The organism is Gottfriedia acidiceleris, from assembly GCF_002128425.1.
Classification (GTDB): Bacteria; Bacillota; Bacilli; order Bacillales; family Bacillaceae_G; genus Gottfriedia; species Gottfriedia acidiceleris.
This window is the reverse complement of the sequence record NZ_NESS01000001.1, coordinates 346030-402977: the sequence shown is the minus strand read 5'-3', so window position 1 is coordinate 402977 and position 56948 is coordinate 346030. Positions and strand designations below refer to the sequence as shown.

Genomic DNA, 56948 nt, shown 5'->3' with positions numbered 1-56948 from the left:
TTAAGAATTACAGTTGATTAATAATTATTTATAAGATTAATACAAGTCTTGTCCTATTTTAGCATATGTATTTAAGAAAAGCATTGATTTGAAGGAGAGGTCAAAAAATGTTCACAAATATAGATCATATGGCAATCTGTGTAAAAAATTTAAACGAGAGTATTAAAAAGTATGAGAGTGATTTAGGTTTATCATACTCATATCGTGAAATAGTAGATGATCATGGTGTAGAAGTAGCGTTTTTTAAAACAAATAAAATTAATATCGAATTAATCCAACCACTTACAATAACGAATCCTGTACATAAATATATTGAAAAAAAAGGAGAAGGATTACATCATATTGCTTTTCAAGTAGATGACATCGAAAAATCACTATTTGAACTAAAAAAACGCCAATTCAATTTAATCCATCACTCACCACGTAATGGAAATGATGGTTCAAAAGTTGCCTTTATTCACCCCAAACAATTCGGAGTATTAATCGAAATTGTTCAAAAAAAGGGGGGGATATGAATGAGCAAGTATGATGATCTTTATAAACTATATGAAAAGAAATCTGAAATAGAGCAAGGTGGAGGCTTTGAGCGGATTCAGAAGCAACATGAACGTGGAAAGTTTACTGCACGAGAAAGAATAGACATGCTATTAGATGAAGGAAGCTTTGTTGAGTTATTTAGTTTTGTTCAGCATCGTTGTTCAGATTTTGGTATGGATGAACAAAATGGTGCATGCGATGGAGTTGTGACAGGGTATGGAAAAATTAACGATCGAACGGTCTTTGTATTTTCGCAAGATTTTACTGTATTCGGTGGAGCATTAGGTGAAATGCATGCGAAAAAAATAAGTCAATTAATGGACATGGCAGTACAGTGCAAGGCTCCGATTATTGGTTTAAATGATTCAGGTGGTGCGAGAATTCAAGAAGGTGTCCTTTCTTTAGATGGTTATGGGCATGTTTTTTATCGAAATACAATTTATTCTGGGGTAGTACCACAAATTTCAGTCATAATGGGGCCTTGTGCAGGTGGTGCTGTCTATTCTCCTGCAATTACTGATTTCGTCATAATGGTTAATGGAACTAGTCAAATGTTCATAACTGGACCTAAGGTAATCGAAAGTGTAACAGGTGAAAAAATTTCTTCAGAGGATTTAGGTGGAGCTAAAGTCCATAATGAGATAAGTGGAAATGCTCATTTTCAAGCTGAGACAGAAGATGAAGCCCTTAAGATTGTTAGAAATTTAGTGGAGTATTTACCGGCTCATTGGGAAGAAAAAGCACCTACTAAAATGAAAACTGAAAAAGATATTGATGATTTAATGGAGCTAATACCTGATGAAAGTAGTCGACCTTATGATGTAAAAAAAATAGTAGAAATGATTGTAGATGATGATTCCTTTTTTGAGGTTCAAAAAGACTTCGCTAAAAATTTAGTTGTAGGATTTGCTAGATTAAATGGTGAAGTAGTAGGACTTGTTTGTAATCAACCTAAATTTATGGCTGGAGGACTAGATTTACATTCAGCCGATAAAGGAGCAAGATTTATTCGTTTTTGTGATAGTTTTAATATACCAATCATTACTTTTGTTGATGTGACTGGGTTTTTCCCTGGTGTAAAACAGGAACATGGAGGTATAATAAGGCATGGCGCTAAGCTTTTATATGCGTACTCTGAAGCAACGGTTCCAAAAGTTACTGTTATTACGAGGAAAGCATTTGGTGGAGCATATGTTGCATTAAATAGTAAATCGATTGGTGCGGATTTAGTATTTGCATGGCCAAACGCTGAAATCGCTGTAATGGGTGCTGCAGGTGCTGTAAATATATTATACGGAAAAGAAATCTCTCAAAGTAATCGACCAGATGAGATAAGATCAGAATGGATGGATCAATATAAAGAGAAATTTTCAAATCCTTATGTTGCTGCAAAATACGGTTTAGTCGACGATGTAATTGATCCAAGGACAACTAGAAAAAAGCTTATTCAATCATTAGAAGTACTAAAAAACAAAAATGAAAAGCGCCCAGCTAAAAAACATGGTAATATACCTTTGTAGACATTTTTTTACATATACTATTTGGAGGCATGACACAAATGATTAATGAACAACGTATAGTCGATGAATTTTTAGAATTAGTACAAGTAGACTCTGAAACTAAATTTGAAGCTGAAATTGCAAAGGTTTTAAAACAAAAATTAGAAGCCCTTGGAATGAATGTTTTTGAAGATGACACAATGGGTGTTACAGGTCACGGTGCTGGAAACATTGTTGCTACAATTCCTGCTACTAAAGAAGGCGTTGACGGTATTTTCTTCTCTTGTCATATGGATACAGTAACTCCAGGTAAAGGAATCAAACCATCAATTAAAGATGGATACATCGTTACTGACGGAACTACAATTCTAGGTGCAGACGATAAAGCTGGTATCGCAGCATTTTTAGAAGCTGTAAAAATCATTAAAGAACAAAATATTGAGCATGGTGAAATCCAATTCATTATCTCAGTAGGTGAAGAATCTGGATTACATGGTGCTAAAGCAATGGATCCAAAATTAATCACAACTAAATTCGGATATGCATTAGATAGCGATGAAGAAGTAGGTAACATTATCGTAGCAGCTCCAACTCAAGCTAAAGTAATTGCTACTATTTATGGTAAAACTGCACATGCTGGTGTTGCACCTGAAAAAGGCGTTTCGGCAATTACGATTGCTTCTAAAGCAATTGCAAGAATGCCACTTGGTCGAATTGACGAAGAAACAACTGCTAATATCGGACGTTTCGAAGGTGGTAGTGCAACAAATATCGTATGCGATCAAGTGAATATATTAGCTGAAGCTCGTTCATTAATCGGTGAAAAAATGGAAGCTCAAGTAGCTAAAATGAAAACTGCTTTTGAAGAAGCAGCTACTGAAATGGGTGGACGTGCTGAAGTAGAAGTTCAAATTATGTACCCAGGATTTAAATTTGGTGAAGGAGACCACGTTGTTGAAGTTGCAAAACGTGCAGCAGAAAAAATTGGACGTACTCCTGCATTAAAACAAAGTGGTGGAGGATCTGATGCGAACGTATTTGCAGGTCACGGTTTCCCAATTGTAAACTTAGCAATCGGTTATGAAGAAATCCACACGACAAATGAAAGAATGCCAATTAAAGAGTTAGTAAAAACTGCTGAAATGGTTGTCGCAATTGTAGAAGAAGTTGCAAAATAATTAAGTAAAAAAGAGGCTGTCTCATCTGTCAGAATAACTGACAAATAGGCATCCTCTTTTTAATTTTAAAAATAACTGATTTATTTTAGCTGTACTAGTGTGTAATGAGTGGGGTATTTCGATTCATATTAATATGATATATTCGTTTTTTTCAAAATGTTGAAATAAATTATAGTCAATATTGAAAAAATACAGCATTTTTCACATAATTAATGTCATTTTTATTAAAATAGATGTGTAAGTCGTTATCATATATTTCTTACAATTTTAATTATTTAAGGGAAATCGTTCAATTGAATATTCTATTGTTTTTAAGATTATTATTTTTTTATAAAGAACTTGATTGAAACGAAAGGGTGCCAGGCCCCTATGGGATTAGCGGGAAGGCTAAAGACCCCACAGGCGAATGCCGAGGAGGCTAAAGAATCTCGCCTCATGGAAAGCGAGCACCTTGTAGTGGAAATCATATCACACAACTTACTTATCAATGATAAATCCAACAATTAATTGACAAATTATTTTTTCAACAGCTTGAAAAGACGAGACACTTATTTGTCTCGTCTTTTTAATAGTTAAGAAGTTTAAAAAGCCAACTCTAATTTGTAGTTAATCGCTTTCTCCATAGGAAAAAGAATACAATCGCAATCAATAAGGCAGTTGGAAAAATGACTAAACTATACTTTGCAAAAATAGACGCTACTTTATCCCATTCTACACCAAATATTTTTCCTATTGTTATAAAAGTAAAACCCCAAAGGATTGCTCCAACAAATCCAAACGTTGCAAACTTTCTAAAAGAATATTTATTAATGGCTGCAAAATAAGCAGTTAAATGCCTGACTCCAGGTATGAAAAATCCTATAATAAGAATATATGGTCCAAATTTTGAAAATAAACTTTTAGTAATTTCAATTTTTTTCTCAGTAATATATACTTTTGGTCCATATTTATTTAGTAAAGGCAAACCAAATATGTATCCAAGTAAATAACTCAAAGAAATTCCACAAATAATTCCGATTATCGCACAAGCAATTGAAGGTAAATATGACAATCTACCTTGAAATACATTATAACCTATATAAATTAACAGAATTTCATCTGGTAACGGTAATCCAATAATTCCTCCTGTTAATGCTAAAATGATGCCTACATAACCATAGTGATTAATTATTAAGTTTAAATGTTGAACCATTGATCATACACATCCTCGATTTTTTCCGCGTAAAGTAGATAGGCAAAAATTTATTTTAAAGATAATATCATTGTATACAAACAAAAGTATTTTATAGTATTTTCTTTAATATGGCAATTCAAAATTCAAATAATTTTGTTATTATTAGAATGATTTAATATTACTTAGAAAATATAAAAATTTAGGTGGGGAAATGATTAATTATTATGTAATAAACCCAAATATATTTAGTCGAAAAGAAACAATCATTATGTTTCATGGTTGGGGCTCAACAATTGAATCACAAATACAACTTGGTAAAGAACTATCTGAATTAGGATTTAAGATTGTTATGCCCGAAATTAAATACCATGATTCGAGACAAGCACTGAATAACCATTTCGATCAAAAGGTTTTACAAACATATTTTTGGAAAACGATTTTTGAAACAATTGATGAAGAAGATGAAATAATACATCAGCTTAATTTACAAAAAGAAAACACAATTCTGTTCGGAAGCTCGATGGGGGGCTTTATTGCAAGTGGGATGTTTTTTTTAAATACGAGTTATGCTGGATTAATCAATATTAATGGATCAAGTTCTTTTATTTATTCTGAGAAGGATTTTCGTATAAAAGATGGAAGAGTACCATTGGATGATAAAGAATTGGAAACGTTTGTAAAATATGATCCGAAATTTAAAAATAATAATATGAAAAAGCCTATTTTATTCTTACATGGGGAACAGGATGTAGTCATTCCAATTGCTGGGCAACTTGATTTTTTATCATCAACAAATAATCATGATATAAAATTACTTAAATATGAGGATGTAAATCATATGATCACGAAATGTATGAAAAACGACATAATTAATTGGCTTGACATAAGATTTTAATTAGAAGGAGTTTATATATGAGTGAGAATCCACTTCCAAATGGATTAGCAAAACCTGCTATTAGAGCATTAACCGCAGCAGGTTACTTACACTTGGAGCAATTCACACAATTAAGTGAAGCTGAAGTATTAAAATTACATGGGATGGGACCGAAGACGATTAAGACAATTAAAAATGCATTGGAAGAAAAGGGTTTATCTTTTAAAAATTAATACTTGTATGATAAAGAACTGATATAATTTCAGTTCTTTTTTATTTGGTCATCTTTAAGTATTTAAGTGTTATATATGATTTTCTAGATTATTCATTTTTACCAGAAGTTGCTTGCATATTAAAATAAATTATAGTGATATAATTTATTTACTAATTTAATTTCATAAAAAGGGGGAAGGCTATTGAAACCAAACTTGTCTCCTATACAAAAAAAAAGCACCCGTTACTACCTTACAGTAAATAGGAAATTTTGGTTTAGCCATTTTATTTCATTTTCTTGGTTACTTTTTTCGATTTATTTATCAATTCCTTGGGTGAACGATTTATCTGAAGTTGTTACTATGCCAGGAGCAATCATCATAATTGCTGGTATTGCCTATATTCCGGGTTATATGAGTACTTTCTTAGTAATAAGTTTACTACTCGATAAACAACCGAATTTTAAAAATGAATTTCCAAGTGATTCAGTTACAGTATTAGTAGCTGCTTATAATGAAGAAGGCGCTATTTTTAATACTTTAAAATATATTTCAATCCAAGACTATACTGGTAAAATAAACGTTATCGTTATTAATAATAATTCAACCGATGGTACAGATTGTGAAGTAATGAGAGCGAAAAAAGAGTTAAATTCAAATATTACGTTACTACATGAGCCAAAGCCAGGTAAGTTTCATGCACTTAACTTGGGATTAGAGCATGTAAAAACACCTTATGTTATTACGCTAGATGCAGATACATTAATTCATCCTTCTGCTGTAAGATATTTAGTTTCACGAATGATAAGTAGTCCTTCAGATGTTTGTGCTGTTGCTGGGTCAATGTTAGTTCGTAATAGTCGCGAAACATTTTGGACGAAGATTCAAGAGTGGGACTATTTCTTAGGAATTGCTTCCATAAAAAGACTTCAGGGATTATATCAAGGAACTCTTGTTGCTCAAGGGGCGTTTAGTTTATATAAAACTGATTGTGTAAAAGAAGTAAAAGGTTGGCCAGATGCAATTGGAGAAGATATCGTTTTAACATGGAGACTGTTACAGAAGCAATGGAAGGTGTACTTTGAACCATTAGCAGTAGCATTTACTGATGCACCTACAACATTTGGTCATTTTGCTAAACAAAGATCTAGATGGGCAAGAGGTATGGTTGAAGGACTAATTGAAATAAAACCATGGCAACAACCACAAGTTTATACTAAGTATTTAACTGGCATTAATCTCATGATGGTTTATTTAGATTTTATCTACACAGTATGTTGGATTCCAGGATTAATATTAGCGTTTTTTGGAATTAACATTATTGTTGGCCCAATGACTTTATTAGTTCTCCCTTTAACATTTATTAGCTATTCAATTCTATATTTTTACCAGAAAAACTATGTTTTCCGTAATTTAAATTTAAGAATAAGAAATAATCGTATAGGATTTCTGTTCTTCCTATTATGCTATCAAATGATTATGTCGCCTGTTTCACTTTATGGCTATATTCAAGAATTCTTTAAATTTAAACGAGTATGGGAATAAAAACTTTATTATCATAAGGAAGGGGATCACAAAAGTCAAAGTACTTTTTGTGATCCCCTTTTTGTTTTACACTTTATTGTATAAGTTCAACTACGCCTTAAGCCTCCACCTAAAATGCTCGTCAGTCGACGAGTTTTCTTTATAAATTATTTGTTTCTTTCTTTGTTGAACTGTCTAACTTCATCTTTAATTGAACTTCTTGCTCCGCGATAATATCATCATCTTCTGCATTATCACGAACAACCTTTTGGGTTAAAATTGAGCCTACTGCTACTAACAACATAACTGCAATATAATAACCTTTTTCGTTTAATTCCATATCTGCATTGTAAAGTCCGATACAAAATAAAAATACTCCTGCAGCTAAAGTAAAGTAAGCTAAAACAGTAAATGCTGGTGTGTTTCTGCGTCTGTGCTTCTGCAAATTTAATCACTCTCCGGGTAAGATTCAACAAATTTGTTGGACGTTAAAAATTGCGATTTAGAAGCTATAAATCATTTCAAAAAAAATCTTAACGTCTGATTTTATTATATAAAATTTGTCATTAAATAGTAATAAAATTCTAATAAATTAGAAAATATAACTGGAATTTTTTAGGAAAAAGCTAAATAAAAAATAGAGAAATACAAAAAAGTAACTAATCAGAAATATAGAAGAAACATTTATTTGGAGAGGATGGTCATAATTTGAGTAGCAGAGGTGCTGGTATTGGAGGTATCGTTTTTGTAGGCTGTATGTTTCTTGGGGGAGGAATAGGAAGTTTGTTACATGAACAACATTCAGGTTGGTTAATCGGGATGGGAGTTGGATTTATAGGGCTCGCTTTAACAAGAGTTCTAATAAAAAAGTAACTTTAGAATCTCGAAGGTAATTCTTCAAATTAAAATATGAAACTAAAATAGAACCACAGGGGGAAATGATTATCCTCTATGGTTCTTTCAATTGAAGAAGACTGTTAGGTAATTATAAGTAAAATCGATCCTTAATTTCTTTTGATGGGATCATACAAGATTCATTTTTTCCAAAGAATTTGTAACGATTTCTTGCGATTAGGCTATAAAAATAGTCACGTATTGTTGTAGGGATAATCATAAAGGCATAGCATAATTTTGGCCAACCTTCTAAATTTTTTGCAATAGAAAGTGCAGCTGAAGACTCAATTTTTATTTTTCCATTTTGTACAAGCATTATTGAATCAATTGAACTAAGTTCAGGGTGATCCCTCTTAAGCTTTTCGCCAAATGTGGATTGTAGTGCCGCAAAATGAAAATAACCTTTCTGGTCATGTTTAATAATAAATTGAACAGCTCCATTACAAAAAATACATTCACCATCAAATAAAATAATTGGCCTCTCGCTCATAATATATCCCCTAATGATTATTTATTCTTGGTTCACCATATGGTAAGCAACATTTCTTAAATGTTGTAATAATGGCTCTTTAATTTCTTCATCTAAATCGACATCATCCATAGCTTTTCCCATGCAATCCAACCAGTCATGAGCTAATTCAATTGTAATTGGAAAAGGCAAATGACGAGCGCGCATCCTCGGATGACCACGTTCCATACTATAATATTGTGGTCCACCTAAAAACTGTGTTAAAAATAGCTTTTGTTTTCGTGCTGTTTCTTCCCAGTCACCAGGAAAAATTGGTGAAAGTCTTTCATGCTTTGAAACATAAGAATAAAAAGTATCCACTAGCTCTTCTAATTTTTCTTTCCCTATATAATCATACATTGTTTGATTTTCGTTACTCAAAAGAAAATACCTCCATTAATTTCAAAAAATACAAATAGATAGGTTTATTTTATCTCTTTTTAGACTTTATGAGAAGTAAATAGGAATCTTGAGAGTAATCAAAACACATTTATGTAATTTACGCTATTCTTAGTTTGGAGAATTGCTTTCATTACTCGTTCGGACTTTTCTGGATTGGAGTCATTTAATAGTTCAGGTAAGATGGTCGGAACAATTTGCCACGAGACTCCAATTTGATCCTTTAACCAACCACATGCTTGTGCATTTTTATCTCCGTCTTTTGATAACTTTTCCCAATAATAATCCAATTCTTCTTGTGAGTCACAATGAATGATGAATGAAATTGCTTCTGTAAATTTAAAATGAGGTCCACCATTTAACGCAACAAAATCTAATCCTTCTAAACTAAATTGGATGGTCCATAACAGAGCCTTCTTCCATACTGTTTGGGTCATTTCTTTCTTTTCCATAGCGCGTCTTTCTATTTTTGAATTCTTAAATATAGAAGTGTAATAATTTACTGCTTCCTTGGCTTGTGTATAAAACCATAAATTCGTAGATATTTTTTGAATTTTATTTTGCATAGCTTTTCTCTTTTATTACAAAAAACGTTTATAATAATTAGAAATTAGTTTTTTAAGTTTTACCTTTATTCAACACTAATACACGTAAATAGGAAATATAAAAAAATGATATTATACTTGCATAGGAGGTTAGCAACAGTTAATTTAAATTTATAAAAATTTATATAAATATCACAATTTGTTCTAAATGCAAATCACTCATTGTGTTTATATAGAATACATGAGGTGAGTAATTTGAAAGTTGATTCGATAGGTGGAACTGAACAAACTTTTAATAATGTGAATAAAACATTGATACTTGCGAAAAGAGTAAGATTAAGACCAACTATAGAACAAGAAATACAATTATGGAAATCAGTGGGAACTGCCAGATGGGCTTATAACTGGACATTGTCCAAGCAAGAAGAAAGTTATAAAAACAGTGGGAAGTTTATTTCTGATGGCCTGTTAAGAAAAGAATTGACTGGTTTAAAACAAACTGAAGAATTTTCTTGGATATATGAAGTATCGAATAATATTACAAAACAAGCGATAAAAGATCTTTGTAATGCGTGTGAAAAGTTCTTAAAAGGGTTAGCAGATAAACCACGATTCAAAAGTAAAAGAAAATCAAAACCATCTTTTTATAACGATAATGTGAAGTTGAAAGTAAAAGGAAAGAAAGTTTTGATTGAAAAAGTTGGTTGGGTTGTAGTTTCTGAACGTATATCAGATAAAAAATACTATAATCTAAGAATTAGTAATGATGGAAAATACTGGTATCTATCTGTTGGAGTTAAAAAATCAAAACCAATAGTAAAACTGACAAATGTCTCACCTGGTATTGATGTGGGGATAAAAGATTTAGCCGTATGTTCAGATGGAACCAAGAAGAAAAATATCAACAAAACGATTACTGTTAAAAAGGCAGAGAAAAGCCTACGTAGGTTACAAAGTCAAATTTCTCGTAAATATGAAATGAATAAGGAGGGAAACCGTTTCGTCAAAACAGGCAACATTATAAAAATCGAAAAGAAAATACAACACCTCTATAGAAGGTTGACGAATATCAGACTAAACCATCTTCATCAATCCAAGAGCGAAATCGTGAAAACCAAACCTTATCGCGTCGTAATGGAGGCTATAAATATCAAAGGAATGATGAAGAATAAGCACCTTTCAAAAGCAGTCGCGAAGCAACGTTTATAAATTCAAACGCCAAATTCAATATAAATGTGAAAAATATGGCATCGAATTTGTTGAAGCTGATAAATGGTACCCATCTTCTAAAACTTGTTCAAGTTGTGGAAATAAGAAAAATGATTTAAAACTATCAGACCGACTATACAAATGTGAATGCGGTCATGAAATCGATCGAGATTTAAACGCAGCAATCAACTTGTCACGATATAAATTAGTAACTGATACCTAGACGTCATTATTGTATGTAGGATTCGTTGTATCCGAATTTACGCCCTTGGAGTGTTAGACCAAACGAAAGTAGCCTAATTACGCAAAATCGGACACGTAAAAAAGGGAAATAAACGAAATCTATAAAAATAATTGTTATTTATTGATTTTTATAAGTTTTTGGCAACGGTGTAGCAATGAATCAATGGGCACCAAAGAGCGGAAGAGTAATTTTACATGTTGATATGAATTCATTTTTTGCTTCAGTTGAAATAGCGAATGATCTATCATTAAAAGGTAAACCAGTAGTTGTGGCAGGCAATGAAAAAGAGCGCAGGGGAATTATCGTAACTGCAAGCTATGAAGCTCGAGCTTATGGAATTCGGGCAACAATGCCCTTATGGGAAGCTCGAAAAAAATGTCCTGAGATGATTGTGAAAACTCCAAATCACGAAGCTTACCGAAAAGTATCAAGGCAAATATTTGAAAAATTAGGTACAATAAGTCCTAAAATTGAAGTGGCATCAATAGATGAAGGTTATATTGATATAACTGATTGTGATGAGAAATTAGGTCATCCGATTGAAATAGCTGAAATGATTCAGTCTATGTTGTTAGAAAATCTGGACATGCCATGCAGTATCGGTATTGGTCCAAATAAATTTCTTGCGAAAACTGCTTCAGAAATGAAAAAACCACTTGGTATTACTGTTCTTCGAAAAAGAGATGTTCCGACTATGTTATGGCCTAGAAAAGTAGGAGAGATGCATGGAGTTGGAAAGAAAACAGAAGAAAAGTTAAATGAGATTGGCATTATTACAATAGAAGATTTAGCAAAAAGTAATGAAAAACAAGTACAAGAATTATTAGGTGTAAACGGTAAAAATTTAAGAAATAAGGCAAATGGAATAGATGAGAGAGAAGTCGATCCTAGTCGTATGCTTTCACATAAGACAATTGGCCAATCAACGACATTTTCATTTGATGTTTTTGAGGAACCAATGATTGCAGAAAAATTTGAAGCCCTATCAAAACGAGTAGCTGAACGTTTGATTAAGAAAGGTTTAGTGGCAGACACTGTGACAATTACACTTCGATTTAGTGACCGAAAAACAATAAATCGTAGTAAAACACTGTCTACACCTGTACAACAAGTTAATGAAATTTTTAAAGAAGCATTTGATCTTTGGAAAAGAAATTGGAACGGAGAACCATTGCGGTTAATTGGAGTAACTGCATCACAATTAAATCCAAAAGATGAAATATCAAAGCAACTGGACCTATTTTCTTTTGAAAAGGATGCCAAACAAGAACCATTATATGAAACATTACATAAATTGCAAAATAAATATGGTGAACAAGTTATTAGTTTAGGTAGACAAAAAAAGAAAATTGACTCAAATAATATATTAGATATATTGAAATCTACAGAGTAAATATTACTGGACTTTCAAACGAAGGTCCTTTTCAATTACCTAAAAAGTTTGTTTTTGAATGAAAAAAAGACAGTCTAGTAATTAGACAGTCTTCAAAATCTTATTTTTGATAATGTAATCGTTTAAACTTTTTCAATTATAATTTTACTTGCTGTTGGAAGATGTTGTGCTACTGCATTTAGTATATTTTGATCATCTTGATATGCTCCTATTTGTACTCCGTCGACGATTACTCTATGAATATCAGACTTAGCCTTAGCTGTTAAGTTAAATGCTTTTACCAATCCATTTACATGCCCTTGAGCTACTTTTTGACGCCAATTTGGGTCCTTTAGCTTTGCAGCATCACTTGCATTATCAATGAATCCATTTTCAGTCAGAATCGCTGGCATATTTGATTCACGTAATACATGAAAATTAGCTTTCTTTTTTCCACGATCAGTTAGACCATTTACTTTTACGATTTGTTCATGTAAATCGTTTCGATACTTTGCAGCAGTAGATGTATCTGACAAACTATCATGTATATAATCTTCGTAACCTGATGCAGATCCATTAAATGAATTAATATGAACAGATAAAAAGTAGTTTGCACCCCAAGCGTTAGCATCATTCGTACGTTCAGTTAAAGAACGATCGGTGTCTGTAGTTCTACTCATTCTAACTTCTACATCATTATAATTTTTCAATAAATCTCTGATTCTTAATGCGATATCTAAGGTTAGGTCTTTTTCCTTTAAGCCATTGCCTACTGCACCTGAATCAGTGCCTCCATGACCTGGATCTAAATAAAGTTTCAACATTAAACTAATCCCCTCCTAATAATAATGTATTCAAAGTAGCCTCTATTTGAAATGGACAAGCATCTAATATATAAGCGAAAATTAGGACATTTAGTTGAACTATACATTAATTCTAATAGATTCTTTTATTTAGATTGATCGTTAAGTAGGGGAATTCAAAAAATTGTCGAATTTATAGTTTAAGTTATTTTGTTATCCAATGTAACTGTTGCAAAAAGCCAAGGAGGAAAGTATATGTTTACAAAAATGAAAGCGAATGAGCATGTTTATTCATCACATCGTAATGTGGTGTATGCTAGAAATGGAATGGTCGCTACTTCCCAACCATTGGCTGCACAAGCGGGCCTAGATATTTTAAAAAAAGGCGGTAATGCAGTAGATGCTGCAATTGCTACAGCTGCTTGTCTAACAGTAGTAGAGCCTACTTCAAACGGTATTGGTGGGGATGCTTTTGCATTAGTATGGATGAACGAAAAGTTATACGGTTTAGATTCAAGTGGACCAGCACCTAAAAATATATCGATTGAGAAAATAAAAAATTTAGGGTATGAAAAAATACCTAAATATGGTTGGATACCAGTAACTGTCCCTGGTGTTCCTGCTGCTTGGGTGGAACTATCGAATCGGTTTGGAAGGCTTTCGTTAAAGGATGTGCTACAGCCAGCAATTGAATATGCACGTGAAGGCTTTCCGATTTCACCAACATTAGGTAAGTTTTGGAAAAAGGCTTATGAAATATACAAAAAGGAGTTAAACTCTGAGGAATTTGCTGCTTGGTTTGACACGTTTGCTCCAAAAGGAAGAGCTCCTGAGATAGGAGAAATTTGGTCATCACTTGATCATGCAATAACTTTAGAAAAAATTGCCGAAACAAATGGAAAAGATTTTTATAAAGGTGAAATTGCAGATAAAATGATTGCTTCTTCAAATCAATATGGTGGTTTTTTAACTAAAGAAGATTTAGAGTCTTTTAAACCGGAATGGGTAAATCCAATAAGTATAAATTACAGAGGCTATGATGTATGGGAAATTCCACCTAATGGTCAAGGAATTGTCGCGCTTATGGCTTTAAATATATTGAAAAATGATCTGTTTGAAGAAAAAGAGAATATATCTACCTATCATAAACAATTTGAAGCAATGAAGTTAGCTTTTGCTTGCGGAAAAGAATATGTAACAGATCGAAAGTTTATGAAGACTTCAGTTGAAAGTTTATTAAGTGATCAATATGGAAAAGAACGCTTTTTAGGAATCACGGAAACTGCTCATACGCCATTACCAGGGAGACCGCCTAGTGGTGGCACTGTTTATTTAGCAACAGCTGATGGAGATGGAAATATGGTCTCCTTCATTCAAAGTAATTATATGGGCTTTGGGTCAGGTATAGTAATTCCTGGAACTGGAATTGGATTGCAAAATAGAGGTTATGATTTTAGCTTAAATGAAAAACATGTTAACGCATTAATTGGTGGGAAAAAATCATATCATACGATTATTCCGGCATTTTTAACAAAAAATAATAAAGCAATTGGACCATTCGGTGTAATGGGTGGTTATATGCAGCCTCAAGGCCATGTACAAGTAATTATGAATAGCATTGATTTTCATTTAAATCCACAAGAAGCTCTAGATGCTCCTAGATGGCAATGGATCGAAGGGAAAATAGTTGAAGTCGAACCTAGTTTTCCTCAAGAGATGATAAAAGAGCTACATTCTAAAGGTCATGAAATTAAGGTTGCAAAGCATACTGGAAGTTTCGGACGTGGACAAATAATTTGGAGAAATGAAGATTCAGGCGTTCTAATGGGTGGTACGGAATCAAGAACAGATGGTTGTATTGCAAGTTGGTAAATATGAAAAGGACTAGATTTAATGAAACAATTGAATATATTCGTAGCGTTTTTTCGAAGTAGTATTTTAGGATATGGTGGAGGACCATCTACGATTCCTCTAGTTTATAAAGAAGTTGTCGATACGTATAAATGGATGAAAGACGAAGAGTTTTCTGAAATATTAGCAATAGGGAATATGCTCCCGGGTCCAATCAATACAAAATTAGCAGGTTATATCGGTTATCGTATTGGTGGGATAAGCGGAATGCTTAATGCAATCATTGCAACAATCTTACCGACAATTCTGTTAATGATTATTCTTTTAACATCATTATCGTCTTTTAAAGATATTAAATGGGTTAATGGGATGAAGGAATCAATTGTACCTGTCGTAGGAGTAATGTTAGGTGTATTAACATGGCAATTTTATCAGAGTGCAAAAAAGGGATTGAAAACTCCAACAATATTAATTCATTTAGTAGTTGGTCTATTTCTAATTCAATTTTTACATATACATCCAGCCATTATAATTGGTGGTTTACTAGTATTTGCAATTTGCCAACCAGTAAAATCAGCTTCCTCAAATGACGATCAGTCGAGGAAGGGGCGTACAAACGAATGATTTATTGGAAATTATTTCTTTCATTTCTTATAACGAATCTTTTAGGATATGGTGGAGGACCTGCTACGATCCCATTAATTCAAAATGAAGTTGTTATACAAAAACATTGGTTAACTCAACAGGAATTTCATGAAGCATTTGCAATGGGAAATGCACTTCCAGGGCCTATTGCAACTAAAATGGCTGGATATATTGGATACAAAATTGGAGGAGTCTTTGGTTCTTTTATAGCAGTTTTTGCAACAGTAGTCCCTTCTTTATTACTAATGATTTTTTTAATTGGGTTACTTTATAAAAATCGAGATTCAATTCGAGTAAAGAGGATGACAGCATATGTAAAACCGACAATTGTTGTATTATTAGGCCTTCTTACATATCAATCTTTTTCTGATTCGTTTTACAATATTGGAGCATTCCAAGTTATTTTTATTGCAGTTTGTACATTTTTCTTAATGGAAAAAATTAAAATTCATCCGGCATTTGTAGTACTTGGTGCATTAATTTATGGTGCCATTAATCTTTAAAATTAAAAAAGAAACCAACTAATTCAATTGAATTAATTGGTTTCTTTTTCTTTTTCTTTTTCTTTGCTCATAACTTCTTCATAATCTTTATTAAACCAAAGTGGATCCATATTATCTACTTCACCATTATAATTAATTAAAATTTCTTCGCCAGCTTTAATATCTTTATAAGCGAAAAAATCAAATGTGTGGTTATCAAAGTTAATATCGTAAGTTGCATTAGCATCATAAGAATGGTTGAATAACATTCCGTATCCTAGAAGAATCGCTGAATGATTTATACCATATTCAAATGCATAGTCTGCTAATAAAGTTTTCTCAATATGCTCATGTTCTTCGTTCGGGTAAGAAATAACTGGCGCCTCATGTATTAGCTCACCTTTTGCAATATCACGTGTTGCAAAGACACCTCGATTAAATTCACCGTCACTCAACGTAGAAGTTTTAATTTCAATCATAATTACACCTATAATTCTCTCTAAAGTCTTTATAGATAGTTTGCCACTATTTTAGATATAAATCAATTTTTTTATTTAATAACCATTATTCATAAAAAGGGTGCCTTATTTTAACTACCTTTTCCATCTATAGAAGTTCAGGCACGTCTACTATAGGAAGAAAAACTAATAAAATTAAAAAAATCTAAGTATATATTTTGCCAAAACATCAAATTATAAAATTGTTATATATATAAATGGAGGCAGATTATAATGAAATTTTTTTATAAGATTATGATTTTATTGATTGTGATGTCTTCTATTCTTCCAGGAAATAAGCAGGTTAATGCTACTTCCAAAAAGGAATTTCTTCGAATTGAAGGATATAAGCCAAACCAAACTGTTAATCAAATACCTAAACTAACTGATATTTTCCAGGTTTCGACCAATCAGATATTAGTAACTTTTGATTCGCAAGTTGATATTAATTTAGGAACTAAAGCATCAGTTTATTGGATTCAAAGTTTATCTGATAAAATCCCTACAGGTATTGCATCACTAGGAAGCAAGAGCCAATTTAATGCAAGAAATGCTTTATCAAATAACCAAGTTACAATTACAAAGGTACAAGGAGATAACAATTCATTCTTGTTAACCTTTAAACAAGAAATACCTTCAAATAAGCGATTTAAACTAGCAGTTCGTCATCTGCACGCTCCTGGTGGGAAACCATTTGATGGTATCAATGGAATGAAAGTATTTACAGGTAAATAATTTTTTGTACTTTCTACACACTATACACTGTAATCCCCTAAATCAGAGGGGATTTTTTTATGCTTTTAAATGAATTTTGCCAACCAAACAGGCTAACTTTTCGTGGGACGTGTAGATTAATCAAAAAAAATTTCTTGAAAAATATAAATTATAGAATTGACTTTAACGTTGCGTAAAGGTGTATTGTAAGGATGTCAGGAGGTTATCGCAAAATGGAATATACAGTACAAAAGCTTGGACGTCTAGCAGGAATCAGCACTAGGACTCTAAGATATTATGATGAGATTGGGATTCTTAAGCCGGCAAGAATTAACTCATCAGGATATCGGATTTATGGTCAAGCGGAAGTAGATCGTTTACAACAAATCTTATTTTATAGAGAACTAGGTATGAATTTAGAAAACATTAAAGAAATTATTACATCACCTAATTTTAATAGTGCCAAAGCATTAAACGAGCACCGTGAACAGCTTCTTGATAAAAGAAAGCAATTGGATTTATTAATTTCAAATGTAGAAAAGTCAATTGCTCTAACAGAGGGGAGAATTACAATGTCGAATAAAGAAAAATTTGAAGGCTTTAAGAAAGAAATGATAGAAGAGAATGAAAAGAAATATGGAAAAGAAGCACGTGAAAAATACGGAGATGAAGCTGTTAATAAAGCAAATCAAAAAGTAATGAATATGACAGAAGAAGATCATAAAGAAGTAACTCGACTTTCTGAAGAATTAGCAAAAACATTAGCTGAAGCATTTAAAACTGGTGATCCATCAAGTGAAATTGCACAAAAAGCAGCCGATCTGCATAAACAATGGTTAACGTTTTATTGGAGTAGCTATAGTAAGGAAGCGCACGCAGGTTTAGCACAAATGTATGTAGACGATGAACGCTTTAGAGTACATTACGATAAGGAACAACCTGGAACTGCTGAATTTTTAAGAGATGCAATTCATATTTACACGCAAAATAAAAAATAAGATGAGGACTGGTGTACTTAGATTAGATCTAGGTACACCTTTTTTATGTTTTTTTGGAAAAAAATAGTAATCCTATTCAACGAAATTTGGTATAATTATTTTCATAATTCATTAAGTTAGAAGTAAATTTTGAAGAGAAGTATTATAAATTTTTAAATAATGGAATGTTTAGGTACAATATAGGTAAGAATTTGATTTAAATAATTCAATTTTTAAACTAAGGATGTACTAAAATGGAAGAACAATTTATACCGAGGAAAGAGCGACATAAGAAACGTTTTTTTAGAAAACGTCAAAATATTGAGCGTGAAAAAATAAAATTTAGCACTTATATATTAAGTGTATTTTATTATTTTCTTTTATTTTTAATTTTTAATCTTGTACAATTTTATATATTTCAACATATTAATCACACGATCAAATCACTTGGAGATTTTGATTTAGCTAGAACAATCATTTCAGGATTAATTTATTTACTATGTATTATTTGTATAGAGGATACTTATAGAAGATATCGAATGCCTTCAACGTTTATTCGCATATTAATACCCATTTTGGTGTTTATTTTAGCAATAGTTACTATGTATACTTTAATAAAAGTATTTTTCTAAAACGATTTGTTAAGTGAAAACAATAAAAAAGTATTACTTCATTTGATGATGTAATACTTTTTTTGTTGAACTTAAATAGTAACTTTGTTAAATAACGGATCATGTCTTTGTAAGTTATTTATGAATCTCTTACTTTCATTTCTAATAATCTTTTTTGAATCCAAACAGCTGCTTGGGTACCATCGCCCAATGCTATTGTGACTTGTTGAGAATGGGCTACTAAATCGCCAGCTGCCCATACATTTGGAATATTCGTCTCCTTTGTACGTGGGTCTACAATGACATGCTTATTATTTAAAAGATTTACTCCTAATTGGATAGCAAGATTATTTTGTACTTCATTTCCACCAAAACCAATAAAAGCTCGTTCTCCATAAATTATTTCACCACTTTGTAAACAAATTCCTTTAAAAGTGGAATCGCTTTCTTTTATAACTTCCTTAATCTTTTCTTTTCTATATTGAATACCAATTTTCTGTAATTGGTCATTTAATACGGAATTTAAGTGATGTCCATCGTGATTAATATATGTAATATGTTTTGACCAATAAGCTAATGTTATTGCAAGATTAGCACCAACATCACCAGATCCAAGTATTAAAACACTTTTATTTAAAACTTCATAACCATCACAGTCTGGACAAACAAAAATTGTGGATCCGAGACAATCGATTAAGTTTTTAATTTGAGGAATTCGATCAATCAGTCCAGTTGCTAGTAAAATTGTTTTGGCAGTATAAGATTCTCCTGCTTTCGTCTCAATTAAGAATTGATTGTTTACGTTTTGTATACTTATTACTTTATCTTGGGTGAATGATACACCATATGCTTTTGCATGATTTCTTCCTAGTTGTCTTAGCTTTTGCCCACTAATACTTTCAGGCCATCCTAAAATATTACGATATGTTTTACATAAAGTTGAACGTCCATAATTTGAGTCAATTACAAGTACATTCCTTTGGTATCGACCAAGCTGAATTGATGCCTGTAAACCGGCGAATCCTCCCCCTACTATGATACATTCATATACCTCATTCATAGACTTGTCTCCTAAATTAATTATTACAAATTCATATATGTTCAATTTTTCCAAATAAGGAATTTCTAAACGCAATTTCTCAATTAATCTAATTGTAGAAAATTAAAAATTTTTTGATTGATATATTCTCAAATATTTAAAGTGTGATACGATTCATCTATTAACGTAAATTTGATTTGTTGTTTGAAAGGAGGGAGTTAAAATGAGTGCAGATAAAATTGCCTTAACAAATTCTAGAACGAAGGGAATTATTCTCGTATTAACTGCGGCAATATTATGGGGAATATCTGGAACAGTTGCACAGTTTGTATTTCAAAGAAATAATTTTAGTCCTGAATGGTTAGTAGTTATTCGATTATTGTTTTCAGGGATTATCCTACTAATTTTTGCTAGTCTGAAAGAAAAAACGAATGTAACAGAAATTTGGAAGGATAAGAGGGATGTCTTAAGTTTATTGTTATTTAGTATTCTTGGAATGCTAGCAGTTCAATATACATACTTTGCCGCAATAAAAACCTCAAATGCGGCTACAGCGACAATTTTACAATATTTGGCGCCCGTTATCATTACATGCTATTTAGCAATGCGTTTCAAAAAAGTACCAACTATAAAAGAGGTACTAGCTGTAATTTTAGCGCTTGCAGGGACATTTTTGTTAGTAACTCATGGAACGATTAAAGGATTGTCTATTACTGGTTGGGCATTATTTTGGGGGCTAGCTTCAGCTTTTGCTTTAGCATTTTATTCTTTACAGCCTCAAAATCTTTTAAATAAATTTGGATCGACGATCGTAGTAGGTTGGGGAATGCTAATCGGTGGGATTTGTTTTAGCTTTATACATTCACCTTTTAATTTCCAAGGTCATTGGTCGATGAGTGCATATTTTGCAGTCATTTTTATTGTTATATTTGGAACATTAATTGCCTTTTATTGCTATTTAGAGAGTTTAAAGTTTATTAATGCTTCAGAATCTAGTTTACTTGCATGTGTAGAACCATTATCTGCAGCTGTACTATCAGTAATTTGGTTAAGAGTAAATTTTGAAATGCTAGACTGGATTGGTAGCCTATGTATTATTATTACAATTATCATTTTATCATTGGCTGATCGAAAAGAGGCTAATTGATTATTTATCTGTCACAAAAGAGCATAAAAAGTCAGGATTAATAAATTTTATCTTGATAGGATGTAATTAAGGGAGGAGTCATATGGCTTGGGTTGAATCATTACAAAAGGCAATTGATTATATTGAAGACAATTTACTAAACGAGTTATCGATAGAAGAAATTTCTAAACAAGCTAATTCGTCTGTTTTTCATTTTCAGCGAACATTTTCTATTTTAACTGATATTAATATAGCTGAATATATAAGACGAAGAAGGTTGACATTAGCGGCAAATGAATTAACTACTACTGATCGGAAAATAATTGACATTGCCTTGAAATATAGGTATGACTCTCCTGAAGCTTTTGCAAAAGCATTTCGAAGACAGCATGGTGTAACACCAAGTGACGCAAGAAAGTTTATTGGAAATCTAAAATCGTATAACCGCCTCGTTATTCAGGTGAGTTTGAAAGGAGTAGAACCAATGCAATTTAATATTGTAGAAAAAAGTGCTTTTCAAGTAGTCGGAGTGAAGAAAGAGTTTTCTTATTTGAATGATCAACAACAACAACTGATCCCTAAAATGTGGGACGAGGTTAATGCAAATGGTACGAGTGATCGGTTGTACGAAATTAACAATGGTGACATTAAAGGTGTTTTAGGTGTGTGTATGATGAGCGAGGAGCAAAAATCAAAAAATCTACTAGAATATTGGGTTGCAACTGAATATGAAGGAGATGCACCAAAAGATTTTTATCATCATGAAATTCCAGCTTCAAAATGGGCTGTATTTGGTGTTCACGGAGCAATGCCACATGCAATGCAATCGGCATGGAAGAAAATTTTTTCGGAATGGTTTCCTTCAAGCGGCTATTCACATGCTGGAATCCCAGAATTTGAACTTTATCCGGAAGGAAATCCATTTAGTGAAGATTATTATACTGAAATTTGGATTCCAGTAAAATAAATTAAGGTTTTAGTACTTTGTCTACAAATATAAGGTGCTCTCAACTAAGAGAGCACCTTTTTCCTTTATGTATGACTTATCCTCTTAGTGCTTCCAAAACTACTTGTGCTTTGTAGCCTTCTGAGAAATCTATGATTGTTGCTTCTTCACCTTTTAGAGCTTTTACTAAATTTTCAATTAATGAATCTTCTAAAGTTTGATCAGATTCTATGTGTCTAATTGGTTCTCCAATTTTTCCTCCTTCTAAATTAGCCCAATTTACTAAAGAAAGAGTTCCTTTCGAACCGTATGCTGTGAACTTAATTTCTTCCTCACCTGCAATTTGACTTAAGCCATCTATTAACACAGGAGTTCCATCATCTAATTCTAAAAAGGCGATAATTCCATTTTCGGATGCAATAGGGTCAGCGGGATATTGTATATGCTTCGTATTGACTGTCATGTTACCAAAAATCTTTTGAATTTGTTGAATGTAGTGCACACCAACCTCTAGTACGTAACCTCCTTGTTCTTTTGTAGCAACCCATTCATTTTGTTGCCAAAGTCTTGGCCAATTTGGAAAACGCATCTTTAATTCGATTCTTCTTAAGTCGCCAACATATCCTGATCGAATAAGGCTAGCAAAAGACTTACTACCAACATTGTAGTTTAATGGAAAGTTCATAGCATGAAAAATACCTTTTTCTTTTGCTTGAGTATAAAGTCCTAGAGCTTCCTCTGTTGAATTTGCTAGAGGCTTTTCACAAAGGACATTAATTCCTTTTGCGATTACATCAGATACTACCGAATAGTGATACTTTGGAGGTACAGTAACATAAACGAGATCAAGTTCAGCATTTTCAAGCATCTCATGATGATTTGTAAAGGTTAAAACTGATTCTAATTGACTACTTGTTTTAAAAACTCTTTCTTCTAATGTGTCACATATTGCTACTATTTTTGTTTCTTGGTGGTTTGAAAATAAAGGAATTAATCTTTGGCCAATTGCCCCAAGACCAATAATACCAACTTTTATCATGGGAAAAACACCTTTCGAAATAGATTTATATTGTAATTATAGTAAGAAAAATTAAAATATTAAAGAAAGAGATACGAGTTTCATAGACTTTTTAATTTTAAGTATTACAAAATGCTTATAAAAAATAAAAATTGAGTAAAAAGATATGTGATTTTCCAAATATATAGAGGAATTTGCTAGTTAGAAAGCGAATACAATCTTTTGATAAATAATGGAGGTGACATCATGGAGAAGAAACCGTTGTATTATGATGGAAGTGCGGATGGAGAAAAAATAATTCAATCAGAAGTAATAAATAATCAACTGAGTATGGATAATGAAGTAAGAAAAAATTTAGCTGGTAATCCGTTTGTAATCGATTGGAACCAAGTTAAAGAAGTTAAGAATTAATTTGTTGGGTAAATGTTCTTTATTGAGAACAAATTGAAAACTTACAAGAAAAAAAGATGTCCTAAAAGTCAGTAATTCGACATACAGGACATCCTTTTTGTTTAGGTATTATTAACAGTTTCCATCAATGTCGCAACTTAATGAAGACTGCTCGACTAGTTTTTGGTTGTTCAAAGCTTGAATAAATGCTTCTTTACTTTGAACTCCTTGTAAAACTTGATCACCAATTATGAATGTAGGTACTGCATTAATAAAATTAGGGTTTTGGATTGATGAATCATACTTTGTATTTGAAACAGCTTCTATGAACTGAGAACGGTCTAAGCGAAGATTTTCAGCGATATCTGCAAGTACGTTTACATCGCCAATTTCTTTGCCTTCTGTCCAAAAGTTTGCTAAAACTGCTTGAGCATATTCAGAACCTTTCCCATTTTCTTCTGCGAATAAAAAGCCTCTATGAGCTATTTTAGTAGAAGGGTGAGGATCCATTGTCGGTAAAATCATCTCAACACCAAGTTTTTGAGCAAGTGGTTGTACGCCGAATTTCCAACCTTGTTGAATATATGAACTATTTGGACTTAACGGTTCAGTTCCCTCAGGTCTTAATTGGAATGGTTTCCATTCAAGCTCTACATCGCCAACTTCTTTTAGAGCGTCCTCAAGTGGTTTTTTACCTAAATAACAAAACGGACATACATAGTCCGAATAAATTGTAACTTTCATTTTGAAACCTCCTAAATCAATTAAAGAAAGTATAAACAAAATTAGATCTAAATCTCAATTTATTAGCTTCAAATTACGAAACTTTTTTAAGGAAATATCTGATTTAAAAAGTAAAAAAGAAATAGAGCATGAGAGCTCTATTCCTTAAAATCATTTAAGTCATTGTTAGATTGATCATTAGGTGGTGGATTCGTTCCGATTCTAGCAGTGTTTGGATCAACAAATGAGTTTAAAAAATGTCTTCTTCTTAAAAGTAAAACAGATAACAGTAATAGTCCACAGATTGATGTGAAAATCATTCCAGTAAGTAATCCACCTATATACATGAAAGTGTCCATTTGTGATGTAAATAGTGACCAAACTAAAATTGAAAGGATTCCGTCTGCTAAAACAAGGGCAAGCGATACTACTAAAAACGGTAAAAATTGTCCAGTTTCTTTTGTTTTCTTTGAAACATACTTATATCCGATTGGTACAGATAAAAAGATGATAAAACAATAGAAGAGTAATATGAAATCTCGAATTGACATAGTATCACACCTAACTTTTTTTGTTGGTACTATACTATATGCAGAATATTCATATAATTGGACAAGATTTTTTTATTTACCAATTTTTACTTTTTTCTTTTTAATTTCTGCTTTTTCAGGCTTTGTAGGAGAGAAGTTTTCAAAATCTTTTTTTGTTTCTGGTACTTCGATATGTCCTGTTCTTATATTTGCTTTATATAAATCAATTTGTTCTTTTGTATCTTTATTTAAATTTTTATCTGTTTTTGCAAGATCAACGCCATTTTCTTTTATGCCCCATCTCAATATGCGTCCACCTTGAAAGTTCCCGTTTAATGACTTTGTGATTACTTCATCTACACCTTTATCAATTCGTTTAATCGCTGACGTAAGAGTGACATTTTCCGGTAATCCTTGTTTATATTGATCCCGGTCAACACCAATTACCCAAACCTTTTTACCATTTTTCTTTAATTTTTTAGCTTCAGTAAATACTCCTAAGCCTGTTTTTCCTGCTACTTGGAAAATTATATCTACACCTTTATCATTGTATAAGGATTTTGCTAATTTACTTCCATCTGCAGGTTTATTATATGAATTTGCAAATTTCGTCAATACTTTAATTTTTGGATCGACGGACATAACACCTGCTTTAAAACCATATTCAAATCTTTTTATAAATTGATCTTTTGTACCGCCAATAAATCCAATCTTATGTGTTTTAGTGTTCATTGCTGCTGCAATACCAGCGAGGAATGCTGATTGTTCTTCGCGATAGGTAACACTTACGACATTTGGTTTTTCAACGATCCCGTCAATTATGACAAAGTCAGATTTCTTTTCTTTACTTGCAACTTCAGCGATTGCTTTTTGAAAAGAATAGCCTACACCAAATGTTAAATCATATTTTTTCTTTGAATACTTCAATAATTCTTTTTTTGCTTCTTTCTCTGTTAGGGCATCCGTTTTTACATAATTTTTATTTTCCTTCCAACCATGTTTTTTTCCTGTTTCTTTAATCCCATCCCAAACTGCTTGGTTAAATCCTTTATCGTGTATTTCAGTTTTACCCATAACAATTCCGATTTTAAAATCATTTTCTTTTTCTTTCTCTGAAGCACTTATATTATTATTTCGATTAGCACAGCTGGTCAATGTAAGGCAAGCTATTAGTGAGATTGTAGCGATTTGGAAAAAACGTATTCGCATTGTTTTCCTCCATATAATATATTTAAAAAACTAAGTTCTATTGTGTAAATTTCCCAATCAATTCATAAATCATTCTTTAAAGTGTTGGCAATTTAATATACTAGTGGTACTGTAACAATTAGAAATGATTAAGATGGAGGCATTAAACGTGAAGCTTGTATTTTTAGGAACGGGAGCAGGTATGCCATCGAAAGGTAGGAATGTAACAAGTATTGCATTACAGCTTTTAGAAGAAAGAGGAGCAACTTGGCTTTTCGATTGTGGTGAAGCAACACAGCATCAAATATTACATACGTCAATTAGGCCACGACGAATCGAGAAAATTTTTATTACACATTGCCATGGTGACCATATCTTTGGATTGCCTGGATTATTAAGTAGTAGAACTTTTTTAGGTGGGGAAGATTTATTAACCATTTATGGACCTAAAGGAATAAAGGAATATGTCGAGACTTCCTTTAAGATTAGTGGTACTTATTTAAAATATCCGATTCATTATGTTGAAACTTCGGAAGGAATAATTTTTGAAGATGATCAATTTATTGTTCAAGCAGTAGAACTTGAACACGGAATTCAATCATTTGGTTATCAAATTATTGAGAAGGATTTACCTGGAGAGTTGAATGTAGAGGAATTAAAGAAAATTGGCTTAAAACCAGGTCCAGTTTATAAATTCCTAAAAGAAGGAAAAACAGTAACTTTAGATGATGGAAGAATTTTAAACGGTAAGGATTTTATTGGTCCTTCAAAAAAAGGTCGACGAATTGCAATAGCAGGAGATACTCGTATAACTGATAAAAGTAATTTACTTGCAAGAGGTATGGATGTATTAATTCATGAATCAACCTTTGCAGATGATGAAACAGCTCATGCATATGATTATTTCCATACTACGAGTACTCAAATTGCAAACGTTGCTAAATGTGAGAGGATTAAAACACTCTATTTAACGCATATAAGTGCAAGATATCAAGGGGATGCTTCTACAAAATTATTAAATGAAGCACGTGAAATCTTTGATCATACATATATAGCGAATGATTTTGATGAATATGAAATAAGCAGAAATGAATGATTTTCAGTGCGTATGTTAAATTCGAATAAAAATTTCAGTTAAGATACAGTGCTTTTAAAAAGTTGAGAAGTTTACATAAAAGAATATTTTAGAGACATGATATAAGTATTCTGTGTAAAAGGAAGGTCATGGCTTTGAAACAGTTAAAAGTTATCCTTTTATTTATTTTTAGTTCCCAACTTATTTTTTATAGTTCTATTAATGCATCAGCTGAAAGTAAAAATCGATATTACTACGAAAAGCAAGGTACTGCTATTTGGGAGGTACCTGTAAAAGAGAAAGTAATAGCAATTACATTTGATGATGGGCCGAATGATGAATATACCCCTGCAGTTTTAGATTTATTGAAAAAATATAATGCTAAAGCAACATTTTTTTTAGTAGGAGAGAGAGTTGAGAAAAATCCTGAAGTTGCATTGAGAGAAATAAATGAGGGGCATGAAGTTGCAAATCATACATACACTCATGCTAGACTTCAATATTTAACTGATGAGCAAATAAGAGACCAATTGCATAAAACACATGATGCGATTATTGCTGCAACGCATGTTGAACCTGTATTATTTAGACCACCATTTGGATATTACAGTGAGCGTTCGATTAATACTGTACATGAACTCGGTTATTTAACTGTTATGTGGTCCTGGCATCAAGATACGTACGATTGGCAAAATCCTGGTGTGTATAAAATCGTATCAAATGTATTAAAAGATACTAAAAAAGGAGATATTATTCTTTTTCATGATCACGGTGGGGACCGAAGCCAAACAGTTGATGCCTTGAAGCAAATTCTTCCGGCTCTTCAAAAGCAAGGCTATCAGTTTGTTACTGTATCACAACTATTACAATTAAAAGCAGGAGTTAAACTTCCTAATTTTTAGTCAAAACCAGATCAATGGAATATCCAAATTGATCTGGTTTTTTGTTTATTCTACTCTTCTACTTCTTAAGTCTGATATAAAACCATTCCTCAGGCCATTATTCCAATATAAAAACTTGTATAAGATAGGAGTATAAGTTGAAAGGAGGCGACGAGGTCATGAAGAAGTTCTTAACTTTTATCCTCGTACTAATATTAATTGGAGTTGCTTTAGCGAATTTAGGTGGCTTGATTACTTTAGCACTTGGGTTAGTAATCACATATTTCAGTTTTAAAAAGTTTATGAAAACAGATTCAATTTTTATGAAAATCATCTGGACAATTATTGGTTTAATCGGTTTATCGATTGCCATAAGTGGTCTTCCTTCTTTAATAGGTGCAGCAGCAGCAATTTTGCTTTATTACCTATATAAAGATTATAAAAATCAAAAAAAACTTAAAGATGATGAATTTAATATTTATGATGAAAATTTTAACCCTATAAAATAAGAGGAGTGTATGACTATGAAAAACTTATTTACTCGTATTAAAAATCAAATCTCAGCGGATTTACATGGTTTATTAGATGAGAAAGAACAACAAAATCCAATTTCACAATTGAATTACTTCATTAAACAATCTGAAAGTGAATTAGGTAAAGTAAGAGGATTACTTGAAAGACATTACTCATTACGAACAAAATTCCAGGTCGAACGTGAAGGAGCACTTCAAATGGTGCAAAAACGTGAAGAGCAATTAAAGGTTGCAAATGAAGCTGGTGCAGAAGAGCTAATTAAACGTGCAACTGAAGATCTTGCTTTTTATAAAGAACAAGCTGAAAAGTTTGTTACTTTAATCGCTAAAACAGAAGATGAAATTAGTTTTATGCATGAGCAAGTTAATCAAATTGAAAAAAAGTTAAAAGAGCTTCATACGAAAAAATATCACTTAATGTCTCGCCAAAACATGGCTCACGCAACAAAAAAAATAAATGAAACTCACCATTTACTAAGTAGTAAAATGCCATCAATTGACTTCAACTACTTTGAAAAACAAATTCGTGATCTAGAGCTAAGAGTTCGTTCAGAATTTGATCTTCAATCATTTGATTATAAAATTGATTTATTAAAAAAAGAACTGACAAATAAAGAAAAACAAGAAGCATAATAATTTCGAAAAAAGAAGAGATGTAATTCTCTTCTTTTTTCATGGGGTTAAAACGGAACTAGTTAATTAATTTCAAATTCATGTTCAAGAAGATGAGTGAGGTTGATATACATTACAAGATGTTATGAGTAAGTTATATTCAATTAGTCAATATGAAAAATATGAACATTTAATGATATTGGATGGAATTTTCAATATTTTTAAATAAAATCTTTTAATCGTCCCTTATTGAAAGACAATTGATTGATAATATATTTTTTTAACTAACTTGCAAAAATTCAACATAATTAACGTTATTATTATAACAAATATCTTTTTTGAGGCTCAATATTTATAATGATTTGAAATTCGTTTATTATCTTTCACCTACAATTAGATTAATAAAGGGTAATTCATTTAGATTATTCTTTTTTATTAAGAAGTTGATTGGAACGAATGGGTGCCAGGCTCCTATGGGATTAGCGGGAAGGCTAAAGACCCCACAGGCGCACGCCGAGGAGGCTAAAGAATCTCGCCCCATTGAAAGCGAGCACACTGTAGTGGAAATCAGAATACGCAACTTATTTATCAGTGATAAAATTCCATCTTAATTGACAAAGGTCTTTTTCATCAGCATGAAAGAAGAGATGTAATTCTCTTCTTTTTTATTATTACGGAATGAATTTCTCTTATAAAAATATAGAAATAATGTTGACTTTAAATAGTATTATAAAATTATTTGAAAATTTAGAATAAGTTAATAAAACAAAAAAGGTACATTTTGAGAAAGGGCGAATTAATTATGAAAGGCTTCGAGAGCGTTTTAAAAGACATTGTTAATTATTAAGTTAAGATCCGTGAGATTCCCACATAAATAAACTTCAAAGATTCTACACTGAGAAACGAATAAGGAGGTTTTCAAAATTTCAATCTTAGGGATAGCGCGGCTTTTAATCGAATCTATTTTTGTTAACAGTGCTTTTAATCAAATCATGCGACTTGATGGAGTTTTTATTTTAAGAAAATGGGTTTTTTAAAGAGAAAAATTAAGATTGATTAGTAAAATAAATTTTGAAAGTAGGGTTATTATTGAGAATTAAAGGTAATATCGTAAAAAAACATGATGTAGTTCACTGTATGGTTTCGACTGAAGCGCAGTTTGCATGGGATCTATTAAAGAAAACAAAATATCGATGTATTCCAGTATTAAGCGAAAATGATAAAGAGTATGTTGGAAATCTTTATCGTGTTGATCTAGCTGAGTATTTAGTAGACAACGAGTCTTTTCAAGGCAAAACAGTAAATGATTTTGTTCGCAAAGAATGTCCACCAATACTTGAGGATTCACCATTTTTCAAAGTATTCTTTGCGATTAAACGTTTTCCATATCTAGCAGTTGTAAACGATCTAAATGAATTTGTAGGGATTTTAACACATAAAACAGTTTTTGAATTATTAGAAGAAGCATGGGGACTGAAGGACGGAGGTTACTCATTAACTGTTAGTACGATGGAACATGAAGGTGCATTAGCAAGATTAGCTAAGCTTGTAAATAAATATTCTAGTTTGAAAAGCTGTATTACACTAGATAGTGATTCAGTTTATCGAAGAATTTTAATTACGCTACCACCAACAATTAGTGAAGACGATTATATTAAGCTGAAAAAAGATATTATTAAAAAAGAGTTTCATATTATGCATGAAGAAGTGGCAACAAGTCATGCTACTCAAAAATGATTAAAAAGAAGAGCAAGGGATCAATAGATAGTCCCTTGCCTTTTTATTCAATAAGCTCTTTTTTTATATTTTATTTTTGATGCCAGTTTAACAAACTTGGACGCGTTAAACCCTTAATTCAACTTTTTATGTACTTCATGATTTGATTCTTTATTTTTCTTCAATGAATCGAATTTTAATAGTAGGAGAGTTGATACTTTTTGAGGGTAGTTAATTGGTTTTCCCTTTGCCTCTACCATTGAACTGCCAACAACATAACTGATTGTTAGAAAGCCAACTATTAAAACTAATGTGATGATTAAAGCGATAGTGATGAGAATACGCTTAATACTTGCTCGTAATACTCTACTGTTCGTTATTTTCATCAGAAAACTCTCCCCCTTAGGACAACACAGTTACCTGTATCATTTTATTACCTAAAGAAGAGAGTCATGACAAGCTATTTAAATTTTATTAAGTTTTTCATATTCCTCTTGAATCTCACGTGATCGAACAGTTGCTTCTATAAAGCAATTTAAAAATGAATTAGCAACTTCACGGTCTTCAAGAACAGATATTCCGGCTTGAGTAGTGCCATTTGGGCTTGTAACTTTCTTCCTCAAAGTTAATGGAGATTTATTCGTTTCTTGTATCATTGATATCGAACCAAGTAAAGTTTGTTGAATAAATGGTTTGGCAATATCACGATGTATACCTAGTGCCATTGCAGCTCGTTCAAATTGTTCGACGACATAATAAATATAAGCTGGGCCACTACCAAATAATCCAGTCATTGCATGTAATTCGTCTTCTTCAACTTTAGCGACAATACCAACTCGCTCAAATAATCTTTTTGCTGTTTGCACTTTTTCAAAAGGAACTTCATCTGGATAAGCAAGTGCTGTAGCAGATCTTCTAACGAGTGAAGACGTAGTTGGCATTGCTCGAACAATATTCAAATTTTCATTTCCTAGTAACTGCTTAATTGTACTAATTGAAACACCTGCAACCAAGGAAATAATTAATTGTTTCTCATTGAAAAAACTTTTAATTTGATCAAGAGCGACTGCAACATCTTTAGGCTTTATCGCTAAAAAAATTACACTTGAACCAGAGATTGCTAGCTGACGGTTAGTAGTAGCTAATACACCATATTTTGTATGTAAACTATCTAAACGCTCTAAATCCTCCCTATTAGTGATTGCAATTTGATCACTCTCAATATACCCACTATCAATTAATCCTGCAATTAATGCTTCTGAGATACTCCCTGCACCAATAAACGCAACTTTTCCTAGAAACATTACATTCACCTCACCTATATTGTAATAGATATTTATATTAGAGAAATAAATGCTATATTCCTTGTTGACATATTGCTTTTATTTATTTTATTAAAAATATTTTTAAATAATTTTTAATTACAGGCAAAAAATTACCAAGAAAAGAAGTAATTGGGAAATTTTTTTTAGTTTTGTAACTTTTAATATCTTTTCCGATCCCTCTGTCAGCTCCACTTTTTGATTTTGATTTTACCTTTATGTAAAATTCTAATACATCTTTGTTTGTATTTTTTTAAATGTATATTAGAATTAAATGTAAGAAGATTCAGATAAGGAGGAATTAACATGATCCCTGAGGATAAGATTTACCAAATTACACTCCCGGTACCTTATGCTATGAATACGGTAAATGTTTTTTTAGTTGAAGGAGATTTATTGACATTAATTGATACGGGAACAAATACACCAGATACATTAGATGCACTTAAAGGTGAATTAGATAAAATAGGTTATAAATTAGAAGATATTGAACAAGTCATTTTGACTCATCATCATCCGGACCATGCAGGATTATTAGAAGAGTTTAATGAGGATGTAAAAATTTTAGGCCATGAACGAAATATTCCGTATTTAAATCAAGAACAATCATTTTTAAATTACTATAATGAGTTTTTTATTGAAAATGCAATATTATACGGCGTTCCAGAGGAGTATGTGAAAAGAATGCCGCGTACGACCGAGCAAATGCCATATACTAGTAAGCGTTCATTAACTCATATTATAGATGAAGGCGATATAATTGATAGTATTTTTGGGTTGAAAGTATTGTACACACCTGGTCATGCAACATCTCACATTTTTTTATTTAGTGAAGATGATGGCATTGCAATTGGAGGAGATTTATTACTAGATAAGGTTTCGTCAAACCCTATCATCGAGCCTCCATTGAATGGTGAAACCGAGCGCGTAAGGCCATTACTTCAATACAATCACTCTTTACAAAGAATTGCAGAGCTTCCGATTACTAAATTATATACTGGACACGGCGAACCAGTTACAGATATTAAAGGGCTAGTAAAAACTAGACTAGAAAAGCAAAAGGCTAGAGCTGAAAAGGTATATGAAATGATAAAACAACAACCGTTAACTGCATATGAAGTTTGCCAAATGTTATTTCCAAAGGTTTATCAAAAACAACTTTCTCTTACTTTATCTGAAACAATTGGTCAATTAGACTATCTGGAAAACTTAGGTTTTATTAGTTTAAATGAACGAAATGATGGTATACTTGAGTATAAAACGAATGAGCATTCAGTCAGTCAATAATAGAGGTGGAAATTTTTGAGGTTAAGTAACCAAACGGTAGTAATAACAGGTGCTTCGAGTGGTCTTGGTAAAGATTTAGCTTTATCATCAGCAAAGGAAGGCGCTAATATCGTCTTAATTGCTAGAAGAGAAACAGAGCTAAAAAACTTAAAGGCAAAAATACAAGAAGATTTTCCAGTTAAATGTCATTATTTTGTTGTAGATGTGACAGATGAAAATGCAGTATACGATGCATTTCAGCAAATCGAAGAGCAATTTGATGGTATTGATGTTTTAATAAATAATGCAGGGTATGGTCTATTTCAAACAGTTGAACAAATGTCACTTCAAGATATGAAGCAAATGTTTGATGTGAATGTATTTGGAGTCATGATTTGTTCAAAGCTTGCCCTTACGTCTATGAAGCTAAAAGGGAAGGGACATATTATTAATATCGCTTCTATAGCTGGTAAGATTGCAACTTCGAAGGCTGCAGCATATGCAGGTTCTAAGCATGCAGTGCTAGGATTCAGTAATGCATTGAGACAGGAAGTTGAAAAAGATGGTATCTATATTACGAATGTAAATCCAGGTCCGATGGATACACCGTTTTTTGAAATAGCAGATGAATCAGGTTCGTATGCTAAGTCCGTTCGTAAAATGATGCTGGACCCTGAAAAAGTTGCTTCAAAGGTTATTTCTTTAATTGGAAATAATGTACATGAAATTGATTTACCTTCCTGGATGGGATTTGGAGCAAAACTTTACTCTGTATTCCCTAGGGTTAGTTATTATTTTATGATGAAATTTGGAAATAAAAAATGACAAAAGCTGTTCATAGAGATGGCTTAGATGATTATAGAAAAAAGAGCTAAGAGAGGAATTTTCTTTTAGCTCTTTTTTATTTAAGATTGAGTTAAAGTGGAATGTAGGTTTTGTTTTTAAACTAATGCATTCTTAGTTTAATAAGAGCCTTCAAAAAAAAGTCGGAATTTCCAGTATATGGTAAAATTAATTTGTCCAGTAAGTAGTTTGATAGGAGGTTGTATATATGAAAAAGATGACATTGAAACAATTTTTATTATCTAAGGCATTCGTTTTTACTTACTTCATCATTGTTTTACTCTTATACTTTTTAAGCATAGGGAATGACTATCATTTTGCATCCAAATTCCACTATCTTTCACTATTGTTAGGTGCTTTCTTTTTTTCCACTTTATTACATAGCATATCTATTTTTGTTAGGAATTTTTATTTTAAACCTTCTTAACCTTATTAAGTTGAACAACATGATCGACGATTTGTAAGTCATTTTTTATTGCACTAATAAACAGTTTAGTTGCATAAGTAAGAGCTTGACAATTTGGTTTAATTAACTAGAATCTAGTGCAGGTTATTTAAATTTAATGATAAAATGGGAATATTCTTACAATTATTATTTCTAATATCATTGAAACTAGCGAGGTTTAGCAAGATGAAAAGATTTATTAAAATTTTCGGTATAACTTTATCTAGTATATTATTTATTGTATTTTTATTTGTAATTGGCTTGGGTATGTATGTTCATAAAACTTTAGAGAACAAAGCTCAAGAAAAATTACCATTTGTTCAATCAATTAAAATGTTTCTGACTGCGAATTTTGAGGGTAAAAATGAAAAGGAGTTTAAAGAAACTAGATTAAAAGAAAAATTTCATAATGTTACTATTTACTATCCAAATGATTTTTCAGAACTTATTCCAATTACGAAGGAAGCGTTAAATTGGGCGATAAATAAAAATAAAGAAGTATTTGGAACAGTAGAAGTAAAACCTGTTGATCTAATCGTATTTAAAGATAAGAAAGAAATGCAGGAGTTAAGTGGGCTTGTTGATGTGTCGGGGATTTATTCCGATTTTGACAAATTATTAGCAATAAAGTTTGACAATAAAGAAGCGATTTTAGAAAGAAAGGAAACTCCATTATATTTCTTTCAAAAATCTATTTTGCACGAGTACACCCATTATATATTTAGTCGAAAGGTAGTAGGTACAAAAGCTGGTGCTTCGGCTTATCCATTATGGTTTAACGAAGGTATCTCTGAATATATCGGTAATGATAAAACAATAGTAGAACCTTCAAATTTCAAAGTAGTATCTTTTGAACAATTAGTTAATGACGAAAAATGGCAAACCGCAAGATTTCAAGATGGGACTAATGTATATATGCAGAGTTACTTTGCAATAAAATTCCTCGTAGCTAATTATGGAGAAGGAGTTTTAAAAAAAATAATTAATTCAACAAACTCATCAGGAAATTTTGGAAAAAGTTTTGAAAAAACAACAGGTTTAACTTTTAATGAGTTGGAAGATAAATTTTTATCTGCTTACAAATGAAACATATTATTCCTTATTGAACTAATGGAATTCTTTAGTTTTAGAGCAAACACAGTGGAATATCGGTTCCTATCAGTTATTAAATCTATTATAAATTAAAAATAGTATAAGGAGATTTTGGAATAGATGAGTATTATTTTAGAATTTATATTAGATGTTATTGGGGATATGTTAACACCTGCTTCCTCCACCTATAAGGTGTTTAATATGCAGCAAAATGAAAGAATGAAGCAGAATATCAATTTGCTATCATATTTGCCTTGGTTTTCAGCTTTATTGGAAGATGATAAAAATAAAAAAATAATTTCAAGAAACTCACGAGTTCAAGGAATGCTTAAAAATCAACCATTTGTAGACTCATTATTAAAAGATGATGAACGATGCAAAGAACTTTTACTGAGAAAATTAGACGAAGCATCAAAAAAGTTTTTTTATAAATATTTTTAGTAATTTAATAGGATTTCTTATTGAACTAACTCATTGCTTTAGTAACATTTGAGGTATAGATTGTTATTTCATATCAAAGTCATAACTTAAACGTGTAAATCACAAAAGGTGGAATGATATAAATGAAAATATTTGAAGCACTAGAATGGCTTAGAAGAAATAATAACCCGTCTGCATTTGCAACTAATAGATTTGGTGAAACAATTAATGCAATTAGTTTTGTTGAAAAACTTTATGAACTTGGTGCAGTAAAGGTGAATGTAGTCGGGATTTTAGATGAAAAAGAACGATTTAAAAATGAAGGTGGACCATACGCTCAATCCTTAATTGTTGAATTACCTGAAGATAACGTTAAACGTAACAAAATTATGAAGTTTTATAAAAAAGAAATGATAGAACAAGGTGTTGGAGTAGGAGAAGGGATTTTAGAATGGAATGAGAGTAGATTGGAAGTTGGCATCCTAGGTTTTGGTTGGTACTAATATTTGTAATGCTATTTTAAATTTTTAATTCAACTAACTCAATGCGTTCGATACATTAAGAAAAGTAGGCCACATTTTTGTGGTCTTTTTCAGTTGCATCAACGTAAATTTAGCAGTTTTTTGCTTATTTATTTTTTTAATGTTTAATCTATACACCTCATGATTTTATCCGAAGTAAATCCTATTGTTTTTTCATTAGTCTAACTTCACGGGCTTTCAACTATATATATATTAATGAGATTTCAGTGAAAGATGGTGGGGTAGTATGACCAAAAGAGATTATTTAATAAAACCGCTTGTAGGTGAAAGTTATCCAACAATAGATCGAGGAGAAACTATCTACCTATGGGACAAGCAAGGAAAGAAATACATTGATGGTTCTTCGGGTGCAGTTGCGGCAAGTATCGGTCATGGTGTAAAGGAAATAATTGATGACATGGTAAAGCAGGCCTCTAAAGTGGCGTTTGTTTTTAGATCACAGTTTACGAGTGAGGCGGCAGAAAAATTAGCTGAAAAAATAGGTCAGCTAGCACCTGGAGATTTAAACTGGAGTTTTTTTGTTAATAGTGGGACTGAAGCAACTGAAACAGCTATGAAAATGGCAATTCAGCATTTCCAAGAAAGAGGAATTCATACGAAAACGAAAATTATATCAAGAAGCATGAGCTATCATGGCATCACGATTGGATCCTTATCTATGTCAGGACATCCTTTAAGGAGGAAACGGTTTACTAGTTTACTAGAGGATTATCCAATGGTTGAAGCGCCGTATTGTAAAAGGTGCCCATTTGAATTAGAGCCTAGAAATTGTGGTTTACTTTGTGCAACTGCACTTGATCGTACAATTCAAAAATTAGGTTCTGAAAATGTAGCGGCATTTATAGCTGAACCTATTGTTGGTGCGGCAGGAGCTGCATTAACTCCCCCAAAAGGATATTATGAAAAAATTAAAGAAATTTGTGATAAACACGATGTACTATTTATTGCGGACGAAGTAATGACGGGAATAGGTAGAACTGGTGAAATGTTCGGTATAAATCATTGGAATTGTGTCCCCGATTTATTAGTCCTTGGTAAGGGATTGGCGGCTGGTTATACGCCAATTGCTGTTGCGATTGCAAGTGATCGAGTAATGCAACCTATTTTAGAAGGCAGTCGACTTGTTATGAGTGGACATACGTTTAGTGCAAATCCTCTCTCTGCAAGTATAGCTTTAGCCGTTTTAAACTATGTAGAAAAAAATAGATTAGTACAAAATTCTAAAATACAAGGTGAAAAGATTAAATTAAAACTAGGAGAATGGCAGAAAGAGTATCCTTTTATATTCGATGTCAGGGGTGAAGGACTACTTATAGGTATAGAAATAAAGGAAGATTTCTTTGATTGTAAAAGTGTAACAAATCGTGTAATTGAGATTGCAAAAAAGCATGGATTATTACTCTATCCATCCGTTAGTGGCCCATATGGAAGATCTGAAAATAGTTTCTTGCTTTCTCCTCCTTTAGTCATTACTGATGCACAAGTAGATGAGTTGCTAACTTTATTGAGAGAAGTGTTTAAAGAGCTAAATCAAGAAGCAAAGGAGATCGAATAATGGCAATCAATACTTTCGGGAAAATCATTAGTATTGAAGAAGCTCTGCTTTATTTTAAAGATGAAATGGTGTTAATGTTTGGTGGGTTTGGCGGAATCGGTAACCCACCAACATTAATAAAGGGCATTTTAGAAAAGGATGTTAAAGATCTTATTTTAATTGGAAATGACACAGGGTTTCCTGATGTGGGGATCGGTCAATTAGTGACGGCTAAAAGAGTGAAAAAAATGATTACTTCGCATATTGGGTCAAATCCGAATGCGGGAAAACAAATGACAGATGGTACGCTTGAAATTGAGTTCAGCCCTCAAGGTACGTTTATCGAACGGATTCGAGCGGGTGGCGTTGGATTAGGTGGCGTTTTAGTAGATATTGGGATTGATAGTGTAATTGATGTTGATAAACAGAGAGTAAATGTATTTGGTAAAGAGTATTTAGTTGAAACTCCCCTCATTTCAGATGTTTCAATTGTTTATGCGAAAAAAGCAGACCCGTTTGGGAATTTAGTGTTTGATAAAAGTGCCCGCAATACAAATCCTTATGTAGCAATGGCTGGAAAAATCACAATCGCAGAAGTTGATGAAATTGTTCCTTTAGGAGCATTAGAACCTGAAGAAATTATTGTACCTGGCGCTTTCGTTAATCACATCGTTCAATCGGAAGGGGTGAATTGGAAGTGGGTTTGGGAAAAATAAATCCTCGCGAAATGATGGCAAAACGTGCAGCAAAAGAAGTAAAGAGCGGTATGATTGTAAATCTTGGGATCGGAATTCCTTCACTCATCCCAAATTACTTACCAGATGATTGCCATGTTATGTTCCATGCAGAAAATGGCGTATTAGGTTTAGGTCCTACTCCACAAAAAGGTGAAGAAGACGAGAATTTATGTAATGCTGCAGGATTACCTGTAACACTAATTCCAGGTTCCAGTTATTTTGATAGTAGTATAGCCTTTGCGATTATTCGAAAAGGTTTATTAGATTTAACAGTACTAGGTGCTCTCGAAGTCAGTAAAAATGGTGATTTAGCAAATTGGATTGTTCCTGGTAAAAGAGTGCCAGGAATTGGTGGAGCAATGGACTTAGCTCAAAAATCCAAAAAAGTAATTGTTTTAATGAACCATACCAATAAAAATGGTGACCCCAAAATAGTCTCTGAATGTACACTTCCTCTTACATCTCCAAGTTGCGTGGATTTAATTATTACTGAAATGGCCGTAATTGAAGTTAAAAAAGAAAGTGGAGAGCTTTGGTTAAATGAAGTAATGTCTCCATATTTAGTCAGCGATGTGATTGAAAAAACTGGTGCCCCACTATTTGTGAACCCAAATGTTATTGTTCATCGTTGGGAGTGATCAAAATTGGATTTAAAAACAAAGATTAATGACTACATTCATAAAAACAAGAACAATGCAATTGAATTACTTCAGAATCTTGTTCGTGAAAAAAGTGTTTCAGGAAATGAAGCTGGTGCACAAAAAATAGTCTCAAATTATTTACAGAATCTTGGATTAGTGATTGACCGTTTTGAGCCGTCAATTGAGGAATTAAATAAATCATCCTATTTTAATTCAGAACGAACTTCATTTGAAAACAGTCCGAATATAGTTGCAATTTTAAAGGGAACAGGAAATGGTAGATCGATTATATTAAATGGACATATTGATGTTGTTCCTGAAGGTGAAATAAGTAGTTGGGAACGCCATCCGTATAGCGGTGAAATCGTAGGAAATCGCTTATATGGCAGGGGAACTACAGATATGAAGGGCGGAAATGTCGCTGCATTATTTGCGATTGAGGCAATTAAAAAATTAAATATACCTTTAAAAGGTGATATTTATTTTGAAAGTGTTATTGATGAAGAAAGCGGAGGAGCAGGTACGCTAGCAACAATATTACGGGGATACGTTGCAGATGCTGTCCTTATTCCAGAACCGACTAAAATGAAAATATTTCCGAATCAGCAAGGCAGTGTTTGGTTTCGAGTAAAAGTAAAAGGAAAAGTTGCTCACGGTGGAACGAGGTATGAAGGTGTTAGTGCAATAGAAAAAAGTTTAATGGTTATAAATCATATAAATCAATTAGAAAAAGTTCGAAATACAAGATTACTAGATGATCCTCTATACAAAAATGTGCCGATTCCAATTCCAATTAATATCGGAAAAATAAATGGGGGTACTTGGCCATCCTCTGTCTCGGATCTAGTTACTCTTGAAGGAAGGCTAGGTGTTTCACCAAATGAAACAATAGATGAAGCTAAACTTGAAATAACTAGGTGGCTAAAAACACTCTCTTTAATTGATGATTGGTTTATTGAAAATCCGGTCGAGGTTGAATTTTTTGGAGCTAGGTGGTTGCCTGGTAGTATCGATCTTGGGCATCCATTTATGGAATCTCTAAAGAAATCCTATCAATTAGTTTATAAAAATGAACCGATTATAGAAGCCTCTCCATGGGGTACGGACGGTGGATTATTTACACAAATAAAACAAATACCTACTATTGTGTTTGGACCAGGGGAAACAAAGGTTGCACATTATCCAAATGAATACATTGATTTGGATGAATTATTTCGTTGTGCAGAGGTAATTGCCTACACTTTACTAGATTGGTGTGGCGTAGATGAATAATGAAGTATTTTATCAAAACTAGTAGATCATAAATAGAAAATCTGTTTCATACCGGATAAGAGTAGACGATGATAGAGGCAACATACTACTTCACATTACAACAAAGTGGATTTGTAATAGAAGCTGAAGTCTCAGAATATTTTCACGGAAATAATTGTTAAATTTTTTATAAAATTGACGACATGAATGTTTGGGTAAAAAAGGATTTCTTACTTTTGACTTAAAATTTTAAACTATTGAAGAGCCTTAATTTAATAATAAGGCTCTTTATATTTGATGCAATATTCAGAAAACATCGTGATAATGAGAATGATAATTGTTATCATTTAAGTGTGGCGAAAATATTTTTTTAAGGAGATGCTTATGGAAAAACAATTAGAAGTTCAATTTAAAAAATATGAAAAACTTCAATCTGAATGTAAAACATTGATAATTAGTTCAATAGATGATAAAGGGGATCCGCATGTTAGCTATTCACCTTTTGTAATCTACGAAGGTAACTTCTATATTTTCATTAGTAGAATTGCAGCTCATTTTCAATATTTAGAAAACAATAAGTTTATTAGTGTGATGATTATTGCAGACGAAGCAACTTCTCCAATTTTATTTGCTAGAGAACGCATTCGTTATAAATGTACTCCTGAATACGTGGGTAATGTAGACAAAGAGCACATATTTGATAAGTTTATAGAAAATCACGGAGAACAGATGATTAAAGTTTTAAGAGGAATTTATCTGTCGTTATTCAAGCTTACACCAATAGAAGGTCGATATATCGCTGGATTCGGGCAAACTTATGATCTCGATCTGATTGAAGGAACATTTATACAAATTGATCCTTCTAAAATGAACCATTAAATAGAAAGTCCCGTTACTACAAAAAGAGTAACGGGCTTTAAATTATTGTGTGCGACAATTAAGTTCTTAATAGTATAAAAATACTAGAAATAATGATAGTTAAAATGGAAATTGGAACACTAAATAGTAAAAAGAAAAGGGAGGATTTTATGCGAAAGATAACTTTATTTTTTCTATGTCTATTTTTGTGGATACAGCTGCCAGAAAAAATACATGCTGCAGACAAAATTCCAATTTTAATTTATCATTCCATTGATGAGTTTACTGGACACGGAGTAAAAGACTTGTTTGTCTCACCAGAAAATTTTGAAAAACAAATGATTTATTTACGTGATCATGGATTTACGCTTCTAACTTTTGAACAATGGGGAGATCGTAATAAAGTAAAGAAACCTATATTTATTACGCTTGATGACGGTTATAAAAATAACTTAAATGTGGTAAAAATTTTTCAAAAATTGAAATCGGATACGTTTACACCAAAAGCAACTATATTTGCGATTTCCGATTATATTGGATGGCCGGATCGTCTTTCTAGCACTGATTTAAAAAAGATGTCTGATTCAGGGATGTTTTCAATCCAATCGCACAGTGCAACTCATCCTGATTTAAGGAAGATAGATGATTATAAGCATGAGTTGAAAGATTCCAAAGATAAGATCCAATCAATTACAGGAAAATCTGTCATTGCTCTATCGTATCCTTATGGCAATTATAATAAAAAAGTAATTGAAGAAACGAAAAAGTACTATACTTATGCAGTAGCGACCGAACCAAAATATTATACTGAAAAAGGAACAAAGAATGAGGTCTATTTTTTACCTAGAATCTATATTAAGTATGATACTCCTATGGACGAATTTGCTAAGATTGTAGAAGGACAGGCAAAGGTAATTGTAAATTTTAGAGAATCTGAGACTATTTATTACGATTGAAAGAAGGTTTCTCATAAGTCTTTTTTTAGTTAGACTTAATGAGATAGCCTTTTTTTATTGATTAGTCAGCTTGAAGATATTCAAACCATAATGAAATTACTTAGTCAAATGATTAATTTTTTTCTTTAATTATGGGAAAAATTACCTTTTTTAAACTTTGTCGATAAATAGGAGGTTTGTGAATAGTTTGTATCATGGTATGATATAGTAAGTGATAGATTAATGAGATAGAAAAGGTGATTAAATGAGAGCAAATCCATCACAAAGACCATCACCTAAAATGAGGTCAGTATGGAGAATTACATCACTATTAGTTAGTATCTCTCTAGTTGCATTACCAATTATCTATTATTTTCTTATGAGATATTTTTCACTTCCATTCTTTATTTTAATGATTACTATAGGTGTCGTTATAGCGTTAATTATTTTTTTAACTTTATTTTTACCTACACTTAAATTGAAATATACCGCTTATGAGATTTATGAAAATGAGTTAGAAATTCAAAAAGGAATATTTGTTATTAAACGAATTGTTATACCTATGGTCAGAGTTCAGCACGTTACGACAGAAGTAGGACCAATACTGCGTCGATACGGTTTATCTACAGTGAATATTTCCACGGCTGCCACCACACATGAGATTGAAGGCTTAGAACACCATGTCGCAGAAAAGCTTAGAGATAAAATTATCTACTTAGCAAGGATCAGTGATGACGATGTTTGAGCCAAAAAGACAACATCCAGCTTATATACTTACCGTATTTTTAGAACAAATTAAAAACGTACTAATACCACTTATTATACTTTTAGTTTCAGGTGGTAAAGGGTCAATGTTTCAATATTTGTTTGCTATTGTTTTGATTGTTTTTCCAGTTGCTTCAGCAATCATTAAATGGTATCGATTTACCTACTATATAACTGAAGATGAATTTAGAATTCGTTCGGGATTATTTGTAATCGAAAATACATTTATTCAAAAAGAACGTATTCAATCTTTTTCAATTAATGCTGGTTTTATTCAACAGCTTTTTAATGTGGTGAGCGTACGAATTGAAACAGCTGGGGGAAAAAAAGCTGAAGGTATATTAAATGCAATACCTAAGGAAGTGGCACTTTCATTAAAAAATGAAGTATTAAACTCTAAAAAGAAAAAAGTAGGTTTGGTTGTAGCTGAGGATAATAGTGTACAAGCAGTGCCATTAGTTGATATAAGTTTAACAATTGAAACGAGAAAACTTTTTTTAGCTGGAATCACTTCCTTCGAAGTTGGACTAGCTTTTGCCGTTTTAGCATCATTATTTTCACAAATCGAGGATTTACTCCCACATAGTATTTATGTGGCAATTTATAATCAAATACAAACATTCACCTATATGATGTTTTTTATTGTATTTCTTGGTAGTTTATTACTTTCCTTAATTTTTTCAACCATTAGATACATATTAAAATTTGCAAACTTTACTGTCCAAAGAAGAGATGAGCGAATTATTATTACAAGAGGGTTATTTGAAAAAAATGAATTTACAGTTTCGTTAAAGCGAATTCAAGGAGTAGTTATAAAAGAAGGGATCATTCGTCAATTATTTGGCTATTCTACAGTTTACGTCGAGGCTGTAGGAATGGGGGATAAGCAGGAACAAGGTAGACACGTTCTACATCCATTTATAAAAACGAAAGATGTGCACTTATTTCTAAAAAACTTTATTCCTTCTATTAACTATGATGAAATATCAAACCGAGCACCAAAAAGAGCTCGGAAAACGTATTATTCAAGAATGATCATTACTTTTCTTCTAATAGCAAGTGGAATTGTATTACTTCCATTTGTTCAATTTTGGGCTTATGGCATTGTTTTAATCGGTGTATTTATTGGAGAATTAGGATTTAGAAATGCAGGCTATTCATTATTAGATCGAACTGTGATCATTCAGTCTGGTTATTTCTCAAGAACAACTGCGATTTTGCCAAAAGAGCGAATACAAGTACTGATTGGTGAACAAAGTTTCCTTCAAAAAAGAGTAAAACTAAAATCTATTTACATTACGATTCTTTCAAGCCAATATGGTCGTACTTATCAGGTAAGACATTTAGAGGAAAAGGACGTGAATCGAATGATTGGTTGGTTTAGCTAATCATTATTTTATGTTTTTTTTTTCAGTTCTGTTAAACTTCATTGATTTGATTTTTGAATAGTACTTTTCAAACATTCTTCAAAAATCTATATCATTTAGTACAGGACGTATTGTTAAAATAAGACGTGACGTGTATACATTATTGTAAGCACGTCTTTTTTAATGCTTAATTTTTATCTACTAGGAGGAAAAGCAAATGGGGAAACGAATATTTGTAGGAATACTCCTCTTAACAGTGTTTGTTACAGTTTTTCATACTCTGTGGAATAAACCTGTTCCATTAAAGCATGGAGTGATTGATGATGTTGGCCATCTTCTTCCTACTAAAATCGATCGAATTGTCAAAGGAAAGGAAGTAGATCAATTAAAGAAAATTGTAATCGATGCAAAAAAACAAGGGAAGACAGTCTCAATTGCAGGTGAGAGACATAGTCAAGGTGGACATACATATTATAAAGATGGAGTGGTAATCGATTTAAAGACATTTAATAAAGTTGAAAAAGTGGATCCTGTTCAAAAGACAGTTATTGTTCAAAGTGGTGCAACATGGGGAGATATACAAAAAGCGATTAATCCTTATCATCTTGCATTAAAGGTAACTCAGTCACAAGAGATATTTTCAGTAGGTGGTTCATTAAGTGTGAACGCACATGGTCGTGACATTCGGAATCACTCATTAGCTAGTACTGTTAATTGGTTCACATTATTAACGCCTGAAGGGAAAGTAATTAAAGTAAGCCGCACGGAGAATAAAGAATTATTCCCTTATGTATTAGGTGGCTATGGTTTATTTGGAATTATTTTAGAAGTAGAGTTTCAACTAACAGATAATGAATTATACAAAATAGAAACAAAAACGATGGACTATAAAAAGTATCCAAATTATTTTAACAAGAACGTTTTAAACAACCAAAATGCAAGGATGCATATTGCTAGAATTTCTGTAGCACCAGATAGCTTTTTAAATAAGGTTTATGCAATTAATTATATGAAAGCATCTCGTAAAATGTCCGATTCGGATCAAGAATTGAAGGAAGATCATTCGTCTTTATTACCGAAGTTTGCATTAGGTATGTCCAGAACTTCGGATATTGGTAAAGATCTTTTTTGGGGTTTTCAATATCGCTTTATTCATTCCTTAAATGGAAACTATGAAACTCGTAATAATGTCATGCGTTCTGAAAGTAAGTTTATGGAATTCGATGACCGTCAAGATACACAGGTTTTACAAGAATTTTTTGTACCCGTAAATGAATTTGTTCGATACATTGATGAACTTAGAGAATATTTACAATATGAAAATTTAAACATATTAAACATAACGATTCGATACGTTGAAAAAGATGATGAAACAGTCATGAATTATGCGAAAGATAATATGTTTGCTTTCGTTGTTTTAATTCAACACGGTAAAGATAAAGATTCAGTTCAATATACAAAAGAGGTCATTCAGAAGTGGACTGATATAACTTTGGAGCATGGAGGAACTTATTATTTACCTTATTATCCATATCAGACTAAGCAACAAATGGTAACAGCATATCCAAAAACTCAAGATTTTTTCAAAAAGAAAAGAGAGTTTGATCCAAATAGTGTATTTATGAATACTTTTTATGAAAATTATGGGGAATAATCCTATGAACCGTTTTTTAATCGCATTGCTTAGTATTATTGGATTTAGTAGCTCCTTAGTATTTCCTTATTATGTCCTCTTCTTAAGGAATATAGGGGATGCGTATGACGTATTTAGTTTATTATATGGGCTTTTTTCATTAAGTTTGAGTGTGGTAGTATACTTTGGTGGGCGATTCGTTGACCGGGTTTCACCATATTTATTAATGATATTCCATTCATTATTTTGCTGTTTATTATTTTTTTCACTGCCTTTGATCGATAATATAAAGATTGTCTATATTGGGCAAGTTTTATTTGGAGGCTTTACTGCGTTATTTAAAATCGCTGAAAAGAAATTATTTATTAATGCCTCATCTGATTTTTATAGAAGTTACTTATTTTGGACATCTTTTGTAACAGCTATCTGTATTATAGGTGTAGGAACTTTACTTGAATCAATTGACATTCAATTTATGTTTCATTTTGCGGCCTGGCTTTTCTTAATAAGTGCACTTGGTCTTTGTTATAAAATGATAATGAGCAAAGGTCAGGCTAGTTGAATGGATTTGAATAAAATGGTTTGGACCAAATAATGAAGTTAAGTATTTAAATCTATAACAACACAACAATGTTTTGTTTTTTGTTTTTCACTTTTATACGCAACGTTGTTGTATTCCTTTTCATACAATAAAGTTAATGGGAATGTAGCATGTTTTACATAAGAAGTACTGTTTTTTATAAAAATACAACATTATTTTTAAATTTATATATTGTTAAAGTAACGAAACAATGTTATATTAGCTTTAAATTAAATAAACTAATTTGTGGAGACATTCATTATTTTATTTGAAGTTAAATTATATGGAAGGAATGATCATATATTATGAGACATGAGGAAGCTGTAGGAATTTTTTATGCTGCTTTTGTAATTTTAGGAATAACGATTGGTTTAGGTGTCGGTTATTTTACATCACATTTAATCGTAGGAGGATTTCTTGGTTTTGGAATTGGAATAGGTTTAGGTCTATTAAGTAATGCTATTTTATACATTAATAAAGACTGATTTTAGAGCTTTGAATACAAATCATTAATAAAATTAAATTTTTTGTTTAAAAGGTAAAAGGAGAGATGGTCATGCAAAAAAGGGAAACAAAACTGGTTCCTGTTATGATTGCGTTGTTACTTGGGATATTTTTCGCTTCCCTTGATAATACAATCGTATCGACGGCAATGCCTACAATATTAAAGGATTTAGGTGGCTATGATAAATTTGTTTGGGTAACATCGGCTTACTTAGTTACAGAAATGGCTGGGATGCCAATTTTCGGTAAACTTTCTGATATGTACGGTAGAAAAAGATTTTTTATGTTAGGTATTATATTATTCATTTTAGGTTCCGTTCTTTGTGGAACAGCGACTTCTATTATTCAACTTAGTATTTACCGTGCAATTCAAGGTATTGGTGGAAGTGCTTTAATGCCAATTGCTTTTTCAATTATATGGGATGTGTTTCCAGTTGAAAAACGTGGTAAAATGAGCGGTATTTTTGGTGCAGTTTTTGGATTATCAAGTGTACTTGGACCACTAATTGGTGCTTATATTACAGATTATATCGACTGGAGATATATTTTCTATATTAATATTCCTTTTGGACTTTTAACACTTGGACTAATTAGTTATTTTTATGTGGAGTCAAAAAACCACACAAAGCAACAAATCGACTGGTGGGGAGCAACAACATTTATTATTAGTATCGTATGTTTAATGTTTGCACTTGAGCTAGGCGGAAAGGAATACGCTTGGGATTCAGCTCAAATTTTAGGTTTATTTGCTGGATTCGCTGTTTTCCTTATTGTCTTTTTATTAATTGAACGTAAAGCAGCTGAACCGATTATTTCGTTTAATATGTTTAAATATCGTCTTTTTGCTGCTAGTAACTTTGTTGGCTTATTTTATGGAGCGGCATTCATCGCTGCAACAATTTACATTCCGATTTTTATCCAGTTTGTTCAAGGTGGAACAGCTACGAATTCTGGTTTAGTCTTATTACCAATGATGGTAAGTGTGAGTATTTCTGCTTCATTTGGTGGGGCTTTAGCGAATAAAACTAGTTATCGTAATATAATGGTCGGATCAGTTGTGCTTCTTTTAGCTGGTATTATTTGTCTAGGTACGTTAACTCCTGATACGACTAAATTCCAAGTAATCGTCTATATGGTCATCGTTGGACTTGGTGTAGGGGCATCATTCTCAGTGCTTGGTATGTCTGCGATGCATCATTTTGATAATGAAAATCGTGGTTCAGCAAGTTCAACTAACGCATTCCTTCGTGCCTTAGGAATGACAGTTGGTATTACTGTTTTTGGTGTTATTCAACGAAATGTATTTACAGATAAAATTGCTGATGCATTTGCAAAAAGTGGTGCACCTCAGGATTTTTCAAATATTAATCAAGCCTTTACTCCTGAAGCTGCCAAATTGATTCCTGCACCAATATTGACAAAAATTACTGACGTGTTTTCAACATCAATTGCCCATACATTCCTTTGGACATTAGTTCCTGTAGGATTAGCATTGATTTCAATTTTCTTAATGGGTAATGAACGTTTATCAGATAAAGAAATGGCAAAGAGTAATGCTTCATAAATAGTAATAAAAAAAGAAAGACCTCGGGTCTTTCTTTTTTTAATCACATAAATACAAAGGTAAATAGATTGTATGGTTTTGAAAGGGGATTTAGAAATGGCAGAATTTTGGGAAAACAGCTTTATAGAAAATCAAATGATGTGGGGGTATGAACCTTCAGACTCCGCAATTTCGACAAAGGACTTTTTCCTTGAAAAGAAAGTTAAGGATTTATTAATTCCTGGGATTGGATATGGTAGAAACGCAAAGATTTTTACTGACAACGGAATAAATGTAACAGGTATTGAGATCTCAAAAACAGCGATTGAATTGGCAAGACAAAATGGGTTTAATTTTAATATTATTCATGGTTCAGTAACCGATATGCCTTTTGATCAAAAATTATATGACGGTATATTTTGTTACGCACTTATTCACTTATTGAATAAACATGATAGAGAGAAGTTTATTAAAGATTGCTATAATCAGCTAAAACCGGATGGCTACATGGTTTTTACTACTATTTCAAAAGATGCTCCAATGTTTGGAAAGGGCAAACAACTAGGTAAAGACTATTTCGAGATAATGGAAGGGGTAAAAATGTTTTTTTATGATTCTGACTCGATCAAACAAGAATTTGGAAGCTATGGACTGATAGAAGTTTCGGAAATAGTTGAGCCACATAAGAATATGGAAAATAAACCTCCGTTTAAATTTACTATGGTGAAATGTCAAAAGAACTGATCATTACGAATATTATTGTAACTAAAATCTCTACCAACCATAATTAAGAGCGAAATTAGGAAAGTCAGAGGGCTTTTCTAACTTCGCTTGTCTTTTTCAAAAAATAGTTTAGACTAGTAAATGAGGTGAATGATCTTGAAAGATAAGGTTTCTAGTACGAAATGGTTTGGACTAGCACTGCAATCTCTACTAGTTTTAGCGGAGCAAGACGGAATCTGTCCAAGCGCAGTATTAGCTCAAAAACTTGAAGCACAGTCTACTTTTTTAAGAAAAATTCTTGCCAATTTAGTTAAAGCAGGCATTATTTCAGCTAAAGAAGGACGAGATGGTGGATATTATTTAGCCAGAGGTGCTAATGAAATTACGTTAAAAGATGTTTATGATGCGATGAGATCAGATCCATATTCGAAAGGTTTTTTAGATGTAAATAGTAAGGAATGTTTTACACCATCTACACGTTCTGCTTTATATAAATTAAAGGATGAGATGGAAAGCTGGCTTGTTGAGGGTCTTGCAAAGAAAACAATTGCAGACTTATTACCAAAAGAAAATAGGTAAAATAAAAATCGAAACTAGGTTGTTTCGATTTTATTTTTTTATAAACTGTAGTTGACTTTTATACAGTTAAAGTCATATACTGTATTTGTGAACAATACAGTTAATTAAGGAGAGATTAAATATGTCTAAAGTTAAATCTGAAAAAGAAGAGTATTTAAATAAAGTAAACGAAATTGATTTTGGTAATGAAGCTCCAAAAGATCTTGATAGTACGGATTTCTATACTGTGGCAAAAGAAAGAAGATCAGTTCGTCACTATGATCCAAGCTTCCAAATGTCTGATGATGAAATTAAAGAGTTATTAGAAATTGCAATTCAAGCTCCATCTTCTTCAAATTTACAGCCTTGGAGATTCCTTGTTATTAAGGACCAAGAAACTAAGCAAAAATTATTACCTATTGCAAACAATCAACAACAAGTTGTAGATGCATCTGCAGTAATCGCTGTTTTAGGTGATACAGAAGCATATAAAAATGCTGATCGCATTTATGATGAATTAGTTGAAAAAGGTATGATGACTCAAGAAGTGAAAGATTTCTATGTAGGATCTATCGTGAAAAACTATGGTAGTTTACCAGAAGAAATTGCAACAAAAATTGCTATGGTTGATGGTGGTTTAGTTTCAATGCAATTTATGCTTGCAGCAAAAGCTAAAGGTTTAGATACAGTTCCAATGGGTGGATTTGACCAAGCGAAGTTTGTAGAAGCATTCAATGTACCAGCAAACTTCAAACCAGTTATGTTAATTTCAGTTGGAAAAGGAATTAAAGCAGGCTTCGAAAAAGTTCGTTTAACTTTAGATGAAGTTGTTGCTTGGGATCAGTACTAAGGACTTAGACGAGTATGAAGAACAGGGATAAGGGAAACCTTTGAACTGTTCTTTTTTTTGAAGGAAATTTGCATCCGTTTAAAGAATAAGTTCTTAAATTTATTATTTCAGAGGGAATTAACTGGTCAACAAACTAGCTAAATAAGTTGAAAAAGTGGAATGAGGTACAACAATAGGGTCGATTTAGCCAATTCGAGTGGTTTTATAAAAACATGTATAGTAAAATTTAAGCAAAGATTTTTGATGAAGTAGATGAAAATTCTTAGATTAATTTATATTTAGTAATGCTATAAAAGTGGCATGAAGAATTAATGAGAGGTGTTTAACTTATGACTAATAGTAATATGCATCCTAAAGTAGAAGCATTTTTATTAAGAGCGAAAAAGTGGCAAGAGGAATTTTATAAATTGAGAGAAATCGTAATTGAGTGTGAACTTACTGAAGATTTTAAATGGATGCATCCTTGCTACACACTTGATAATAAAAACATTGTTTTAATTCATGGTTTTAAAGAATATTGTGCGCTTTTGTTTCATAAAGGTGCACTGTTAAAAGATCCAAAAGGCATTCTGATTCAACAAACAGAGAATGTACAGTCGGCACGTCAGATTAGGTTTACAAGTGTTCAAGAAATAATTGAAATGGAAAGCACATTGAAAGATTATATTAAAGAAGCAATTGAAGTCGAAAAAGCAGGTTTGCAAGTGGAATTAAAAAAGACTTCAGATTATGAAGTTCCTGAAGAATTACAACTTAAATTAGATGAAAACCCGGCATTAAAAACTGCTTTTGAAGCATTAACTCCAGGTCGTCAAAGAGCTTATATTTTTTATTTTTCTCAACCAAAACAATCGAAAACCCGAACGTCTAGGGTTGAAAAATACATTGATCAAATTCTCGAAGGAAAAGGATTAAATGATTAGTATTTTTATTAAAGCCCAATAAAAAATTAATTTTCACCAATCATTCCGACTTTTTTATTGTCTTTTGTATCTATATAGATAACGATTTTCTCTTCAGGATTATCCCCATTAAACGTAACAGAATATAGTTTATCTTTATGATAGTTTTTATTAAATATAGTAGCTTCATTAGGTATGGTTTCCACTTTTTTAACGACTCCATGTTTATCACTTAACGCAGCCTGTTCACTTCTTGTTAAGCTAGTATATGCAATCGCTTGAATATTTTCGTCATTATTTTTTTCACAACCAACTACTGAAAGAAGCATAAATGATATCGTTAATTTGAAAATATTTATTCTCATAAAATCCACTCCCTTTCTATATATAATAACACGCGGTCCATAAAAACATGTTAAATTATGGTAATTTAAGTTGGTGTTCTGAATCAGTGAAAAGGTAATATAGGAAGTAGAGTAGAAATCGCATAGAAAAAATAAAACGAATGCTCTAGTTATTTATAAATTAATTATTTTAAAATGGTATTAACTAAAAAGGAGAGGATTATATGGGTCAAAACAAACATGCACACGATCTTCAAAAGCGTTTAAACACTTTCCATACGAAACATAATCAACGAGTTGCTGAGTTTCATAAACAACACTTGATCCAGATAGTAAATGGAAATGGCTTGATGTCCAAATGGGAAAGATATATTTATTTCAAAGGAAGAGATTTATTTAAGACATTAAAGGGAATGGTTAAGTGATAAGGAAGAACTTGCAGGATTGCCCCTTGTTATTCTTATATTCTCTAAAATAAAACAAGGATAGGAAAAAATCCTTATCCTTGTTAATTATTAATTACTCTTAGCCTTCACTATGTAATCGATAAGCCATATGGTTTGTTGGGCCAACGTATTGATTTAGTGGGAATGAGTGACGAATTGCTTCGGTAATGAATTTTTTTGCAGTGTAGATTGCTTCTCTTGGTTCTGCGCCTTTAGCTAGCTCTGCACAAATCGCTGCAGAATAAGTACAACCAGCACCGTGAGTATATGTAGTTTCAATTCTATCAGATTCTAGATGCTCAATTTTTTCACCATCAAATAATACATCTATTGCATTTTCATGCTGAATTTTGCTTCCACCTTTAACTAAAACGAATTTAGCACCTAAAGCATGGATTTTTCGTGCTGCTTCCTCCATTTGTTCAACAGTGCAGATTGGCTGCATATTAGCTAATTGTGCTGCCTCAAATAAATTTGGCGTTACAACTGTTGAAAGTGGAACTAAAATTTCTCTTAATGCATCATTCGTCTCTGGATGAAGAGCCTCGTCATTCCCTTTACAAATCATAACTGGATCTATAACAACTCGATCAATATTATGTTTTTTTATTGTTTTTGCAGCTAACTCAATTATTTCAATTGAACCAAGCATACCAGTTTTCATTGCTTGAATACCCACGCCAACAACGATTGTTTCTAATTGTGCTGCAATTGTATCTATTTCAATTGGAAATACTTGATGATGCCAATGATTATGAGGATCCATCGCTACTAAGGTTGTAATTGCACTCATGCCATAAACATTACGTTCCTGAAACGTTTTAATGTCAGCTTGTAATCCAGCTCCACCACTACTATCAGATCCCGCAAGTGTCAATGCTTTATAAATTGTCATGTAAAAAATTCCTCCTTTGAATTACATAAAATTATTATACAAAAACATAAGTGCTAGGTACAAGACATGAGCATCCTGAAGAGAAAATCAAAAAATACATCTCTTAATAAGAGTCTCTTTTTGTCGAAAAATCTATTGACAAACTAGATTAATAGATTGTATATTGAGTTTATAAAAATTAATTTAATATAATCTTTATCTCGTATGGATAGAGGCGCAGTTTTGATTAGTCGTTACTTTGAGGTTTATGGTACCTGTGAAAAGTAATAAAAGGTGAAACTGCCGAAGTAATAAATTAACCATTTTAATTTATTACTGGGCCTATTGCTGAATAAGCGTAGGACTGTCACAAGATTTCTTGTGGAGGGCTATTGAAGAGATGTTGATGCTGTTTGACACATATAATTGAGTCTTAAACACGTGAACATTGCTTCACGTGTTTTTTTGTATTTTACCAGATTTTCCATTCTTTACATATTGACGAAAATACTGAGTAAAATACACATCATACAACACTTTTATACCGTCCCATATTCTCGCGTAAAGATAAGATTGCAAGAATCAAGAGGAGGCAAACAAGATGGGACTAACAAACCCTAAAAATGATAAAGTAGTATCAAATACTCACGATGGTTCTTTAAAAAGGGGCCTTAAAGCAAGACATTTAACGATGATTTCAATTGGTGGTTCAATTGGGACAGGTTTATTTTTAGCTAGTGGATCTTCAATTAGTGAAGCAGGTCCTGGTGGAGCTATCTTAGCTTACGGATTAATTGGTATTATGGTTTATTTCTTAATGACTAGTTTAGGTGAAATGGCGACTTATTTACCAGTTTCTGGTTCATTTAGTACTTATGGATCTCGCTATGTTGATCCAGCATTTGGTTTTGCTATGGGTTGGAATTATTGGTATAACTGGGCAATCACTTTAGCTTTTGAATTATTAGCTTCAGCAATGCTTATGAAATATTGGTTTCCACATACTCCAGCTGTTTTATGGAGCGGAATCTTTTTAGTGATTATTTTAGGTTTAAATTTACTTTCAGTTAAAGGCTATGGTGAATCGGAGTTTTGGTTTTCATTAATTAAAGTTGTAACCGTAGTTGTCTTTTTAATTGTCGGTATTGCAATGATTTTTGGAATTTTAAGTGGACATCACGCAGGATTTAAAAACTTTACTGTTGGAGATGCTCCGTTTCATAATGGATTTTTAGGTGTATTATCTATCTTTATTGTTGCAGGTTTCTCATTCCAAGGTACAGAGTTAATCGGTGTTGCAGCAGGGGAGACAGAACATCCAGAAAAAAATGTTCCAAAAGCTATCCGTCAAATTTTCTGGCGTATCCTTTTATTTTATGTTTTAGCTATTGTAGTAATTGGTTTATTAATTCCTTATACAGATCCTGATTTAATGAGAGGCGACGTGGCTGTTAGTCCATTTACTTTAGTCTTTGAAAAATTAGGTATTGCTTTTGCGGCATCTGTAATGAATGCAGTTATTTTAACTTCAGTTTTATCTGCAGGTAATAGTGGAACTTACGCTTCAACTCGTATGTTATATACTTTAGCAATCGAAGGAAAAGCTCCTAAATTCTTAACAAAAGTAAATAAAAATGGTGTTCCTACAAATGCTTTATATGTAACACTTGCAGTTGGTTCACTTGCTTGTTTATCTTCATTTTTCGGTGAAGGTCAAGTGTATACTTGGTTATTAAATTTATCAGGTTTATCAGGTTTCCTTGCTTGGTTAGGTATTGCGATTTCTCATTACCGTTTCCGTAAAGCTTATGTTGCTCAAGGAAAGGATTTGAACGATTTACCTTATCGCGCAAAATGGTTCCCACTAGGTCCAATCTTAGCGTTCTTAGCTTGTTTATTTATTGTACTTGCTCAAAACTGGCAAGCTTTCACTGGTAATGTAATTGATTGGCAAGGTGTACTTGTTTCATACATTGGAATTCCTGTGTTTTTAATTGTTTGGTTAGGTTATAAATTCAAACATAAAACAAAAGTTGTTTCTTTAAAAGAGATGGATTTAAGTAGAAAATAATTTCCGCCTTGTTTAATAATGTAGCCCTTTCATCTTTGATGGAAGGGTTTTTTAGTCATTTTAACGATTCTTATGTAAATTTAGAATTTTTGTTCACAAAAACTAATACCTTTAGTATTATAAAACTAAAGGTATTAGTTTTTATTAGTAGGAGGGTATAATATGAAGATTACGAAAAATAATTATCTTTATGAGTTGAGCTTTTTACCCAATTTCTTTCCAGTAAATTGTTTTTTAGTTGAAGAAGAAAACGAGCTTACATTAATTGATACAGCGTTATCTTTTAGTGCGACTAAAATTATTGAGACAGCTAATCAAATAGGCAAAAAAATTACGAACATCGTATTAACTCATGCTCACGGCGACCACGTTGGATCGCTTGATCAATTAAAATCACTACTTCCTGATGCAGTCGTCTCCATTTCAAAAAGAGATGCAAAATTATTAAAAGGAGACACTAGTTTAGAAGCTGGTGAACCAAATACTCCTATAAAAGGTGGCGTTCCTAAAAATATCCAAACCATCCCAGATCGTTTACTACAAGAGGGTGATATGATTGGGTCTTTAGTAGCAGTTGAAGTTCCAGGTCATACTCCTGGTTCAATGGCATTTTTAGATCAGCGTACAAATGCCATTATAGCTGGTGATGCTTTTTCATTAAGAGGTGGTTTTGCGATCTCCGGTCAATTAAGAATTTTATTTCCTTTTCCATCTATGGCAACATGGAATAAAGATGCTGCATTAAATAGTGCTAAGAAAATTAGTGAATTAAAACCTACATTATTAGCAGTCGGTCATGGTACGATGTTAAGTTATCCACTGGAAGCGATTGAACGTGCCCTTAAAAAGCAGTAGTAAAGGAGTATATCGTAAAATGTCACCAAGAATTGGATTGAATTTTAATGAATTACTGAGAACTTCTATTAAAATTGTCGATACAGAAGGGTGGGAGGCTTTAACGATTAGTTATCTTGCAAAGAAGCTAACGATTCAACCACCATCGATTTATAATCATATTAAGAATTTGGATGAATTAAAAAATAGTATTGCATTACATGGGATTACACAGCTTTATGAAAGACTTTATGAATCAGTAGAAGGAAAAAATAATGAGAAAGCAATTTTTGCATTAGCTTTTGCTTATCTTGATTATGCTAGAACTCATCCTGGTTTATATAAAGCTACCTTATCTCCGTCACAAACACCAGGGGAGGAGTATCGTTTAACTGGGAAAAAAATATTGAACTTAATCTACGAAGTATTGAAACCGTATAATTTAACTGACATTGAACTTATTCATGCGGTTAGAGGTTTAAGAAGTTTGCTTCATGGTTTTGTTTCACTTGAAAAAAGTGATGGATTTGGTATAAATATTC

The 56948-nt window shown here is 32.1% G+C and carries 63 protein-coding genes, 1 pseudogene and 1 riboswitch (1 of these 65 running past the window's edge); of the genes and pseudogenes, 48 read left to right on the top strand and 16 right to left on the bottom strand.

All coding sequences use genetic code 11. The features are described from left to right. The first annotated feature begins 107 nt into the window (after nucleotides 1-107). The 3 genes from mce to B6K90_RS02120 are packed head-to-tail and all read left to right on the top strand — an operon-like array spanning nucleotide 108 to nucleotide 3214. Nucleotides 108-515, top strand: a complete 408-nt coding sequence (gene mce / locus B6K90_RS02130; RefSeq protein WP_088010883.1) for a methylmalonyl-CoA epimerase — start codon at nucleotides 108-110, stop codon at nucleotides 513-515. Next, nucleotides 516-2057 carry an acyl-CoA carboxylase subunit beta gene (locus B6K90_RS02125; protein WP_088010882.1) on the top strand — a complete coding sequence of 514 codons (1542 nt, stop codon included), beginning with the start codon at nucleotides 516-518 and terminating at the stop codon, nucleotides 2055-2057. A gap of 38 nt (nucleotides 2058-2095) precedes the next feature. Next, the gene (locus tag B6K90_RS02120) at nucleotides 2096-3214 is read left to right on the top strand and encodes a M20/M25/M40 family metallo-hydrolase (protein WP_088010881.1); all 1119 of its coding nucleotides are present in this window, start codon (nucleotides 2096-2098) and stop codon (nucleotides 3212-3214) included. Nucleotides 3215-3809: 595 nt separating this feature from the next. Here B6K90_RS02120 and B6K90_RS02115 read toward each other — a convergent pair. Beyond that, a complete protein-coding gene (locus B6K90_RS02115; RefSeq protein WP_088010880.1) occupies nucleotides 3810-4406 on the bottom strand; it encodes a DedA family protein in 597 nt (198 codons plus the stop codon). A 193-nt stretch (nucleotides 4407-4599) separates the two neighbouring features. On the opposite strand from B6K90_RS02115, the gene B6K90_RS02110 reads away from it, so the two are divergent. The 3 genes from B6K90_RS02110 to B6K90_RS02100 all read left to right on the top strand — a co-directional run bounded on the left by B6K90_RS02110 (nucleotide 4600) and on the right by B6K90_RS02100 (nucleotide 7019). After that, nucleotides 4600-5283, top strand: a complete 684-nt coding sequence (locus tag B6K90_RS02110; RefSeq protein ID WP_088010879.1) for an alpha/beta hydrolase family protein — start codon at nucleotides 4600-4602, stop codon at nucleotides 5281-5283. 17 nt (nucleotides 5284-5300) lie between these two features. Beyond that, nucleotides 5301-5495, top strand: coding sequence for a helix-hairpin-helix domain-containing protein (locus B6K90_RS02105; RefSeq protein WP_088010878.1), 195 nt, complete (start codon nucleotides 5301-5303; stop codon nucleotides 5493-5495). A gap of 183 nt (nucleotides 5496-5678) precedes the next feature. Then, nucleotides 5679-7019 carry a glycosyltransferase family 2 protein gene (locus tag B6K90_RS02100; RefSeq protein ID WP_088010877.1) on the top strand — a complete coding sequence of 447 codons (1341 nt, stop codon included), beginning with the start codon at nucleotides 5679-5681 and terminating at the stop codon, nucleotides 7017-7019. A gap of 139 nt (nucleotides 7020-7158) precedes the next feature. Here the strand turns inward: B6K90_RS02100 and B6K90_RS02095 are convergent, their stop codons facing one another. After that, entirely contained in the window at nucleotides 7159-7443 is a 285-nt protein-coding gene (locus B6K90_RS02095) for a YiaA/YiaB family inner membrane protein (RefSeq protein WP_088010876.1), read from the bottom strand. A 263-nt stretch (nucleotides 7444-7706) separates the two neighbouring features. Between B6K90_RS02095 and B6K90_RS23545 the strand changes: the two genes are divergently transcribed. Continuing rightward, nucleotides 7707-7871, top strand: a complete 165-nt coding sequence (locus tag B6K90_RS23545; RefSeq protein WP_167555227.1) for a hypothetical protein — start codon at nucleotides 7707-7709, stop codon at nucleotides 7869-7871. Nucleotides 7872-7983: 112 nt separating this feature from the next. Here B6K90_RS23545 and B6K90_RS02090 read toward each other — a convergent pair whose 3' ends face one another. From B6K90_RS02090 to B6K90_RS02080, 3 genes are all read right to left on the bottom strand, one after another. After that, the gene (locus tag B6K90_RS02090) at nucleotides 7984-8382 is read right to left on the bottom strand and encodes a thiol-disulfide oxidoreductase DCC family protein (RefSeq protein WP_088010875.1); all 399 of its coding nucleotides are present in this window, start codon (nucleotides 8380-8382) and stop codon (nucleotides 7984-7986) included. A gap of 21 nt (nucleotides 8383-8403) precedes the next feature. Then, nucleotides 8404-8760, bottom strand: a complete 357-nt coding sequence (locus tag B6K90_RS02085; protein WP_049819805.1) for a globin domain-containing protein — start codon at nucleotides 8758-8760, stop codon at nucleotides 8404-8406. A gap of 119 nt (nucleotides 8761-8879) precedes the next feature. Continuing rightward, nucleotides 8880-9365: a VOC family protein gene (locus tag B6K90_RS02080; RefSeq protein ID WP_088010874.1), complete on the bottom strand. Its 486-nt coding sequence runs from the start codon at nucleotides 9363-9365 to the stop codon at nucleotides 8880-8882. Nucleotides 9366-9656: 291 nt separating this feature from the next. Here B6K90_RS02080 and B6K90_RS02075 point away from each other — a divergent pair. Then, a pseudogene (locus tag B6K90_RS02075) lies at nucleotides 9657-10776 on the top strand (RNA-guided endonuclease InsQ/TnpB family protein). Between the two features lie 175 nt (nucleotides 10777-10951). Beyond that, the gene (locus B6K90_RS02070; protein ID WP_088010873.1) at nucleotides 10952-12190 is read left to right on the top strand and encodes a DNA polymerase IV; all 1239 of its coding nucleotides are present in this window, start codon (nucleotides 10952-10954) and stop codon (nucleotides 12188-12190) included. A 122-nt stretch (nucleotides 12191-12312) separates the two neighbouring features. Here the strand turns inward: B6K90_RS02070 and B6K90_RS02065 are convergent, their stop codons facing one another. Further along, on the bottom strand, nucleotides 12313-12993 hold the full coding sequence (locus B6K90_RS02065) for an N-acetylmuramoyl-L-alanine amidase family protein (protein ID WP_170927419.1): 681 nt from the start codon (nucleotides 12991-12993) through the stop codon (nucleotides 12313-12315). 234 nt (nucleotides 12994-13227) lie between these two features. On the opposite strand from B6K90_RS02065, the gene B6K90_RS02060 reads away from it, so the two are divergent. The 3 genes from B6K90_RS02060 to B6K90_RS02050 are packed head-to-tail and all read left to right on the top strand — an operon-like array spanning nucleotide 13228 to nucleotide 15971. After that, nucleotides 13228-14844, top strand: a complete 1617-nt coding sequence (locus B6K90_RS02060; protein WP_407920484.1) for a gamma-glutamyltransferase family protein — start codon at nucleotides 13228-13230, stop codon at nucleotides 14842-14844. 21 nt (nucleotides 14845-14865) lie between these two features. After that, nucleotides 14866-15447, top strand: coding sequence for a chromate transporter (locus B6K90_RS02055; RefSeq protein WP_088010872.1), 582 nt, complete (start codon nucleotides 14866-14868; stop codon nucleotides 15445-15447). After that, on the top strand, nucleotides 15444-15971 hold the full coding sequence (locus B6K90_RS02050) for a chromate transporter (protein ID WP_088010871.1): 528 nt from the start codon (nucleotides 15444-15446) through the stop codon (nucleotides 15969-15971). The genes B6K90_RS02055 and B6K90_RS02050 overlap by 4 nt, the downstream gene beginning before the upstream one ends. Nucleotides 15972-16003: 32 nt before the next feature. Here B6K90_RS02050 and B6K90_RS02045 read toward each other — a convergent pair whose 3' ends face one another. Beyond that, complete coding sequence (locus B6K90_RS02045; protein ID WP_056475314.1) at nucleotides 16004-16429, bottom strand: SET domain-containing protein; 426 nt, start codon at nucleotides 16427-16429, stop codon at nucleotides 16004-16006. A 252-nt stretch (nucleotides 16430-16681) separates the two neighbouring features. Here B6K90_RS02045 and B6K90_RS02040 point away from each other — a divergent pair, with 252 nt between their 5' ends. The 3 genes from B6K90_RS02040 (at nucleotide 16682) to B6K90_RS02030 (ending at nucleotide 18770) form a co-directional block, all read left to right on the top strand. Further along, a complete protein-coding gene (locus B6K90_RS02040; RefSeq protein ID WP_088010870.1) occupies nucleotides 16682-17182 on the top strand; it encodes a hypothetical protein in 501 nt (166 codons plus the stop codon). A 212-nt stretch (nucleotides 17183-17394) separates the two neighbouring features. Beyond that, nucleotides 17395-18159 carry a MerR family transcriptional regulator gene (locus B6K90_RS02035; protein ID WP_088010869.1) on the top strand — a complete coding sequence of 255 codons (765 nt, stop codon included), beginning with the start codon at nucleotides 17395-17397 and terminating at the stop codon, nucleotides 18157-18159. A 233-nt stretch (nucleotides 18160-18392) separates the two neighbouring features. Continuing rightward, the gene (locus B6K90_RS02030) at nucleotides 18393-18770 is read left to right on the top strand and encodes a hypothetical protein (protein ID WP_088010868.1); all 378 of its coding nucleotides are present in this window, start codon (nucleotides 18393-18395) and stop codon (nucleotides 18768-18770) included. A 118-nt stretch (nucleotides 18771-18888) separates the two neighbouring features. On the opposite strand, the gene B6K90_RS02025 is transcribed toward B6K90_RS02030, so the two are convergent. Then, complete coding sequence (locus B6K90_RS02025) at nucleotides 18889-19809, bottom strand: NAD(P)/FAD-dependent oxidoreductase (protein WP_088010867.1); 921 nt, start codon at nucleotides 19807-19809, stop codon at nucleotides 18889-18891. Nucleotides 19810-20011: 202 nt separating this feature from the next. On the opposite strand from B6K90_RS02025, the gene B6K90_RS02020 reads away from it, so the two are divergent. Together B6K90_RS02020 and B6K90_RS02015 are read left to right on the top strand one after the other, a co-directional pair. Beyond that, nucleotides 20012-20935: a DMT family transporter gene (locus tag B6K90_RS02020; protein WP_088010866.1), complete on the top strand. Its 924-nt coding sequence runs from the start codon at nucleotides 20012-20014 to the stop codon at nucleotides 20933-20935. An 82-nt stretch (nucleotides 20936-21017) separates the two neighbouring features. Next, on the top strand, nucleotides 21018-21881 hold the full coding sequence (locus B6K90_RS02015; protein ID WP_088010865.1) for an AraC family transcriptional regulator: 864 nt from the start codon (nucleotides 21018-21020) through the stop codon (nucleotides 21879-21881). Nucleotides 21882-21957: 76 nt separating this feature from the next. Here the strand turns inward: B6K90_RS02015 and B6K90_RS02010 are convergent, their stop codons facing one another. Further along, nucleotides 21958-22899: a Gfo/Idh/MocA family protein gene (locus B6K90_RS02010; protein ID WP_088010864.1), complete on the bottom strand. Its 942-nt coding sequence runs from the start codon at nucleotides 22897-22899 to the stop codon at nucleotides 21958-21960. Between the two features lie 225 nt (nucleotides 22900-23124). Between B6K90_RS02010 and B6K90_RS23540 the strand changes: the two genes are divergently transcribed. Next, the gene (locus tag B6K90_RS23540) at nucleotides 23125-23289 is read left to right on the top strand and encodes a hypothetical protein (protein ID WP_167555253.1); all 165 of its coding nucleotides are present in this window, start codon (nucleotides 23125-23127) and stop codon (nucleotides 23287-23289) included. Between the two features lie 111 nt (nucleotides 23290-23400). Here B6K90_RS23540 and B6K90_RS02005 read toward each other — a convergent pair whose 3' ends face one another. The 3 genes from B6K90_RS02005 to B6K90_RS01995 all read right to left on the bottom strand — a co-directional run bounded on the left by B6K90_RS02005 (nucleotide 23401) and on the right by B6K90_RS01995 (nucleotide 25730). Then, nucleotides 23401-24012, bottom strand: a complete 612-nt coding sequence (locus B6K90_RS02005; protein WP_088010863.1) for a DsbA family oxidoreductase — start codon at nucleotides 24010-24012, stop codon at nucleotides 23401-23403. Between the two features lie 137 nt (nucleotides 24013-24149). After that, complete coding sequence (locus B6K90_RS02000; protein WP_088010862.1) at nucleotides 24150-24542, bottom strand: hypothetical protein; 393 nt, start codon at nucleotides 24540-24542, stop codon at nucleotides 24150-24152. 72 nt (nucleotides 24543-24614) lie between these two features. Beyond that, nucleotides 24615-25730, bottom strand: a complete 1116-nt coding sequence (locus B6K90_RS01995; RefSeq protein ID WP_088010861.1) for a BMP family lipoprotein — start codon at nucleotides 25728-25730, stop codon at nucleotides 24615-24617. Nucleotides 25731-25878: 148 nt separating this feature from the next. Here B6K90_RS01995 and rnz point away from each other — a divergent pair, with 148 nt between their 5' ends. The 5 genes from rnz to cbpA all read left to right on the top strand — a co-directional run bounded on the left by rnz (nucleotide 25879) and on the right by cbpA (nucleotide 30547). Next, nucleotides 25879-26805 (top strand): ribonuclease Z, encoded by a 927-nt coding sequence (rnz, locus tag B6K90_RS01990; RefSeq protein WP_088010860.1) that lies wholly within the window; start codon nucleotides 25879-25881, stop codon nucleotides 26803-26805. Between the two features lie 128 nt (nucleotides 26806-26933). Beyond that, complete coding sequence (locus B6K90_RS01985; protein WP_088010859.1) at nucleotides 26934-27686, top strand: polysaccharide deacetylase family protein; 753 nt, start codon at nucleotides 26934-26936, stop codon at nucleotides 27684-27686. Between the two features lie 158 nt (nucleotides 27687-27844). Continuing rightward, nucleotides 27845-28174 (top strand): lmo0954 family membrane protein, encoded by a 330-nt coding sequence (locus B6K90_RS01980; protein WP_088010858.1) that lies wholly within the window; start codon nucleotides 27845-27847, stop codon nucleotides 28172-28174. 15 nt (nucleotides 28175-28189) lie between these two features. Next, complete coding sequence (locus tag B6K90_RS01975; protein ID WP_167555252.1) at nucleotides 28190-28831, top strand: PspA/IM30 family protein; 642 nt, start codon at nucleotides 28190-28192, stop codon at nucleotides 28829-28831. A gap of 1068 nt (nucleotides 28832-29899) precedes the next feature. After that, complete coding sequence (gene cbpA / locus B6K90_RS01970) at nucleotides 29900-30547, top strand: cyclic di-AMP binding protein CbpA (RefSeq protein ID WP_088010856.1); 648 nt, start codon at nucleotides 29900-29902, stop codon at nucleotides 30545-30547. Nucleotides 30548-30660: 113 nt separating this feature from the next. Here cbpA and B6K90_RS01965 read toward each other — a convergent pair whose 3' ends face one another. Continuing rightward, nucleotides 30661-30912 carry a hypothetical protein gene (locus tag B6K90_RS01965; RefSeq protein ID WP_088010855.1) on the bottom strand — a complete coding sequence of 84 codons (252 nt, stop codon included), beginning with the start codon at nucleotides 30910-30912 and terminating at the stop codon, nucleotides 30661-30663. 78 nt (nucleotides 30913-30990) lie between these two features. Next, nucleotides 30991-31830 (bottom strand): pyrroline-5-carboxylate reductase, encoded by an 840-nt coding sequence (gene proC / locus B6K90_RS01960; protein ID WP_088010854.1) that lies wholly within the window; start codon nucleotides 31828-31830, stop codon nucleotides 30991-30993. A gap of 324 nt (nucleotides 31831-32154) precedes the next feature. Between proC and B6K90_RS01955 the strand changes: the two genes are divergently transcribed. The 21 genes from B6K90_RS01955 (at nucleotide 32155) to B6K90_RS01855 (ending at nucleotide 51858) form a co-directional block, all read left to right on the top strand. After that, nucleotides 32155-33135, top strand: a complete 981-nt coding sequence (locus B6K90_RS01955; protein WP_088010853.1) for an MBL fold metallo-hydrolase — start codon at nucleotides 32155-32157, stop codon at nucleotides 33133-33135. Between the two features lie 15 nt (nucleotides 33136-33150). Beyond that, nucleotides 33151-33939: an SDR family NAD(P)-dependent oxidoreductase gene (locus B6K90_RS01950; protein ID WP_088010852.1), complete on the top strand. Its 789-nt coding sequence runs from the start codon at nucleotides 33151-33153 to the stop codon at nucleotides 33937-33939. Between the two features lie 649 nt (nucleotides 33940-34588). Next, nucleotides 34589-35488, top strand: coding sequence for a peptidase MA family metallohydrolase (locus B6K90_RS01945; protein WP_167555251.1), 900 nt, complete (start codon nucleotides 34589-34591; stop codon nucleotides 35486-35488). A 126-nt stretch (nucleotides 35489-35614) separates the two neighbouring features. Further along, complete coding sequence (locus B6K90_RS01940; protein WP_088010850.1) at nucleotides 35615-35935, top strand: hypothetical protein; 321 nt, start codon at nucleotides 35615-35617, stop codon at nucleotides 35933-35935. Between the two features lie 122 nt (nucleotides 35936-36057). After that, the gene (locus tag B6K90_RS01935) at nucleotides 36058-36417 is read left to right on the top strand and encodes a hypothetical protein (RefSeq protein WP_088010849.1); all 360 of its coding nucleotides are present in this window, start codon (nucleotides 36058-36060) and stop codon (nucleotides 36415-36417) included. A gap of 265 nt (nucleotides 36418-36682) precedes the next feature. Continuing rightward, on the top strand, nucleotides 36683-38011 hold the full coding sequence (locus B6K90_RS01930; RefSeq protein ID WP_088010848.1) for an aspartate aminotransferase family protein: 1329 nt from the start codon (nucleotides 36683-36685) through the stop codon (nucleotides 38009-38011). After that, nucleotides 38011-38706: a CoA transferase subunit A gene (locus tag B6K90_RS01925; RefSeq protein ID WP_088010847.1), complete on the top strand. Its 696-nt coding sequence runs from the start codon at nucleotides 38011-38013 to the stop codon at nucleotides 38704-38706. The genes B6K90_RS01930 and B6K90_RS01925 overlap by 1 nt, the downstream gene beginning before the upstream one ends. An 11-nt stretch (nucleotides 38707-38717) precedes the next feature. Continuing rightward, complete coding sequence (locus B6K90_RS01920) at nucleotides 38718-39365, top strand: 3-oxoacid CoA-transferase subunit B (protein WP_407920489.1); 648 nt, start codon at nucleotides 38718-38720, stop codon at nucleotides 39363-39365. 6 nt (nucleotides 39366-39371) lie between these two features. Further along, the gene (locus B6K90_RS01915) at nucleotides 39372-40640 is read left to right on the top strand and encodes a peptidase (protein ID WP_088010845.1); all 1269 of its coding nucleotides are present in this window, start codon (nucleotides 39372-39374) and stop codon (nucleotides 40638-40640) included. A 363-nt stretch (nucleotides 40641-41003) separates the two neighbouring features. Beyond that, entirely contained in the window at nucleotides 41004-41498 is a 495-nt protein-coding gene (locus B6K90_RS01910; RefSeq protein ID WP_088010844.1) for a HugZ family pyridoxamine 5'-phosphate oxidase, read from the top strand. A 149-nt stretch (nucleotides 41499-41647) separates the two neighbouring features. Further along, entirely contained in the window at nucleotides 41648-42433 is a 786-nt protein-coding gene (locus B6K90_RS01905) for a polysaccharide deacetylase family protein (protein WP_088010843.1), read from the top strand. Nucleotides 42434-42677: 244 nt separating this feature from the next. After that, on the top strand, nucleotides 42678-43157 hold the full coding sequence (locus tag B6K90_RS01900) for a PH domain-containing protein (protein WP_088010842.1): 480 nt from the start codon (nucleotides 42678-42680) through the stop codon (nucleotides 43155-43157). Next, nucleotides 43150-44565, top strand: coding sequence for a PH domain-containing protein (locus B6K90_RS01895; protein WP_167555250.1), 1416 nt, complete (start codon nucleotides 43150-43152; stop codon nucleotides 44563-44565). The genes B6K90_RS01900 and B6K90_RS01895 overlap by 8 nt, the downstream gene beginning before the upstream one ends. A gap of 196 nt (nucleotides 44566-44761) precedes the next feature. After that, the gene (locus B6K90_RS01890) at nucleotides 44762-46198 is read left to right on the top strand and encodes an FAD-binding oxidoreductase (RefSeq protein WP_088010840.1); all 1437 of its coding nucleotides are present in this window, start codon (nucleotides 44762-44764) and stop codon (nucleotides 46196-46198) included. A gap of 4 nt (nucleotides 46199-46202) precedes the next feature. Next, on the top strand, nucleotides 46203-46739 hold the full coding sequence (locus B6K90_RS01885) for an MFS transporter (protein WP_088010839.1): 537 nt from the start codon (nucleotides 46203-46205) through the stop codon (nucleotides 46737-46739). Between the two features lie 323 nt (nucleotides 46740-47062). Continuing rightward, nucleotides 47063-47242, top strand: a complete 180-nt coding sequence (locus B6K90_RS01880) for a hypothetical protein (protein WP_088010838.1) — start codon at nucleotides 47063-47065, stop codon at nucleotides 47240-47242. Nucleotides 47243-47313: 71 nt separating this feature from the next. Further along, complete coding sequence (locus B6K90_RS01875; protein WP_088010837.1) at nucleotides 47314-48825, top strand: MDR family MFS transporter; 1512 nt, start codon at nucleotides 47314-47316, stop codon at nucleotides 48823-48825. Nucleotides 48826-48921: 96 nt separating this feature from the next. Next, nucleotides 48922-49548 carry a class I SAM-dependent methyltransferase gene (locus B6K90_RS01870; protein ID WP_088010836.1) on the top strand — a complete coding sequence of 209 codons (627 nt, stop codon included), beginning with the start codon at nucleotides 48922-48924 and terminating at the stop codon, nucleotides 49546-49548. 135 nt (nucleotides 49549-49683) lie between these two features. After that, nucleotides 49684-50106: an RrF2 family transcriptional regulator gene (locus B6K90_RS01865; protein ID WP_167555249.1), complete on the top strand. Its 423-nt coding sequence runs from the start codon at nucleotides 49684-49686 to the stop codon at nucleotides 50104-50106. Between the two features lie 121 nt (nucleotides 50107-50227). After that, nucleotides 50228-50935, top strand: a complete 708-nt coding sequence (locus tag B6K90_RS01860) for a nitroreductase family protein (protein WP_088010834.1) — start codon at nucleotides 50228-50230, stop codon at nucleotides 50933-50935. A 329-nt stretch (nucleotides 50936-51264) separates the two neighbouring features. Then, on the top strand, nucleotides 51265-51858 hold the full coding sequence (locus tag B6K90_RS01855) for a YdeI/OmpD-associated family protein (protein ID WP_088010833.1): 594 nt from the start codon (nucleotides 51265-51267) through the stop codon (nucleotides 51856-51858). A gap of 26 nt (nucleotides 51859-51884) precedes the next feature. On the opposite strand, the gene B6K90_RS01850 is transcribed toward B6K90_RS01855, so the two are convergent. Next, a complete protein-coding gene (locus tag B6K90_RS01850) occupies nucleotides 51885-52202 on the bottom strand; it encodes a hypothetical protein (protein WP_088010832.1) in 318 nt (105 codons plus the stop codon). 203 nt (nucleotides 52203-52405) lie between these two features. Between B6K90_RS01850 and B6K90_RS01845 the strand changes: the two genes are divergently transcribed. After that, entirely contained in the window at nucleotides 52406-52606 is a 201-nt protein-coding gene (locus tag B6K90_RS01845) for a hypothetical protein (protein WP_088010831.1), read from the top strand. 100 nt (nucleotides 52607-52706) lie between these two features. Here B6K90_RS01845 and pdxK read toward each other — a convergent pair whose 3' ends face one another. After that, on the bottom strand, nucleotides 52707-53522 hold the full coding sequence (gene pdxK, locus B6K90_RS01840) for a pyridoxine/pyridoxal/pyridoxamine kinase (protein WP_088010830.1): 816 nt from the start codon (nucleotides 53520-53522) through the stop codon (nucleotides 52707-52709). A 201-nt stretch (nucleotides 53523-53723) separates the two neighbouring features. Then, nucleotides 53724-53901, top strand: a riboswitch (Lysine riboswitch). A 201-nt stretch (nucleotides 53902-54102) separates the two neighbouring features. Here pdxK and B6K90_RS01835 point away from each other — a divergent pair. The 3 genes from B6K90_RS01835 to B6K90_RS01825 all read left to right on the top strand — a co-directional run. Further along, on the top strand, nucleotides 54103-55572 hold the full coding sequence (locus tag B6K90_RS01835; RefSeq protein WP_088010829.1) for an amino acid permease: 1470 nt from the start codon (nucleotides 54103-54105) through the stop codon (nucleotides 55570-55572). 162 nt (nucleotides 55573-55734) lie between these two features. After that, the gene (locus B6K90_RS01830; RefSeq protein WP_088010828.1) at nucleotides 55735-56427 is read left to right on the top strand and encodes an MBL fold metallo-hydrolase; all 693 of its coding nucleotides are present in this window, start codon (nucleotides 55735-55737) and stop codon (nucleotides 56425-56427) included. A gap of 19 nt (nucleotides 56428-56446) precedes the next feature. Then, nucleotides 56447-56948, top strand: the 5' portion of a protein-coding gene (locus tag B6K90_RS01825; RefSeq protein WP_088010827.1) for a TetR/AcrR family transcriptional regulator. The gene runs 71 nt beyond the window's last position; the window shows 502 of its 573 coding nt (coding positions 1-502); its start codon is at nucleotides 56447-56449; its stop codon lies off the right edge, out of view.

What these genes read in the sequence shown, in the direction of transcription:
- B6K90_RS02120 (WP_088010881.1), top strand. Translation starts at nt 2,096, where the DNA reads ATGATTAATGAACAACGTATAGTCGATGAATTTTTAGAATTAGTACAA.
- B6K90_RS02115 (WP_088010880.1), bottom strand. Translation starts at nt 4,406, where the DNA reads ATGGTTCAACATTTAAACTTAATAATTAATCACTATGGTTATGTAGGC.
- B6K90_RS01900 (WP_088010842.1), top strand. Translation starts at nt 42,678, where the DNA reads ATGAGAGCAAATCCATCACAAAGACCATCACCTAAAATGAGGTCAGTA.
- B6K90_RS01885 (WP_088010839.1), top strand. Translation starts at nt 46,203, where the DNA reads ATGAACCGTTTTTTAATCGCATTGCTTAGTATTATTGGATTTAGTAGC.
- B6K90_RS02105 (WP_088010878.1), top strand. Translation starts at nt 5,301, where the DNA reads ATGAGTGAGAATCCACTTCCAAATGGATTAGCAAAACCTGCTATTAGA.
- B6K90_RS02010 (WP_088010864.1), bottom strand. Translation starts at nt 22,899, where the DNA reads ATGATAAAAGTTGGTATTATTGGTCTTGGGGCAATTGGCCAAAGATTA.
- B6K90_RS02060 (WP_407920484.1), top strand. Translation starts at nt 13,228, where the DNA reads ATGTTTACAAAAATGAAAGCGAATGAGCATGTTTATTCATCACATCGT.
- B6K90_RS02070 (WP_088010873.1), top strand. Translation starts at nt 10,952, where the DNA reads ATGAATCAATGGGCACCAAAGAGCGGAAGAGTAATTTTACATGTTGAT.
- B6K90_RS01855 (WP_088010833.1), top strand. Translation starts at nt 51,265, where the DNA reads ATGACTAATAGTAATATGCATCCTAAAGTAGAAGCATTTTTATTAAGA.
- B6K90_RS02015 (WP_088010865.1), top strand. Translation starts at nt 21,018, where the DNA reads ATGGCTTGGGTTGAATCATTACAAAAGGCAATTGATTATATTGAAGAC.
- B6K90_RS02030 (WP_088010868.1), top strand. Translation starts at nt 18,393, where the DNA reads ATGGAAGAACAATTTATACCGAGGAAAGAGCGACATAAGAAACGTTTT.
- B6K90_RS01955 (WP_088010853.1), top strand. Translation starts at nt 32,155, where the DNA reads ATGATCCCTGAGGATAAGATTTACCAAATTACACTCCCGGTACCTTAT.
- B6K90_RS02040 (WP_088010870.1), top strand. Translation starts at nt 16,682, where the DNA reads ATGAAATTTTTTTATAAGATTATGATTTTATTGATTGTGATGTCTTCT.
- B6K90_RS01860 (WP_088010834.1), top strand. Translation starts at nt 50,228, where the DNA reads ATGTCTAAAGTTAAATCTGAAAAAGAAGAGTATTTAAATAAAGTAAAC.
- B6K90_RS02045 (WP_056475314.1), bottom strand. Translation starts at nt 16,429, where the DNA reads ATGATTGAAATTAAAACTTCTACGTTGAGTGACGGTGAATTTAATCGA.
- B6K90_RS02050 (WP_088010871.1), top strand. Translation starts at nt 15,444, where the DNA reads ATGATTTATTGGAAATTATTTCTTTCATTTCTTATAACGAATCTTTTA.
- B6K90_RS02020 (WP_088010866.1), top strand. Translation starts at nt 20,012, where the DNA reads ATGAGTGCAGATAAAATTGCCTTAACAAATTCTAGAACGAAGGGAATT.
- B6K90_RS02085 (WP_049819805.1), bottom strand. Translation starts at nt 8,760, where the DNA reads ATGTATGATTATATAGGGAAAGAAAAATTAGAAGAGCTAGTGGATACT.
- B6K90_RS02110 (WP_088010879.1), top strand. Translation starts at nt 4,600, where the DNA reads ATGATTAATTATTATGTAATAAACCCAAATATATTTAGTCGAAAAGAA.
- B6K90_RS02080 (WP_088010874.1), bottom strand. Translation starts at nt 9,365, where the DNA reads ATGCAAAATAAAATTCAAAAAATATCTACGAATTTATGGTTTTATACA.
- B6K90_RS01975 (WP_167555252.1), top strand. Translation starts at nt 28,190, where the DNA reads ATGAAAAACTTATTTACTCGTATTAAAAATCAAATCTCAGCGGATTTA.
- B6K90_RS01905 (WP_088010843.1), top strand. Translation starts at nt 41,648, where the DNA reads ATGCGAAAGATAACTTTATTTTTTCTATGTCTATTTTTGTGGATACAG.
- B6K90_RS01980 (WP_088010858.1), top strand. Translation starts at nt 27,845, where the DNA reads ATGAAGAAGTTCTTAACTTTTATCCTCGTACTAATATTAATTGGAGTT.
- B6K90_RS02025 (WP_088010867.1), bottom strand. Translation starts at nt 19,809, where the DNA reads ATGAATGAGGTATATGAATGTATCATAGTAGGGGGAGGATTCGCCGGT.
- B6K90_RS01870 (WP_088010836.1), top strand. Translation starts at nt 48,922, where the DNA reads ATGGCAGAATTTTGGGAAAACAGCTTTATAGAAAATCAAATGATGTGG.
- B6K90_RS01930 (WP_088010848.1), top strand. Translation starts at nt 36,683, where the DNA reads ATGACCAAAAGAGATTATTTAATAAAACCGCTTGTAGGTGAAAGTTAT.
- B6K90_RS02035 (WP_088010869.1), top strand. Translation starts at nt 17,395, where the DNA reads ATGGAATATACAGTACAAAAGCTTGGACGTCTAGCAGGAATCAGCACT.
- B6K90_RS02090 (WP_088010875.1), bottom strand. Translation starts at nt 8,382, where the DNA reads ATGAGCGAGAGGCCAATTATTTTATTTGATGGTGAATGTATTTTTTGT.
- B6K90_RS01910 (WP_088010844.1), top strand. Translation starts at nt 41,004, where the DNA reads ATGGAAAAACAATTAGAAGTTCAATTTAAAAAATATGAAAAACTTCAA.
- pdxK (WP_088010830.1), bottom strand. Translation starts at nt 53,522, where the DNA reads ATGACAATTTATAAAGCATTGACACTTGCGGGATCTGATAGTAGTGGT.
- B6K90_RS02125 (WP_088010882.1), top strand. Translation starts at nt 516, where the DNA reads ATGAGCAAGTATGATGATCTTTATAAACTATATGAAAAGAAATCTGAA.
- mce (WP_088010883.1), top strand. Translation starts at nt 108, where the DNA reads ATGTTCACAAATATAGATCATATGGCAATCTGTGTAAAAAATTTAAAC.
- B6K90_RS01995 (WP_088010861.1), bottom strand. Translation starts at nt 25,730, where the DNA reads ATGCGAATACGTTTTTTCCAAATCGCTACAATCTCACTAATAGCTTGC.
- B6K90_RS01925 (WP_088010847.1), top strand. Translation starts at nt 38,011, where the DNA reads ATGGCAATCAATACTTTCGGGAAAATCATTAGTATTGAAGAAGCTCTG.
- B6K90_RS02065 (WP_170927419.1), bottom strand. Translation starts at nt 12,993, where the DNA reads ATGTTGAAACTTTATTTAGATCCAGGTCATGGAGGCACTGATTCAGGT.
- B6K90_RS01830 (WP_088010828.1), top strand. Translation starts at nt 55,735, where the DNA reads ATGAAGATTACGAAAAATAATTATCTTTATGAGTTGAGCTTTTTACCC.
- B6K90_RS01845 (WP_088010831.1), top strand. Translation starts at nt 52,406, where the DNA reads ATGGGTCAAAACAAACATGCACACGATCTTCAAAAGCGTTTAAACACT.
- B6K90_RS01985 (WP_088010859.1), top strand. Translation starts at nt 26,934, where the DNA reads ATGGCTTTGAAACAGTTAAAAGTTATCCTTTTATTTATTTTTAGTTCC.
- B6K90_RS01890 (WP_088010840.1), top strand. Translation starts at nt 44,762, where the DNA reads ATGGGGAAACGAATATTTGTAGGAATACTCCTCTTAACAGTGTTTGTT.
- B6K90_RS01965 (WP_088010855.1), bottom strand. Translation starts at nt 30,912, where the DNA reads ATGAAAATAACGAACAGTAGAGTATTACGAGCAAGTATTAAGCGTATT.
- B6K90_RS02055 (WP_088010872.1), top strand. Translation starts at nt 14,866, where the DNA reads ATGAAACAATTGAATATATTCGTAGCGTTTTTTCGAAGTAGTATTTTA.
- B6K90_RS02000 (WP_088010862.1), bottom strand. Translation starts at nt 24,542, where the DNA reads ATGTCAATTCGAGATTTCATATTACTCTTCTATTGTTTTATCATCTTT.
- B6K90_RS01940 (WP_088010850.1), top strand. Translation starts at nt 35,615, where the DNA reads ATGAGTATTATTTTAGAATTTATATTAGATGTTATTGGGGATATGTTA.
- B6K90_RS01835 (WP_088010829.1), top strand. Translation starts at nt 54,103, where the DNA reads ATGGGACTAACAAACCCTAAAAATGATAAAGTAGTATCAAATACTCAC.
- B6K90_RS01875 (WP_088010837.1), top strand. Translation starts at nt 47,314, where the DNA reads ATGCAAAAAAGGGAAACAAAACTGGTTCCTGTTATGATTGCGTTGTTA.
- B6K90_RS01935 (WP_088010849.1), top strand. Translation starts at nt 36,058, where the DNA reads ATGAAAATATTTGAAGCACTAGAATGGCTTAGAAGAAATAATAACCCG.
- B6K90_RS01850 (WP_088010832.1), bottom strand. Translation starts at nt 52,202, where the DNA reads ATGAGAATAAATATTTTCAAATTAACGATATCATTTATGCTTCTTTCA.
- B6K90_RS01945 (WP_167555251.1), top strand. Translation starts at nt 34,589, where the DNA reads ATGAAAAGATTTATTAAAATTTTCGGTATAACTTTATCTAGTATATTA.
- proC (WP_088010854.1), bottom strand. Translation starts at nt 31,830, where the DNA reads ATGTTTCTAGGAAAAGTTGCGTTTATTGGTGCAGGGAGTATCTCAGAA.
- B6K90_RS01920 (WP_407920489.1), top strand. Translation starts at nt 38,718, where the DNA reads ATGATGGCAAAACGTGCAGCAAAAGAAGTAAAGAGCGGTATGATTGTA.
- B6K90_RS01895 (WP_167555250.1), top strand. Translation starts at nt 43,150, where the DNA reads ATGTTTGAGCCAAAAAGACAACATCCAGCTTATATACTTACCGTATTT.
- B6K90_RS01880 (WP_088010838.1), top strand. Translation starts at nt 47,063, where the DNA reads ATGAGACATGAGGAAGCTGTAGGAATTTTTTATGCTGCTTTTGTAATT.
- B6K90_RS02005 (WP_088010863.1), bottom strand. Translation starts at nt 24,012, where the DNA reads ATGAAAGTTACAATTTATTCGGACTATGTATGTCCGTTTTGTTATTTA.
- B6K90_RS23540 (WP_167555253.1), top strand. Translation starts at nt 23,125, where the DNA reads ATGGAGAAGAAACCGTTGTATTATGATGGAAGTGCGGATGGAGAAAAA.